The 52,700-nt window shown below is 59.2% G+C and carries 46 protein-coding genes, 1 tRNA gene and 1 pseudogene; 21 read left to right on the forward strand and 27 right to left on the reverse strand.

The features are described from left to right. The first annotated feature begins 234 nt into the window (after positions 1 to 234). On the forward strand, positions 235 to 1,431 hold the full coding sequence (locus tag G5182_RS18270) for an NnrS family protein (RefSeq protein ID WP_227341863.1): 1,197 nt from the start codon (positions 235 to 237) through the stop codon (positions 1,429 to 1,431). 16 nt (positions 1,432 to 1,447) lie between these two features. Here the strand turns inward: G5182_RS18270 and G5182_RS18275 are convergent, their stop codons facing one another. Next, a complete protein-coding gene (locus tag G5182_RS18275) occupies positions 1,448 to 2,017 on the reverse strand; it encodes a helix-turn-helix domain-containing protein (RefSeq protein ID WP_227341862.1) in 570 nt (189 codons plus the stop codon). Positions 2,018 to 2,136: 119 nt separating this feature from the next. On the opposite strand from G5182_RS18275, the gene G5182_RS18280 reads away from it, so the two are divergent. Then, complete coding sequence (locus G5182_RS18280) at positions 2,137 to 3,312, forward strand: benzoate/H(+) symporter BenE family transporter (protein ID WP_227341861.1); 1,176 nt, start codon at positions 2,137 to 2,139, stop codon at positions 3,310 to 3,312. 122 nt (positions 3,313 to 3,434) lie between these two features. After that, positions 3,435 to 4,499, forward strand: a complete 1,065-nt coding sequence (locus tag G5182_RS18285; RefSeq protein WP_227341860.1) for a DUF3103 family protein — start codon at positions 3,435 to 3,437, stop codon at positions 4,497 to 4,499. Between the two features lie 69 nt (positions 4,500 to 4,568). On the opposite strand, the gene metF is transcribed toward G5182_RS18285, so the two are convergent. After that, positions 4,569 to 5,459 (reverse strand): methylenetetrahydrofolate reductase, encoded by an 891-nt coding sequence (metF, locus tag G5182_RS18290; protein ID WP_005340191.1) that lies wholly within the window; start codon positions 5,457 to 5,459, stop codon positions 4,569 to 4,571. A 329-nt stretch (positions 5,460 to 5,788) separates the two neighbouring features. Between metF and G5182_RS18295 the strand changes: the two genes are divergently transcribed. After that, a complete protein-coding gene (locus tag G5182_RS18295) occupies positions 5,789 to 6,589 on the forward strand; it encodes a GNAT family N-acetyltransferase (RefSeq protein WP_227341859.1) in 801 nt (266 codons plus the stop codon). A gap of 72 nt (positions 6,590 to 6,661) precedes the next feature. Here G5182_RS18295 and G5182_RS18300 read toward each other — a convergent pair whose 3' ends face one another. The 12 genes from G5182_RS18300 to G5182_RS18355 form a co-directional block, all read right to left on the reverse strand. Then, a complete protein-coding gene (locus tag G5182_RS18300) occupies positions 6,662 to 8,131 on the reverse strand; it encodes an ABC transporter substrate-binding protein (RefSeq protein WP_227341858.1) in 1,470 nt (489 codons plus the stop codon). Between the two features lie 8 nt (positions 8,132 to 8,139). After that, positions 8,140 to 10,119, reverse strand: a complete 1,980-nt coding sequence (locus G5182_RS18305; protein WP_164535993.1) for a HAMP domain-containing methyl-accepting chemotaxis protein — start codon at positions 10,117 to 10,119, stop codon at positions 8,140 to 8,142. A 222-nt stretch (positions 10,120 to 10,341) separates the two neighbouring features. Continuing rightward, positions 10,342 to 10,938: an OmpW family outer membrane protein gene (locus G5182_RS18310; protein ID WP_227342973.1), complete on the reverse strand. Its 597-nt coding sequence runs from the start codon at positions 10,936 to 10,938 to the stop codon at positions 10,342 to 10,344. A gap of 457 nt (positions 10,939 to 11,395) precedes the next feature. Further along, positions 11,396 to 13,072, reverse strand: coding sequence for a sensor domain-containing diguanylate cyclase (locus G5182_RS18315; protein ID WP_279464243.1), 1,677 nt, complete (start codon positions 13,070 to 13,072; stop codon positions 11,396 to 11,398). Positions 13,073 to 13,193: 121 nt separating this feature from the next. Beyond that, positions 13,194 to 16,022, reverse strand: coding sequence for an excinuclease ABC subunit UvrA (gene uvrA / locus G5182_RS18320; RefSeq protein ID WP_421172476.1), 2,829 nt, complete (start codon positions 16,020 to 16,022; stop codon positions 13,194 to 13,196). 89 nt (positions 16,023 to 16,111) lie between these two features. After that, positions 16,112 to 16,426 carry a curli-like amyloid fiber formation chaperone CsgH gene (gene csgH / locus G5182_RS18325; RefSeq protein ID WP_407959568.1) on the reverse strand — a complete coding sequence of 105 codons (315 nt, stop codon included), beginning with the start codon at positions 16,424 to 16,426 and terminating at the stop codon, positions 16,112 to 16,114. Between the two features lie 110 nt (positions 16,427 to 16,536). Beyond that, entirely contained in the window at positions 16,537 to 17,988 is a 1,452-nt protein-coding gene (locus G5182_RS18330) for a curlin (RefSeq protein WP_216952160.1), read from the reverse strand. A gap of 34 nt (positions 17,989 to 18,022) precedes the next feature. After that, entirely contained in the window at positions 18,023 to 18,544 is a 522-nt protein-coding gene (locus G5182_RS18335) for a curlin (protein WP_201952781.1), read from the reverse strand. Between the two features lie 186 nt (positions 18,545 to 18,730). Next, positions 18,731 to 19,570 carry a CsgG/HfaB family protein gene (locus tag G5182_RS18340; protein ID WP_005355003.1) on the reverse strand — a complete coding sequence of 280 codons (840 nt, stop codon included), beginning with the start codon at positions 19,568 to 19,570 and terminating at the stop codon, positions 18,731 to 18,733. A 7-nt stretch (positions 19,571 to 19,577) separates the two neighbouring features. Next, positions 19,578 to 19,979, reverse strand: a complete 402-nt coding sequence (locus G5182_RS18345) for a curli assembly protein CsgF (RefSeq protein WP_270905357.1) — start codon at positions 19,977 to 19,979, stop codon at positions 19,578 to 19,580. Between the two features lie 11 nt (positions 19,980 to 19,990). Next, entirely contained in the window at positions 19,991 to 20,434 is a 444-nt protein-coding gene (locus tag G5182_RS18350; protein WP_421209397.1) for a curli production assembly/transport protein CsgE, read from the reverse strand. Further along, a complete protein-coding gene (locus tag G5182_RS18355; RefSeq protein ID WP_158113813.1) occupies positions 20,434 to 21,081 on the reverse strand; it encodes a LuxR C-terminal-related transcriptional regulator in 648 nt (215 codons plus the stop codon). Before G5182_RS18355 ends, G5182_RS18350 begins: the two co-directional genes overlap by 1 nt. A 426-nt stretch (positions 21,082 to 21,507) precedes the next feature. On the opposite strand from G5182_RS18355, the gene G5182_RS18360 reads away from it, so the two are divergent. Both G5182_RS18360 and G5182_RS18365 read left to right on the forward strand, forming a co-directional pair. Then, the gene (locus tag G5182_RS18360) at positions 21,508 to 22,095 is read left to right on the forward strand and encodes a single-stranded DNA-binding protein (protein ID WP_005340181.1); all 588 of its coding nucleotides are present in this window, start codon (positions 21,508 to 21,510) and stop codon (positions 22,093 to 22,095) included. 149 nt (positions 22,096 to 22,244) lie between these two features. Further along, positions 22,245 to 22,988: a substrate-binding periplasmic protein gene (locus tag G5182_RS18365; protein ID WP_421254623.1), complete on the forward strand. Its 744-nt coding sequence runs from the start codon at positions 22,245 to 22,247 to the stop codon at positions 22,986 to 22,988. Positions 22,989 to 23,060: 72 nt separating this feature from the next. Here the strand turns inward: G5182_RS18365 and G5182_RS18370 are convergent, their stop codons facing one another. Then, on the reverse strand, positions 23,061 to 23,186 hold the full coding sequence (locus tag G5182_RS18370) for a hypothetical protein (protein ID WP_019445191.1): 126 nt from the start codon (positions 23,184 to 23,186) through the stop codon (positions 23,061 to 23,063). Between the two features lie 460 nt (positions 23,187 to 23,646). Between G5182_RS18370 and G5182_RS18375 the strand changes: the two genes are divergently transcribed. The 8 genes from G5182_RS18375 (at position 23,647) to G5182_RS18410 (ending at position 31,339) form a co-directional block, all read left to right on the forward strand. Beyond that, the gene (locus G5182_RS18375; protein ID WP_421172478.1) at positions 23,647 to 24,549 is read left to right on the forward strand and encodes a cation diffusion facilitator family transporter; all 903 of its coding nucleotides are present in this window, start codon (positions 23,647 to 23,649) and stop codon (positions 24,547 to 24,549) included. A 146-nt stretch (positions 24,550 to 24,695) separates the two neighbouring features. Further along, positions 24,696 to 24,980, forward strand: coding sequence for a DUF3811 domain-containing protein (yjbD, locus tag G5182_RS18380; RefSeq protein WP_005340165.1), 285 nt, complete (start codon positions 24,696 to 24,698; stop codon positions 24,978 to 24,980). Between the two features lie 595 nt (positions 24,981 to 25,575). Further along, positions 25,576 to 25,788 carry a transcription antiterminator/RNA stability regulator CspE gene (gene cspE / locus G5182_RS18385; RefSeq protein ID WP_005316548.1) on the forward strand — a complete coding sequence of 71 codons (213 nt, stop codon included), beginning with the start codon at positions 25,576 to 25,578 and terminating at the stop codon, positions 25,786 to 25,788. 306 nt (positions 25,789 to 26,094) lie between these two features. Beyond that, a complete protein-coding gene (locus G5182_RS18390; protein ID WP_005356503.1) occupies positions 26,095 to 27,453 on the forward strand; it encodes an NCS2 family permease in 1,359 nt (452 codons plus the stop codon). A gap of 238 nt (positions 27,454 to 27,691) precedes the next feature. After that, a complete protein-coding gene (gene dhaK, locus G5182_RS18395) occupies positions 27,692 to 28,762 on the forward strand; it encodes a dihydroxyacetone kinase subunit DhaK (RefSeq protein WP_064341830.1) in 1,071 nt (356 codons plus the stop codon). A gap of 15 nt (positions 28,763 to 28,777) precedes the next feature. Beyond that, positions 28,778 to 29,407 (forward strand): dihydroxyacetone kinase subunit DhaL, encoded by a 630-nt coding sequence (dhaL, locus tag G5182_RS18400; RefSeq protein ID WP_005341571.1) that lies wholly within the window; start codon positions 28,778 to 28,780, stop codon positions 29,405 to 29,407. Position 29,408: 1 nt separating this feature from the next. Continuing rightward, complete coding sequence (dhaM, locus tag G5182_RS18405; protein ID WP_216952176.1) at positions 29,409 to 30,125, forward strand: dihydroxyacetone kinase phosphoryl donor subunit DhaM; 717 nt, start codon at positions 29,409 to 29,411, stop codon at positions 30,123 to 30,125. Between the two features lie 131 nt (positions 30,126 to 30,256). Beyond that, positions 30,257 to 31,339 (forward strand): glycerol dehydrogenase, encoded by a 1,083-nt coding sequence (locus tag G5182_RS18410; protein WP_216952177.1) that lies wholly within the window; start codon positions 30,257 to 30,259, stop codon positions 31,337 to 31,339. 89 nt (positions 31,340 to 31,428) lie between these two features. Here the strand turns inward: G5182_RS18410 and dhaR are convergent, their stop codons facing one another. The 5 genes from dhaR to G5182_RS18435 form a co-directional block, all read right to left on the reverse strand. Next, positions 31,429 to 33,330, reverse strand: coding sequence for a dihydroxyacetone kinase operon transcriptional regulator DhaR (gene dhaR, locus G5182_RS18415; protein ID WP_421254621.1), 1,902 nt, complete (start codon positions 33,328 to 33,330; stop codon positions 31,429 to 31,431). A gap of 110 nt (positions 33,331 to 33,440) precedes the next feature. Beyond that, entirely contained in the window at positions 33,441 to 34,301 is an 861-nt protein-coding gene (locus G5182_RS18420; RefSeq protein ID WP_216952179.1) for a patatin-like phospholipase family protein, read from the reverse strand. Between the two features lie 277 nt (positions 34,302 to 34,578). Further along, positions 34,579 to 35,478: a hypothetical protein gene (locus G5182_RS18425; RefSeq protein WP_227341848.1), complete on the reverse strand. Its 900-nt coding sequence runs from the start codon at positions 35,476 to 35,478 to the stop codon at positions 34,579 to 34,581. Positions 35,479 to 35,552: 74 nt separating this feature from the next. Next, positions 35,553 to 36,242, reverse strand: a complete 690-nt coding sequence (locus G5182_RS18430; RefSeq protein WP_005341581.1) for an LrgB family protein — start codon at positions 36,240 to 36,242, stop codon at positions 35,553 to 35,555. After that, a complete protein-coding gene (locus G5182_RS18435) occupies positions 36,235 to 36,636 on the reverse strand; it encodes a CidA/LrgA family protein (protein ID WP_041202734.1) in 402 nt (133 codons plus the stop codon). Before G5182_RS18435 ends, G5182_RS18430 begins: the two co-directional genes overlap by 8 nt. Positions 36,637 to 36,770: 134 nt before the next feature. Here G5182_RS18435 and G5182_RS18440 point away from each other — a divergent pair, with 134 nt between their 5' ends. Next, positions 36,771 to 37,655, forward strand: coding sequence for a LysR family transcriptional regulator (locus G5182_RS18440; RefSeq protein ID WP_227341847.1), 885 nt, complete (start codon positions 36,771 to 36,773; stop codon positions 37,653 to 37,655). Here the strand turns inward: G5182_RS18440 and G5182_RS18445 are convergent. From G5182_RS18445 to argE, 4 genes are all read right to left on the reverse strand, one after another. Continuing rightward, positions 37,649 to 38,533 (reverse strand): hypothetical protein, encoded by an 885-nt coding sequence (locus G5182_RS18445; protein WP_421254624.1) that lies wholly within the window; start codon positions 38,531 to 38,533, stop codon positions 37,649 to 37,651. The two genes, G5182_RS18440 and G5182_RS18445, sit on opposite strands and share 7 nt — an antisense overlap. Positions 38,534 to 38,672: 139 nt before the next feature. Further along, positions 38,673 to 39,137 carry a Cys-tRNA(Pro) deacylase gene (gene ybaK, locus G5182_RS18450; RefSeq protein ID WP_005336092.1) on the reverse strand — a complete coding sequence of 155 codons (465 nt, stop codon included), beginning with the start codon at positions 39,135 to 39,137 and terminating at the stop codon, positions 38,673 to 38,675. Positions 39,138 to 39,487: 350 nt separating this feature from the next. Next, positions 39,488 to 42,121 (reverse strand): phosphoenolpyruvate carboxylase, encoded by a 2,634-nt coding sequence (gene ppc, locus G5182_RS18455; RefSeq protein ID WP_115522987.1) that lies wholly within the window; start codon positions 42,119 to 42,121, stop codon positions 39,488 to 39,490. 231 nt (positions 42,122 to 42,352) lie between these two features. After that, entirely contained in the window at positions 42,353 to 43,498 is a 1,146-nt protein-coding gene (gene argE / locus G5182_RS18460) for an acetylornithine deacetylase (RefSeq protein ID WP_227341843.1), read from the reverse strand. A 271-nt stretch (positions 43,499 to 43,769) separates the two neighbouring features. On the opposite strand from argE, the gene argC reads away from it, so the two are divergent. The 6 genes and pseudogenes from argC (at position 43,770) to G5182_RS18490 (ending at position 50,375) form a co-directional block, all read left to right on the forward strand. Continuing rightward, positions 43,770 to 44,777, forward strand: coding sequence for an N-acetyl-gamma-glutamyl-phosphate reductase (gene argC / locus G5182_RS18465; RefSeq protein WP_227341842.1), 1,008 nt, complete (start codon positions 43,770 to 43,772; stop codon positions 44,775 to 44,777). Positions 44,778 to 44,800: 23 nt separating this feature from the next. Next, the gene (gene argB / locus G5182_RS18470) at positions 44,801 to 45,580 is read left to right on the forward strand and encodes an acetylglutamate kinase (RefSeq protein WP_227341841.1); all 780 of its coding nucleotides are present in this window, start codon (positions 44,801 to 44,803) and stop codon (positions 45,578 to 45,580) included. 25 nt (positions 45,581 to 45,605) lie between these two features. Further along, the gene (locus tag G5182_RS18475; RefSeq protein WP_201968011.1) at positions 45,606 to 46,517 is read left to right on the forward strand and encodes an ornithine carbamoyltransferase; all 912 of its coding nucleotides are present in this window, start codon (positions 45,606 to 45,608) and stop codon (positions 46,515 to 46,517) included. A gap of 68 nt (positions 46,518 to 46,585) precedes the next feature. Then, entirely contained in the window at positions 46,586 to 47,821 is a 1,236-nt protein-coding gene (locus G5182_RS18480; protein ID WP_033115910.1) for an argininosuccinate synthase, read from the forward strand. Between the two features lie 415 nt (positions 47,822 to 48,236). Then, positions 48,237 to 49,619 (forward strand): argininosuccinate lyase, encoded by a 1,383-nt coding sequence (argH, locus tag G5182_RS18485; RefSeq protein WP_421254622.1) that lies wholly within the window; start codon positions 48,237 to 48,239, stop codon positions 49,617 to 49,619. A 120-nt stretch (positions 49,620 to 49,739) separates the two neighbouring features. Then, positions 49,740 to 50,375 (forward strand): annotated as a pseudogene (locus G5182_RS18490) (FMN-binding negative transcriptional regulator). Between the two features lie 62 nt (positions 50,376 to 50,437). Here the strand turns inward: G5182_RS18490 and G5182_RS18495 are convergent. From G5182_RS18495 to G5182_RS18505, 3 genes are all read right to left on the reverse strand, one after another. After that, a complete protein-coding gene (locus G5182_RS18495; RefSeq protein WP_321537292.1) occupies positions 50,438 to 50,893 on the reverse strand; it encodes a hypothetical protein in 456 nt (151 codons plus the stop codon). A 453-nt stretch (positions 50,894 to 51,346) separates the two neighbouring features. Further along, a complete protein-coding gene (locus G5182_RS18500; protein ID WP_227341838.1) occupies positions 51,347 to 52,519 on the reverse strand; it encodes a CD0519/CD1768 family membrane protein in 1,173 nt (390 codons plus the stop codon). 105 nt (positions 52,520 to 52,624) lie between these two features. Continuing rightward, positions 52,625 to 52,700: transfer RNA gene (locus tag G5182_RS18505), tRNA-Asn, on the reverse strand.

Consider the following 52,700-nt stretch of genomic DNA (forward strand, 5'->3'; position numbering starts at 1 on the left):
GAAGCTGGCTCATCAGGTTGGCGTGTTCCGCCGTGCTGGTAGGGGCGCATTATAGGGAGCCGCGCCGGGATGACAAGGGCTTTTTCAGCAAAAAAGTTCGTTCGCTCAGATATCAAGCAACCGCCTCTTTTCATGCTCAAAATGACATCAATCCTGACTATTGCCGGATTTAAATTGAACATTTGAAAAGCCAATTTATAATTGCCATCTCAAATGTTCAATTGGAATGCCCTCATGCATCAAATCCTCGATAGCCATAAGGAAGAGCAAATCGTCCCGCTGTTCCGCTTGGGGTTCCGACCCTTCTTCTTGTTCGGGGCTCTGTTTGCTGCCGTCGCCATGTTGCTCTGGCTGGGGCAGCTCAACGGTTGGCTAACCTTGCCAGGGATTGCCAACCCAATCTGGTGGCATGGTCATGAGATGCTGTTTGGTTTCGGGACTGCCATCGTCGCGGGTTTTCTGCTCACCGCGGTGCAGAACTGGACGGCCCATCCCGGTGTTCGGAGCTGGCCATTGGTAATGGTGGTGGGGGTGTGGATGTTGCCAAGGACCTTGTTACCCTGGCTGGGTGAAGATAATATGCTTCTGATGTTGGCAGACCTGCTCTGGTTGCAGCTTTGCGCTTGGTTCCTTGCCAAGCCTATCTTGATAACCCGGCAATGGCGCAACCTCTTCTTCGTGCCCCTGTTGCTGATACTGACCTTGCTCAATGGTGCCAGCTGGTTATGGCAGGCCGATTGGACCACCGTTGAGCACCTATTGATCACCACTGTGCTGTTGTTTACCACCCTGATCGCCGTGATGGGTGGAAGGGTGATTCCGTTCTTCACCGCCCGAACAACCGGTCAGGAGAAAGCTGCACCTCGACTCTGGCTAGAACGGACTGCGCTCGCGACACAGTGGCTTATCTTGCTCTGCTGGTTGCTGCTCCCCACCCAATGGGTCACCAGCATATATATAGTGCCTCTCTATATAGTGGCGGCGAGTTTGCATCTGTGGCGGCAACTACGTTGGCATCTGCCATCGACCCTTGCGCATCCCCTGCTGTGGTCACTCCATATCGCCTATCTGTTTATCCCTCTTGGCCTGCTCTCCCTTGCGGCACATAGCGCGGGTCTGCCCATCACGTTGTCGATGGCCAGTCACCTGCTCAGCGCAGGCTGTATGGGCACCATGATCCTGGGCATGATTGCGCGAGTCTCCCTCGGCCATAGCGGTCGGGCCTTGCAGGTAGGACGCAGGATCACTGGCGCATTCGCCCTGGTTATCGCTGCCGCCACAATGCGGGTAGCGATTCCGCTGTTCTGGCCTGCTTATACATTGCATGGCTGGAACCTCAGCGCGCTTGCCTGGATCGCTGCCTATGGTCTGTTTGTCTGGGTCTATACCCCGATACTAATCCGCCCCAGAGCAGATGGTCGACCGGGTTGATGACTGCGGAACATGTTCAGGGTGTTGCCAGCGGATAGTGGATCAGGTTGTGGAAGATCGCCGGGGCTATGCCGAGATTCCGATAACCGTGGGGACGATCGGCAGCAAAACGCACCGCCTCCCCTTGCACCAGTGAGCGCCACTCCCCTTCCACCAGCACCTCCATCATGCCGCTGATGACGATGACATGCTCAGTCACTCCCGGCTCATGGGGCTCGGATTCACGCTGGTAACCCGGCAACAGGGTCAGCTCAAGCAACTCGAAACCAAACCGGTTTTCATAAGGAAAGAGCGGCGCAACTTGCATGCCCTCTCCCGCAGGCTGCTGGCGAATGGCATCGGCGGTGCGATAGAGCACCTCCTCCTGCACGGCTGGTGTGGGCTCAATGAAACTGGAAAATGAGACTCGAAAACCGGTGGCTATCCTCCACAGCGTCGCCACCGTTGGGCTGGACTCTCCCCGCTCAATCTGCCCCAGCATCGCCTTGCTGACACCCGTTTCGCGCGCGGCGGCATCCAAGCTCCAGCCGCGCTCGCTGCGCAACCCCTTCAGTCGAGCAGCCAGATGCTGACTCATCTCTTGCATAACTGCCTCTTTATTACTCTTGCATGATGCGACTTGTGCGCTATAGCGCACATAGATATAGTCAAAGCTGTATTGTACGTAATAACGCACAGCGCGTCACAACGCCAAAAGGAAGTCTCATGCCCTTCGCCCTCCCCCATCTGGTCGCCGGCTTTATCGCCGTGATGGTCGGCTACACCAGCTCCGTCATCCTGATCATCCAGGCCGCCACGGCAGCGGATGCTGATACTGCCCAAGTTGCCTCCTGGCTCTGGACGCTGGGGATCGGCATGGGGGTGAGCTGCATCGGCCTCTCTCTCTATTACCGCATACCCATACTAACCGCCTGGTCCACACCGGGCGCGGCACTGCTGATCACCACGCTGGGCAACTTCACTCTGGCGGAAGCCATCGGCGCCTTTGTGATCTCGTCCCTGCTGATCACGCTGTGTGGCATCAGCGGCTGGTTCGACCGTTTGATGAAACATATTCCGGCTCCACTGGCCGCCGCCATGCTCGCTGGCGTGCTGCTCAGATTCGGATTGGATCTATTCAAGGTCGCCCCGCAAGATCCCTTGCTGCTTGGCACCCTGCTGCTGGCCTTCCTGCTGGGTCGTCATCTCTGGCCCCGCTATACCATGGTGCTAGTACTGGGAGTGGGGATGCTGATCTGCAGCGTGCGGGGGGATTTGCAAATGGGCACCCTTCACTGGCAACTCGCCAGCCCGGTCTGGACATGGCCAGCCTTCTCCCTTGATGCTCTGTTTGGTATCGCGCTGCCGCTGTTCATTGTCACCATGACATCGCAAAACATGCCGGGAATTGCCATCTTGCGGGCCCACGGCTATCAGCCTTCCACCTCCTCGCTGATCAGCTGGACTGGCCTGACTGGCCTGCTGCTCGCCCCTTTTGGCGGCTATGCCTTCAATCTGGCCGCCATCACTGCCGCCATCTGCATGGGCAAAGAGGTCGACCCGGATACCAAGCGCCGCTGGCCAGCTGCGGTATGGGCGGGTTGCTTTTATCTCCTGACCGGCTGCTTCGGTGCGACCGTCGCGACCCTGTTTAGCGCCTTTCCGGCAGCCCTTGTCACCTGCGTCGCTGGTTTGGCCCTGTTAGGTACCATCGGCAGCAGCCTGCACTCTGCCTTGCACCAGGATGAAACGCGAGAAGCTGCGCTGCTCACCTTTATCATTACCGCGTCCGGGATCAGCCTGCTCGGCATCGCGGCAGCCTGCTGGGGTCTGCTGATTGGTCTGGCGATCTATCAGTTCCAATCATATCGACAAAGGAATCAATTGAACCTCAAACCGTGAACCTCTGCACACTATCCAGATAAAATGATTCACAAGTGAAACTAATTTCCTTCTAGTGGTGCCAGGGCACCAATCTTCCCGGACATGGTGCCCTGTCAGGTTCCATGCAACGGAGAATAAAAATGAAAAATCAGGCTGTCTTGTTACTACTGGCCATACTGGGTGCCACGAGCGTCCAGGCTGCCGATACGGATCGAGAGCTGGCTCGCCAGCTCGCACTTCAGCAGAAAAACCTGCTGCCCCTACTGAGCAATCAGCAATACCAGAGCCCGCTTCCCAACCTGCTGCAGAAGGCCAGCCCGCGCCTTAAGCGGCAGGCGACCAATGCCAACCAGGCGGCCATCAGCCGACAAGGACTGGATGGCGAGGTCAAGCAACTGATGCAGTTGCGGCTGGCCAACACCGATCAGGCCGCAGCATTGCAACAGGGGGTCGAACCGCTGGTCGCCTATGTTCCGAGCGGGGATGAGAAGAGCTGGAGCGCCATTGAAGCGTTCGACAGCGCCGGTAATCCAGTCTATCTGGATGTGGACAAGGCACCGGCCCGGCCGGTTCTGGTAGTCGAAGCCGATCCCGTCAAAGCCAAGAACGCAGGCTTGAAGGTAATGCGCAAGGCGCTGGCCGATGCTGATCTGCAAAGCGCTCCGCGAGTGGCGGCCAGCACAGCGCCACTCAAGACCAGTATCCTGAAAAAGATCAGACTGAAGGATGATCAGGAGCCCTGGCTGCTCGGCGCAGCCGAAGTGTATGCAGTGGTCGCAGGGGTCAACCCCAGCCGGGATGAGCCAGTAGTCGATATTGTCGACATGCCCTACCTCGACTATGACAACACAGACTACACCCCCAACCAGATCCTGGTTTACTGGGATCGCTATCGTTGGGGTGCCGTCGATGTGGTGATGATGGAGCAGGATGACAACGTCAACTACAAGGAGCTGAGCGCCCTGCTGATTGAAGCCCTCAAACTCGGCTTTACCGCGGGTGGCGTGCCGGAAGCCCTGCCCTTCCTCGATCTCGGCGGTCGCATCGTCAAGGCACTGCCCGATTCCTGGATGACCAATAACGACGACTATCTGGATACCTTCTACACACTGGAGCAGGATCAGGTCTATCACCAGTATCCGGGGGCTGCCGGTAATGCGGTTATCGATCTTGAGCCAAAAGAGATCGCCCCGACCAGACCTTGATAATCGGCCATAACGAAAAAGCCAATGAGCAACTCATTGGCTTTTTGCTTTTATCGCGGTGACCACCGGTCAACCCTTGGGACGAACCCCCAGAGTATGGCAGATGGCATAAGTCAGCTCGGAGCGGTTCAGGGTATAGAAGTGGAAATCCTTCACCCCTTCCTGACTCAGCACGCGCACCTGATCGATGGCGATGCTAGCCCCCACCAGATTGCGAGTCATCTGATCGTTATCCAACCCCTCAAAACGCTGATGCATCCAACGCGGGATCTTCACGTTGGTAAAACCGGCAAACTTGGCCAGGGTCTGATAGTTGGAGACCGGCAGGATCCCCGGCACGATTTCGGCATCGATACCGATGGCCGCGCAGCGATCCCGGAAGCGCAAGTAAGTTTCCACATCGAAGAAGAACTGGGTGATAGCACGGTTGGCACCGGCATCGATCTTGCGCTTGAGGTTGAGCAGATCGGATTGCGCACTCTTGGCCTCCGGGTGCCCTTCCGGATAGGCAGCAACCGAGATATCGAAGTCGGCCTCTGACTTGAGCAGAGCAACCAGGTCGGTGGCATACATATCCGGCTTCTCCAACCCCTGCGGCAAATCACCACGCAGAGCCACGATATGACGAATACCGCTGTTCCAGTAGTCGCGTGCAATGGTGCGCAGCTCGTCGCGACTGGCATCGATACAGGTCAGGTGCGGCGCCGCTATCAGGCCTGTCCGCTCCTTGATGTCCTTGATCACCTTGTGAGTGCGATCACGGGTGCCGGAGTTGGCGCCATAAGTAACGGAGACGAACTTGGGTTCCAGCACTTTCAGCCGTTCGATGGACTGCCAGAGGGTATTCTCCATCCCTTCACTGTTGGGCGGAAAAAACTCGAAACTGACCGATATATCGCCATTCAAATCTGCCAAGCTCTGGTTGAGCGCCTCAACCTGACGTGCACTGTGAAAACCCATCTGCTCTTCTCCCTGTCCTGCAATCCATCTGCCTACGTCAAAACGGATGTTTGGACGTCTAAACGTCTTTATATTTATGAGTAAAACGACACAAAGTCAACAGGGATTTACCTCACATCCGATCTGACGAACTTCATATTTACAAAATTAACGGTACGTAACCGAAAAGTGCCCATCCCAAAATCGCCCCAGTCGAGTTATGATGGGGGCAGATCGTCCTGGACGTTCTGAATCTGCGTGTGATTGTTTGGCCGGAGGTTTCTCCGGCCCCTTTTCATCTATTTCCCACTCCTGCCGATAACAGAATGAGTCTTTGCAGGAGCACCATCATGGATACCCACCCCGGCTTTGCCACCGACTTGCTGTTCGATCGCTATCAGGGCGAGGTTGTTCAGCACGATCAGTTCTGGGCGGTTCGCACGCCGGATGCTCCCGACTACTACTTCGGCAACTACCTGCTACTCCCCAACCCACCCAGCGACCGTGACAAAGGCTGGCTGGAAGCCACCTTTGATCAGCTGATCGGCCAGGATCCTCGAGTGCGCCACCGCACCTTCCAATGGCCACTGGCGGCCGGACAAAACAGCCGGATCGCCGGTTTTGTCGCAACCGGATACCAATATATGGAGTGCGTGGTGCTGGCGCTGGATGAGCAGAGCTGCCCACCTCCTCACAGTGACATGGACAAGGTTGGCGCTCGTACTTTCACCACTGCTGATTGGCCTGAGTGGCTCGACTTCGAACTCAATGAACGGGATGAGGGACACTCGGAACAGAGCTATCTCCCCTATCTGCAATCCCGCCAGGCGCTCTATCAGGCCATGATTGCCGATGGTCTCGGGGACTGGTGGGGGATCTGGGAAGAGGGACAACTGGTCGCCAGCTGTGGCCTCTTCTTCTGCGGCACACTTGGGCGCTTCCAGTTGGTACGCACGCACCATGCGTGGCGCAACCAAGGGTTATGCCGCCAGTTGCTGAGTCAAGTGGCTCGCGCAGGATTGTCCCGCGCCAAACAGCTGATCATAGTGGCTGACGAGCACTACCATGCCCAGCGCATTTACCGCTCTCTGGGGTTCGCACCGGTTGCCCGCATCGGCAGCCTCTGCCGCTGGCCCCACGAAGCACAATAAAGCGATACATGCTGGCCACGATCTATAAAAAACGGGAGGCCGATGCCTCCCATTTTTATTGATGCCGATGACCTATTGCTGTGGCTGCTGTGGCGCCTCCAGCTCGTTGGAGAGCGCCTGCTCCACCTCATCCGACGGCGCCGGTAATGGGGCAGCGGCCGCTGATGCGGGTTCTGCGGGAGTCACAGCTGGTGCCACCACGGCCGGTGTTTCACTGGTCGCGGGGGCTGCTGACACCTCAGCTGTCGGTGTTGAAACCGAGGCAGGGGCAACCGTATCACACTGACAATCCGCGCTCTTGGCCTTATTGCCCTGATGAGGGGCATACCACCCCTTCAAACCACTTTCCAGTCGATCCGCGGCAGCTTTGGGCTCCATCTTGCCAAGCAGCACAGCCTGACTCACCTCTGCCAGTTCATCCCCCAACTTGGGCGTACCACGGGAGAGGATCTGGGTCGCCACCCGAATGGTGGAGTCACACTGATCGCGCCACTCCATCATCTCTTTGGCCGCCGGATTGGTGACATCGAAGAAGTGGTTGGAGAGGGAGAAGAATCCCGGCAGCGAGTTGGTATAGAGCTCGGCAAATTGCGGCGTCGTCAGCCACTGCAGGAAGGCCATTGCCCCCTCTTTGTTCTTGCTGGCCGGGTTCATCCCCATACCGATATCGGTGTGGTCGGTAAAGAAACAGCCATCACCCTGTTTGGCCACCGGCGGACGCATGACGCCAAAATCGACCTTGCCGGTGAAGGGGGCAATCTCCCAGGAGCCCGCCACGTAGAAGCCGGCCTTGCCCGAGGTGAACAGCTCGTTACTGGTCGCATAATCGCGGCTCTCGCCACCTTCACCGAGGTAGGAGCGCCAGCGCGCCAGCTCATCGAACACCTTCACATATTGCGGGTTGTCCAACCGCTCCTGCCCGCCGATCAGTGCCAGACGGCCGTCCTCTCCCTTCCAGTAGTTGGGACCAATGTTCTGGAACCCCAGCTCGGAGGCAACCCAACTCTCGGAACCGCTCATGGCCAGCGGCACATAGCGACCGTCGGCCTTGATCTTGTCCAGCACGGCAAAGAACTGATCGCGGGTTTGCGGCAAGGTGAGCCCCAACTCACTGAAGATCTTCTTGTTATAGAAGAAGCCATGAATCACCGAGGCCATGGGTACGCAGAAGGTCTGGGCACCGGAGTCAGTCTGCCAGGGTGACTGGGCAAAACTCGGGAAGTTCTCCATCCCTGCCATTTCGGTCAGCTCGGCCAGATGGCCCGCCTTGAACAGGGCGAGCGAGTCATCAAACGGACGACAGGTAATGAGATCCCCCGCCTTACCGCCTTTCAGGCTCTCCCACAGGGTGGGCATGTAGTTGACGTTCTGCACCGGATGAAAACTCACCTTGATGCCGGGATGCGCCGCTTCAAACGCCGGGATAATCTTCTGCTCCCACAACGCCTTGTCATCGGTTCGCCAGCTTTCAATCACCAGCTCGCTGGCCATCAGCTGGCCACACAACAGGAGACTCAGGGCTCCAATCCACTTTTTAGACATAAGCCCTCCTAGACCTTGAAATGTGCGATCAATTGCTGCTGTTTGGCGACCAGGTCGGCCAGCACTTCGCTGCTACTGGCGGATTCGCGCGCCTCGCGCTCAGTCTCGTATGCCACATCGGCAATACCGGCGATATGACGAGCGACCCCCTGACTGACGGAGATCTGCTCCTGAGCGGCATGGGCCACCTGATCCGCCATCGACTTGATGGCCCCCATCCGATCGGCAATGGATTGCAGCGCCACATCCATCTCGCGAGTCTGCTCGACACAGCTCTGGGTCTGCTCCTGGCTACGCCCCATCACTTCAACCACATGCTTGCTGGAGCTCTGCAGGTTCTCAATCATCCCCTGGATCTCTTCGGTCGAGGTCTGGGTGCGATTGGCCAGCGCCCGTACCTCATCGGCCACCACCGCAAAACCGCGACCGGCATCGCCAGCACGAGCCGCTTCGATGGCAGCGTTCAACGCCAGCAGGTTGGTCTGCTCGGCAATGCTGCGGATCACATCGAGAATGCTGCCGATGTTGTTGCTGAATTCCCCAAGTTTGTAGGTGATCCCGACCGCCTCTTCCATGGCGCCAGCCAGCTGCTCGGTGATCCGGCGAGTGGTGGCCACTTTCTGGCGACCATTACGCGCCTCTTCATCGGCCAGATCCACTTCCCGCTTGGTGCCATCGGTAGAGCGGGCCACCTCGGTGGCGCTCACTTCCAGCTCGGTAATGGCGGCGGCCACCTGATCGGTCTGGCTCTTCTGCTCTTGTACCCGGGACATGGCCCGTTCGCTGATCTCGGCGGCCCGGCTCGCCTCATCCACCAGATGGCGGGAGCCCGCATTGATTTGAGAGAGTAGTTCACCGGTCTTGCCCGCCAGCGTATCGATAGAGCGGGAAAGGCTGCCAAATTCACAACTGCTGCGGTAGTTGATGCGGCGGGTCATGTCACCGGCCGCCATGTAATCGAGCTCCTTGTTGATCATCTGCAACGGGCGCTGAATGCTGCGCGCAGTGGTATAGCCGATCACCAGCGCCGCAGCGGCCGACATCGCTGCAACCACCAGGATCCAGAAGCTGGCACTGCTGACCGCCGCATCGGCGTTGATCCGGCTGTCGCTGGCGATGGCACCGGCGGACTTGCCCATCTCATCGAGCAAATTGAGGCTGTTGACCAGACTGGCATCCAGCTGCTGATTTTGCGTGGCCAGCGACAGCGCCAGTTGCTGAGCCTGACGCATGGTTGCCAGCAAGCCCTGAGCGCCGAGCGCCAACTCCTGCATCCGATCCAGATTGGAGACAAAGCGCGCTTTCACATCATCGGGCACCACTACCCGCTCCAACCGCTTGCGGGCCATCTCGATATCCTTGCTGAGTACCTTTTCCAGCTCATTTAGGTCGGTTTTGGCATCGGCACGGCGGATATTCTTCAGATCGCGGGCGATACCCGAGGTAATAAGCTCCGCCTTGTTGCGCATGGAGCGCTTGCTGGCGGTCTGTTGCAGCAGCAGATCCGCCGCCCACTGGTAGGTATCCTCAAGGCGGATAAATTCCATCTCCAGCTTGTGGCGCTGATCCAGCGCACTGACCCACTGCCGATGCTGGGCCAACACCTGATCCGCCAAGCCATAAAATTGGGTGGTAGCACTCTCAACCTGCTGGAAGCGGACACGAGCATCCGCTACGTCGGTAAATTTACCCATCTCCTGACTCAGCTGGGCGAAGCGGTTCTGCTGCTCCTTGAACTGATTGGCCAGCTGCGGCAACTGGGCGGCATCTTCACTGGTGCGGTAGACCAGCACCCAGCGGTTACTATCCTGCAGTGCCCCCTTTAGACCTGCGACAGCCACTACCAGCGGGGTTGCCCGGTCAGATACGGCAGAGAGGCCGTCATTTATACCCTTGATTTTAAAGGTACTGATCACACCAAGCAGGATCAGCAACAGCAGCATCAACACGAATCCGGCGATGATCCGCTGCACAATAGATAAGCCCATGGAGACATCCTCACTCATTGGGGGAAGGTAAAGTGAACATAGTCACTATCGGCAAGGGTGGCGAATAACTGAAATAAAGCGACAGGGATTTAATTGATTTGTATCGGGTTGGATCACAGTCCAGACAAAATCAGCAATACGAAAAAAGCCCGGCACAAGCCGGGCTGAAAGAGACGTACTTTGCTATCTTCCGCGGTCCGATCAGAGCCGCAGTCAGAATCATTAGAAGCGGTAGCCAACACCCACCATAAAGGCCATCGGGTCGACCTTGGTATTAATGGTGCCAATCGCAGTATGCACATCGGTATCGATATCCATGATCCAGGCTGAACCGTTGACAAACCAGCGGTCAGTGATCGCCATATCGATACCAACTTGTCCGGCAACACCCCAGGAGTCATCGACTTTGACATCGGTTCCTGACAGTGCACCACGACCCTCTTCATCAAAGAAGGTGGTGTAGTTCACGCCAATACCGACATACGGGCGAACCTTGCTTTGAGCATCGCCAAAATAGTACTGACCCATCAGAGTCGGCGGCAAATGCTTGATCTTGGCAACTTCAGCGCCACCCAGTTTGACTGAATGAGAGAAGGGGGTTGCAGCCAGCAATTCGACACCCCAGTTATCAGTAATCATGTAAGAGAGAGTCAATCCCAATTGCATGTTGTCATTAATTTCCAGCTCTACAGGCGTGCTGCTTTCCTGCGGCGATACAAATGCCAAACCACCACGAACCAGAATGTCGCCAGCCTGATGGGCCATGGCGAAAGGAGAGGCCACTGCAGCGGCAATCATCAGAGGAAGTAATTTTTTCATCACGTAATCCCTTTTTTTGTTTTCATTTGATGCTGTAAGCCCGCTGACTATATGCCCTTGTAAATGCAAAGTTATTGACTTGAAGCAAAGGTTGCGCGGAAATAAATCGATTGGTGTGACATCTTTGCCGCCATCCCAATCTCCTTGAGTCCCCAGACAACAAGCCGGAATACCTGTTTCGACAGGTTGTAACTAACCCCATTCAGCGCCAAAACAAGCAAGCAAACCACACCTTATCGCTCGGCAGAGTGGCTATTAATTGTTGTTAATATGGGCAAATCAGCGTATTTTTTGCGCCATGCAAGTTACTGGGAAGTAATGGTTTATTTATGAAAAATGAGTCGAAATGGCAAAAGGTGGGGGCCTTTCTCGCGGCCGTTTGGGGGATCGGATCCTTTCTCTTTATCCTGCTCGGTTTTATTGTCGCCCTGGCCTATCTGGTATTGGTCCGGCAGGGCTAATCCGGGCTGACAGTATGTTGCAACGCAAGACTATTCCCTTCGACAAGTTGCTCCGGGGTCTTTTCCATCACCTCCCGAACAGACAGAGTGCCCGAATAGCCACAGCATCGATTACGGCCCCTCAGTTTTGCCTGATAGAGCGCCAGGTCGGCCAGCTTGAAACTGTGGCTCCAGAAGGTATCGGGGCACGCCGGATGCAGAGGATACCGACAATATCCCGATGAAACCGTTAACCATAGCGGCCTCTCCTCCGAACCGAAACGGTGCTGAACAACACGAAGCCGCAGATAATCGGCACGCTGTACCAACTCTTGCTCATTATCCACCTGCAACAGGAGTAAAAACTCCTCCCCTCCCAACCGGATAACGGGCTCGGCGTCACTCACCACCAGCTTGTGCAGCAGTTCTGCCAGCTGCTGCAACACCAGATCACCCATATCATGACCAAATCGGTCGTTGATCCGTTTGAAATGATCGAGATCGAGCAGCAACAGCTGACAAGGGCGGGCCCAATTGTCTTGCAACCAGCTATCCAGATAGCGACGATTGAAACAACGGGTCAAGGGGTCGGTGAATGCAGCCATCTCCATCTGGCTGGATTTTTCCAACAAATCATCGTGTTGCTGACTGACCTTGCTGGCCATCTCCTTGAACTTGCCGCTCAAGGTCGCCATCTCGGCGCTGCTGTCGATATAGGGGATCAAGGTGGCATCTGGCCGATCGCCAAAGCGTTGCAGCGCCGACACCAGCTGCTGCAACGGGGTAAGCACAATGCTGTTGAGCCGGTACATGGCGATCATGACGCAGATAAAACTGATAAAAAGCATACCAATAAAGGTCCAGAGCGCCCCCTCCATGACGCCACTCAAGATCTTTCTCTCCTCCTCAATCACCAGAGTCAGCACCGGCTGGTTATCGCTGTTGAGCAGTCGCACCTCTCCCCTAAGCCGGGTGAGCCCAAGGTCGATCAGGCGATACGTTATTTGCGGTTTCAGTTTTTTGAAGGTAGCGGTGACATCCAGATTGGCGTGGGAGATCGCCAGAGGCAGCGCGGTACGCTCCGATACCTGCTCGAGATAGGCCTTGTCGAGCCAACGTACAACCAGCAAGAAACCGTTGAACGGTGCCGACTCGTCACTGTTTCTGATCGGCTGCCACGAGTACATCAGCGGCCCCCACTGGGAAGCACGGATCCCGTGCAGATTGATGCCCCCTTGCGCCACCGAGCGCGCCCTTAACTGCTTTTTCAGCTCATCAAGGAAGTAGGGAAACTGGTCCGGATTGATCCCCGGCGCATCGGGTAGCAGGGTGCGCGTCCAGATTTCGTAGCCGGTGAGATCCATGAAGCTCATCAGGTTGAGACTAAAATCCCGCATCGGCATATCACTGAACAGGTTGGATTCGATGTACGCCCTGCTTTTGTTGTCCATAAAACGGTGACTGTCATCCCAGATGCCCCAATCCCGACTGAATGCATCCAGAGCGGCCACATCCGCCTGCACCGCCTTGGTCACGCGCAGCAGATGCTCCTTCATTCGCTGCTCTTCAATCCGGCTGGCAGCCGGGATTTGGGCCCACGCCAGCAGGACCAGCAATAGCAGGATCGCCCCCAGCCAGATGGGGAACATGGAGTAAGCCAACTGATGATCAATCGTGCGCGGAGCCTGAGCCATAACCCGATATATCCATTACCATGATGCTGAGATGCCAAGCCTGCCCACACTTGACGAGCTTCCCCCTATGCTCCCGATTTTTATAACAAAAAGGGGCCAAAGGCCCCTCGATTATAACGGCTTATCGCGCCAAAAGTGGCCTCAAAAAACGAGCTGTATGAGACTCTTTATTGGTGCAAATCTCTTCCGGCGTCCCCGTCACCAGAATGCGGCCACCACCGGCGCCCCCCTCCGGACCCAGATCGACGATCCAGTCGGCAGTTTTGATGACATCCAGATTGTGCTCGATGATGACGATGGTGTTGCCACGATCCCGCAGCTGGTGCAGCACCTTGAGCAGTTGCTGGATGTCGTGGAAGTGCAGGCCGGTGGTCGGCTCGTCCAGAATATAGAGGGTCTGACCGGTATCCCGCTTGGAGAGCTCGCGCGCCAGCTTGACCCGCTGTGCCTCACCGCCAGACAAGGTTGTGGCCGACTGGCCGAGGCGGATATAGGAGAGGCCCACGTCCATCAGGGTCTGCAGCTTGCGCGCCACTGCCGGTACCGGATCGAAGAACTCGCGGGCATCTTCCACCGTCATCTCGAGGATTTCGTGGATGTTCTTGCCCTTGTACTTCACCTCCAGCGTCTCGCGGTTGTAGCGCTTGCCCTTGCAGACGTCGCACGGTACGTAGACGTCCGGCAGGAAGTGCATCTCCACCTTGATGACTCCATCCCCTTGGCACGCCTCGCAGCGGCCCCCTTTCACGTTGAAGGAGAAGCGGCCCGGCTGGTAGCCTCGGGAACGCGCCTCCTGAGTGCCGGAGAGCAGCTCGCGGATCGGGGTAAACAGGCCGGTGTAGGTGGCCGGGTTGGAGCGTGGGGTACGACCGATGGGGCTCTGGTCGATATCCACCACCTTGTCCAGATGCTCCAGCCCCTCGACACTGCGATAGGGTGCCGGGGTGGATTCGGTGGCCTTGTTCAACTCGCGGTGAGCAATGCGGAACAGGGTATCGTTAATCAGGGTCGACTTGCCGGAGCCGGAGACGCCGGTGACGCAGGTCATCACTCCGATCGGCAGATCCAGGTTGACGTTGCGCAGGTTGTTGCCGCTCGCCCCCTTGAGCTTCAACCACTTGCCGGTGAGCGGCGTGCGCTCGGCAGGAATGGCGATCTGCTTGCGACCGGAGAGGTAGTCACCGGTGAGTGACTCGGGATTGGCAATGATCTCCTCCGGCGTACCCTGCGCGACGATGGCCCCGCCGTGTACCCCGGCTCCCGGGCCGATGTCGAGCACATGGTCCGCAAGGCGGATAGCGTCCTCGTCGTGCTCCACCACGATCACCGTGTTGCCGAGATCACGCAGATGAGTGAGTGTCTTGAGCAGACGCTCGTTGTCGCGCTGATGCAAACCGATGGACGGCTCGTCCAGCACATACATGACACCTACCAGACCGGCACCGATCTGGCTGGCCAGTCGAATGCGCTGCGCTTCGCCGCCCGAGAGGGTCTCTGCGCTGCGCGACAGGCTCAGGTAGTTGAGACCGACGTTCACCAGGAAGCCGAGCCGCTCGACGATCTCTTTCAATATCTTCTCGGCAATCTGGGCACGCTGGCCGGTGAGGTTCAGCCCCTCGAAGAAGGCCAGTGCATCGCCGATGGACTGCTCGGCAATGGCCGGCAGGTTGCGGTTGTCGACGAAGACGTGGCGCGCCTCCTCCCGCAGCCGGCTGCCACCGCAGCTTGAGCAAGACTTGTTGGCGATGTATTTGGAGAGCTCTTCACGCACCGAATTGGACTCGGTTTCCCGGTAGCGCCGCTCCATGTTGTGCAGGATCCCCTCGAACGGGTGCTTGCGCACCACCACGTCGCCGCGGTCGTTCATGTAGCGGAACTCGATCTCGGTGCGACCGGAGCCACGCAGGATCACCTCCTGGGTCTTGAGCGGCAGATCCTCCCACGGCGTCTCCAGATCGAATTTGTAGTGCTCGGAGAGAGATTTGAGCATCTGGAAGTAGTAGAAGCTGCGCTTGTCCCAGCCACGGATGGCGCCGTTGGCCAGGCTGATGGCCGGATCGCCGATCACCTTGGCCGGGTCGAAATATTGCTGCACGCCCAAACCATCACAGGTGGGACAGGCACCGGCCGGGTTGTTGAAAGAGAAGATGCGCGGCTCCAGCTCCGACATGGAGTAGCCGCACTCCGGGCAGGCGAAGTTGGCGGAGAAGGTCATGGGAGCAACCCCCTCCTCCCCGTCCATCGGCACCACCAACACGATACCACCGGATAGGGTCAGCGCCGTCTCGAACGACTCGGCCAGACGCAAGGCAAGGTCATCGCGCACCTTGAAGCGGTCCACCACCACCTCGATGGTGTGCTTCTTGTGCAGCTCCAGCGCGGGAGGGTCGGATAGATCGCACACCTCGCCGTCGATACGGGCACGGATATAACCCTGCGCCGCCAGATTCTCCAGCAGCTTGGTGTGTTCCCCCTTGCGGTCACGCACCACCGGGGCCAGCAGCATCAGCTTGCTCCCCTCCGGCTGGGCCAGTACCTGATCCACCATCTGGCTGATGGTCTGGGCGGCAAGCGGAATGGCATGGGTCGGGCAGCGCGGCTCACCGACCCGGGCGAACAGCAGACGCAGGTAGTCGTAGATTTCGGTGATGGTGCCGACGGTCGAGCGCGGGTTATGGGAAGTGGACTTCTGCTCGATGGAAATGGCGGGCGAAAGCCCCTCGATATGGTCGACGTCCGGCTTCTCCATCAGGGAGAGGAACTGGCGAGCATAGGCGGAGAGGGACTCCACATAGCGGCGCTGCCCCTCGGCATAGAGGGTATCGAACGCCAGAGAGGATTTGCCCGAGCCGGAGAGGCCGGTGACCACGATCAGCTTGTCGCGGGGCAGGGTCAGATTGATGTTCTTGAGGTTGTGGGTGCGAGCACCCCGGACCACGATCTTTTCCATCTTGTTGCACGCTCGATACAGAAACCTGAGCGAGTCAGTATGGCATAGAGACTACTGGATGAATAGACAGTCATGAGATGAAATGCGCATCATCCGGCGCACGCCATCTGCTCTTTTTTCTCCACCAGCAGCCGCTCGTTTTGCCATATCAGAGCGGTGACCTCGACCCGATAGGGACAACGCAAACCCAGCCCTATTTTGCCAACCGCCATGACCACTCCTGCCTGCAGCGACAGATTACGGCTCTGGCGCTGAGTCGTGCTCCCGGCCGCCCCTTCGCTGCGCACCAGCAACCTGACACTCACCATCAAGTCGCGCTTGCTGAGCAGCGTTGGCGCAAGTGACAGCCCCTGCTCGTTCTGCGCCATATTGAGGGACAAGCGGATCGACGGATCGGGCTCCATCTCGTTTCCCCTGGCGCTTGCTGGGGAAGCGACGCGATGAACCAGCATCAACCCACAGAGCAGCACCAATAAAAGAGGGGCCCGCAGGCCCCTGAATCCGGAGATGACCATCAGTTGCTACCAGCCCCTTGATAGACATAGGCATGGTTATCGCTGCCCAATACGGTCACATTGGCAGTATTAAAGCTTTCGTTTTGCACCACATCAACGGTGTTGCGCCCCCCACCAACCCCAGCATTGACGTAGACATTGGCCTCGTGCTCAGCGCCGTTCTGGGTCACGGTGAGCTTGTTCTCGCTACCCAAGTAGGACTCAACCTTGGCATTGTTCAACTCACCATCCTGGGTCACTTTGACCACAGACTCAGAGTGAGACGCATCGGCATAGGCCCAGTTGTCAGTGCCTTTCTGAGCAACGACCAGCTCGTTGTCCGAGCCCCAGGTCCAGGCGCCTTTGCCTTCACCATCACGAGCAGAGGCAACCTGGTTGCCAGTTCCGTTCTGGTCGATATCGATGGTATTGCCGCTGCCTGCTTGTTGCACTGCATTGGCATAGTTGTCATTACCTACCTGATCAATGGTGACCGCACCATCGGTACTGCTGGCTAACTGGTTGACCACGGCCTTGTTGTCATCACCTGTCTGGTTGACCAAGGCATCATTGCCAGTACCTTGCTGGTCGGTCTCAATCCGGTTGCGATTACCATCCTGTGTCAGGTCAGCAAACTCCCCGGTTCCAGACTGTTTGGCCAACAGGCCGTTGCCATTCCCGGCATCAGACCCTTGCTGCAGAGTCACCACTTCACCACGGGTTCCACTTTGCTCAACAGTCGCTACGTTGGCACTATCGTATTGAGTGACGTCTGCATTGTTCAAAGAACCACTCTGAGTCACCACTGCAGATGTTCCTTCCGCCGGTGCATAGTCATAGTTACCGGTTGCCTGCAGCACCTTGGTGATATTGCTCTCTCCACGTTGTACCACTTCGGCGTTGGCTCCATCAGCCGCTGTCTGGGTCACGTCAGCCTGGTGAGCCCCCCCTTCTAGCTGCTGTACACTCGCCCGAGCGAAATCGGATATCTGGTTATTAATGACAGCCCGATTACCATCCGAGATTTGAGTGATCCTGGAGTCAGCTAAGTCACCATTATCTTGCTTGATCTTGGCGTCGTTGCGATCCCCATCCTGCACAACCCCGGCAACCGCACCGCCATTCTCAAATTGCTGAATCACATCAGCAAAGTTGTCGTTCCCCTTTGTATCGATGGAGGCTTTGGAGAGGTTAGTGTCACCTTGTTGCAAGATGTAACCCTCGTTACTGTCACCTACCTGCCGAGTATCGGCATCTGACTGGCCGGTATTCTTTTGAGTGGTAACAGCTGTGTTGTTGTTACCAGCTTGATCGATGTTAGCCTTGTTATCGACGCTTCCCACCACCTGGTTAATGGTGGCGATATTGCCGCTCTGGGCCTGGTTCACCGTAGCCTGGTTGCCAGTAGATGCCGCCCAAGCGGTGCTGGTCGCCAGAAGAACTGCCGAGGCAATGATGGTACGTTTAAACATGATTTCCCTCTCGTGCTAATGGTTGAGCCTAGGCTCAGTTGGTTTGAACGACATTTACTTGCTGATTGGCCCCCATCTGGATGACGGTGGCCGTTAATCCGATTCCGTTCTGCTCGATGCTGGCCTGATTGCCATCACCCAGCTGGATCGCCCGGGCCTGATTGTCTGCCCCTTGCTGACTGATCCAGGCTTCATTGCCGCTGCCTTGTTGCAGCAGCCAAATCCGGTTATTGATGCCCGCCTGATAGAGTTCGGCGCTATTGCCCTCACCCAGTTGCGCACCATTGACCCAGTTCTCATCTCCTACCTGGGAGAGCGCCAACTCATTGGCCCAACCCTGTTGCAGCAGGCGCGCCTGATTCAGCTCCCCTTGCTGGGTGAGGTGCAGTTGCTGCTCGCTACCGAGTTGCCACAACAGCGCCTGATTCCCGTCGTTCTGCAGACCGGAATCCAGCTCGCTTGCCATCGCCAGCTCATCAAAGACGGCAGGCTCTGCGGCGAGTTGCGGGGCGCCCGATATCAGCAGAAAAAAGAGAGCACTCAACAGATGTTTCATCGCGCCATCGCCTTGTTGGAAAACGCCCACAGTATCCCTGTCAGACAAGAGGCTGCCTATCAGGCACTCCGCTGATTCGAGGATGAAAAACACCGCCCTGTCGCTGAGCAGAAAGTCTTAAGTCGTATTCGATAGAGGCCAAAAAAATGCCCTCCACTAGGGAGGGCATTGCGAGAGAGGGAAAACTCAAAGCAGCGGGGCGTTGTCTTGCAGGTACTCCTGCAGGATCGGATTGTCGATATCCCGCTGGTCGGCCAGTTGCCACAGATTGTCCCGTACACCATTGGCTATCAGCCGGATCACTCCGGACTCGATAGCCGACATGACACACATCTGTACCGGTTCGTTGGTGCTGAAACCGGCCTCGGCCTCCAGCAGGCGCTTGTACTCGACGAAGCGGAATACCCCGGCCTGCACCTGTTGCGACAATACTGTCTTGGAGGTGGTGACACTGTTCAGGATCCGGCCTGAACGGATATCGACGGCACGCAGATTGACCGTCACCTGATCGACCCGGTACTCCCCGCTGGCGCCAATGCCAAAATACTTGGCTCCCGCCCCACCGGTTCGTACATTGCTGTCATAGGCGACGATCCCCCCCTCGATCAGGATGTTGGCGGCGACCAGCGAGGGCAGTTGATTGGCATTGTTGCCGGGAACGTTGGGCTTGTTCTGGGCCGCCCGCACAATCTTGCGTTCGGTCAGCAGGTTCTGCAGCCCCTCCCGCTCCAGAGGCACAAACCATTGGGAATCCCACAAAGCCGTGCTCAGCATGGCTACCCCGCCCTGGGTGACCGCCGTGGAGAAGTTGGATGCCGGTGCGGGCAGGTACTGACCGGTCTGATCGCGAAAATCGTAGACGGCCGCGACAATTTTCCCTTTTGGCTTGGGCAGACTGATCAGCTCCTTGTAAGAGACGGATCGCGGCATCAGGGTTGCCTTCTCATCGGCAACGGGCGAGCCAATATGGGTCGCACAGCCAGCCAGCGCAAGCAGGGGCACTATCAATAACAGTTGTCGTTTCATCGCGCCCTCAATCAGCAATCAGGCCATTCACTTCGATCATGGTGGTCTGGTTGGTCACCCGGTCGGTGATCGAAACCACCAGGGTGCCATCTTCATCCACCACATTGATGGCAAAATCATCGGTCACCAGACTGCCGCTCTGGCTGCCATCCTTGCCGATATCGGCCAACAGCTGGCTGATCAGGCGGGATTGCAGGTTGGAGGTCAGGCGATCCAGCGCCGAGGTGCCGCTGCTACCACTGCCACTGGCGGGATCCTTGTAATCATTCTGCGCATTGGCGGTGCCAAGCAGATGACTGCTGTTGAGAGGGTTACCCCCAAAGCTGGGGTTGACGGGGCGATAGACAAGCTCCGACGCATGGAGCGCTGGCGCTATCAGTGCTGCAACTAGCAATAACCGGGCACGCATGAGAAATATCCTTATAGTTCATCATGTTCCAAATCGAAGGTATCCATGAACAGGGTCGCGATCTTCTGCTGTTCGAGGGTCTGCCTGACCTGTGACCAAGCCAGTTTGGCGCTCTGCTCCTGCTGATTGCGGCCGGGAGAGAGCGCGGTTTTAAAAATCACCTTCCGGTTATGGGTGATCCAGATCAGGCTGCCCCAGCGAGCAGTCGGGCGCTCATGAATCGTCAGATTTTCTCTGGCATTCGGGTCTTCATCACTGCGCAACCGGGTAAATTCGTTATAAAAGCCCTGACCGAAGCGGGTAAAAGTGCGGTCCAGCACCAAACCATCCACATCCAGCCGATCACTCTCCTGCTCCGGCTGTACCGACTCCAGCGGAGCATCGGCCTCGGCCGCCACAACGGTCGTGCAGCCCCAGAGCAGCACAAGGCAACATGCCAGAGAGAACGCTTTCATCAGTGGGAGTCCGGAGCATCGAGATACTCTTTGGCCCAGCTCACCGCCTGGATCCGGTTCTTCACGTTCAGCTTTTTAAAAACGTTATAGAGGTGGGATTTGACGGTGTGCTCGCTGACAAACAGGCTGTCGGCGATCTCGACATTGGAGGCGCCCGTCATCAGATAACGGATGATCTCCTGCTCTCTGGCTGTCAGCAGGGTGTCGTTACGCAGCAGGTAGCTATTGCCCTGGCGATAGTATTCGACCAGCTCGCACAGCAGGTGGCGCGGCATCCAGTACTCGCCCAACAGGATTTTCTGCAACCCGGCAACCAGTCGGTCGAGCGGATCCTGACGGAAAAACAGACCGCAGATCTGCGGCCACATCAGCAGCAGGTCGCGATCCGTCGCAGTGGGAGCATTGAGCAGCACGGTGGCCGCCATGCCAAAGCGTTCGGAGATCGCCCGGTTCCAGCCCAGTGACTGGCCGGAGCGGATATAGTCGAGATCGATGAGAAACAGCGTGCCGTCACACTGGTTATCTAGCTGATTAATCTCGTGGATTAGCTGGACGGGACGGCTCAAATGAGAGATGAGATAGGCAGCAAATGTGCTGGCCTGCACATTATTTTCAGTGACCAGTGCGATCGGGCATGCGGCTTTCATTGTGTGCTCTTCCTTGAACCTGTAAACCACCTAATCTGGCCGACTGAGTCTACCAAGGAGGTATGGGAGCACAATATTAAAAAAGTATGAGAATGGATCTCATAAATATCGTAACCATATGTTTTTAGTCGATTTAAAAACTGTTCCCAATTCGCCAATCTGCCAGCATAACAGGAATATATGGCAGAAATGTGATGCAGGATGCGCCGAAAAAAGATGCAACCCGACCATCACCACAGCAGGAGCCAACCGTTGCCTTTGGCACATCAAGCCGGTTAAGGATGCTGCCAATCCGCTTCGCAACTGTTACTATGACCGTCACATGCGTCTGCGGGACATTGCGCCCCGTACACAGCAACTAATCAGGTATCTAGTCGTGTTGGACCAGGTTTCGACCTGGCCGGTAAATAAGGTGGAAGAGAGATTATGGCCAGTCGAGGCATCAATAAAGTCATTCTGATCGGTAACCTCGGGCAAGACCCGGAAGTACGCTACATGCCGAGTGGCGGTGCTGTGACCAACATTACTCTGGCCACCTCTGAAACCTGGCGCGACAAGCAGACCGGTGAGCAGAAAGAGCGTACCGAATGGCATCGCGTCGTCTTCATGGGCAAGCTGGCCGAAGTGGCTGGCGAGTACCTGAAGAAGGGCTCCCAGGTCTATGTGGAAGGCAAACTGCAAACCCGCAAATGGCAGGATCAGAGCGGCCAGGAGCGCTACACCACTGAAGTGCTGGTCGACAGCTTCACGGGTGTGATGCAGATGCTGGGTGGTCGTCCGCAAGGCGGTCAGGGTATGGGCCAGAACATGGGTGGCCAATCCCAGGGTAACTGGGGTCAGCCGCAGCAGAGCATGCCTGCCCAGCAGCCGATGAATCAACAGCGCCCGGCACCGGCTCCGCAGCAGAACATGCAGCCGCAAGGCGGTTATGGCCGTCCTGCCCAGCAGCCGCAATCTGCGCCGCCGGTATATAACGAGCCGCCGATGGATTTCGACGACGATATCCCGTTCTAAGAACAGAATATTGAAAAGGCCCTGATAACTCAGGGTCTTTTTTTATGCACTCAGGCTGAACCTCTCAGCCCGAAAGGGATATAACTCTTTTTGGTTGCCTCCCCTACAGTGATGGATATTCTCCACAGGAGCGCTTTGTGAAAAGTGCAATGAAACTGCTCACCCCTTTATTGCTCATGCTGACCAGCATGTTCTCCGGCCAGTTGCAGGCAAAGCAACTCAAGGTCGGGGTTAGCTTTGCCATCCCCCCTTATGTCATCGAAGGCGAGAATCGCGGCATTGAGCTGGATCTGCTGAAAGAGGCGTTCACTGGCAGCGGCTATGAGCCCAGCTTTGAATTTCTGCCGCTGGAGCGCACCTTCCGCCTGTTCGAGTCAGGAAAGCTGGATGCCATCATCAACGTCAGACCCGGTATGGTTGATCCCCATTTTCTGTCCCAGCCCGTTATCACCTTCCATAACCGGATCTTCACCCTGCGCAGCACCCACATCAGTACCTTGGACGATCTGCATTCAAAACGGGTCACCGCCTTTCAACGGGCAAGAACCATTTTGGGGGGCTCGTTCGCCACCATGGCCAACCAGAATCCCCACTATGAGGAGGTAGCCAAGCAGCAGGTACAAGTGCACCAACTGATGCGCGGCAGGGTGGATGCCGTCGTACTGGAGGAGCGGGTGTTCTACTACTACCTCGACCAGCTGATTGCCACCGCCCAGGCAGGCGAGCACTACGAGCGCAATCAGGTCAGGCAAGCAGACCTCTTCCCGCCCACCGTCTATCACTTTGCCTTCCGAACGGCCGATGCCCGCAATCTGTTTGATAAGCGCCTTGAGGCGATGCGTCAGGATGGTCGTTATCACCAGATTTTCGCAGCTTACGGCGCCACACCGTGAGCCACAAACATAAAAGCCAGCCGGTAAGGGCTGGCTTTGTACTGGCTCCGAAGGAACAGCAGTAGGGGAGCGTTACTTCATTGCGCTGCCGTTTTTCAGTTCTGCTTTCTGACGTTTGGCTTCGCGTTTCTCTTTCAGTGACATCTGCGGTTTTTTCTTGGCATCTTTGCCGTTGTGATGTTCTTTGTTACTCATCATCAAACTCCAAAAATGTTACCCAGACAGTTGGTTCCTCATGGGAGCCAGCATGCCATCCGAATCATCAACTTCAGTACGCTTGGTGGGATGGTGCAAGACCATCACCAGACCCAGCATACCCTCCAGCGGCATCCGGATCCAGCCTCATTCTCGTCCAAAAAATGTCGCGCGCAGCCCCTTGAGCGGGGAGGCCAAACGACCTCGACAGGAAAGACCAAAAAAGAGTAATTCGCATTATTAAATGTTGTCACGCTTATATTAAGCCATCGTAGGCTAGATATTTTCACGGATAAATATAAATCCCTCTCATTATTTATTGCCGCGCAAGAGGCCACCATTTTAATAAGCATTCGCAATATCACCGGAAACATCAGGTTACAACACCGAATAGGTTATTTCCGGTCAGCCGGATATAATGCGCGCCGCACCGAAATATCCGTTTTTATTCAGGAAGCTGTACATGAACAGAAAAACCAGAGCCGCCATGGTGTCGGTCTGCTCCAATATAAGTCTGATCATCATGAAAATGGTGGCCGGGTTCGCCAGCGGCTCGGTCAGTATCATCTCGGAGGCGATCCACTCCGCCATGGATCTGGTGGCGGCCCTGATCGCCCTGTTCGCGGTGAAAAAGTCCGATCTCCCGCCCGATGAACACCACCCCTATGGTCACGACAAGATTGAAAATGTCTCCGGCGTCATCGAAGCACTGCTTATCTTGCTGGCCGCGGGCTGGATCATCTTCGAAGCCGTCGACAAGCTGATCACCCCCAGCTCCATCGAGAGCATTGGCTGGGGCGTACTGGTGATGGTGATCTCGGCGCTGGTCAACAGCGGCGTCTCTGCCTACCTCTACAAGGTGGCCCGAGAGGAGGAGTCGGTCGCGCTGGCTGCCGATGCGCTTCATCTCAAGGCGGATGTGCTCACTTCAGCCGGGGTCGCCGTCGGTCTTGGCGGGATCTGGCTGGCCGGTCTGTTCGGCTACTCCCTCGCCATCCTCGACCCGCTGGTCGCCATTGCGGTCGCCATCTTTATTGTCAGAGAGGCGATCAGCATGCTCAACGAGGCCTTCCAGCCGCTGATCGACCAGAGTATGAGCCCGGAAGAGCTGGCGATGACCAGCCGCATCATCACCGAATGCTGCCCTGCCGCCAGCGGTTTTCACGATCTGCGCAGCCGTCGTGCCGGTCGTCGCCGCCATATTGACTTCCATCTCACACTGCCCCCGGAGATGAGCATCGGTGAAGCACACGATATCTGTGATCGCATCGAACACGCCATCATGGAGCAACTGCCCCACGCCATTGTGCTTATCCACGTCGAGCCGGAGGAGCAAGAGCTGCCCTCACCGCTCGCCATAAATTGAAATGTGGCAAACAGGCGGGAAAGTGGCAGCGAAATAACGGAAAGTTGGCACAAACCCGCATTTTTACTGCCGGAAAGCCGATTGCATAAGAAGTGATCGGCACAACTGTGTTAGGGTGTCTAACCACCCTGCCGCAGGAGCGCGCCGTGAAAAAGCTGGAAATGAAAGATCTGACCGAGGCCGAAAAAGCCGAGATAGCCTTGTTATTGCAAAAGGCACAAGCCAATGCAGACCACCAGCTGACCAACGGAGAGCGGAACAAGATCCGTGAAGAGGGTCGCCTGAAAATTGTGGCCGACCGCGCCGAAGCGGCCAAGGCAGCCTCCAAGCTGGCTCGCGAGAAAGCCAAAGAGCGCGCCAAGAACCAGGTGCTGCCGGAAACCTTCAGCTGGATTGATTCGGTCAGCAACAAGTTTCGCAGCAAACGCTGATCCCTTCTTGCAAAACGCCCGCTGGCACTTGGTGCCAGCGGGCGTTTGCATGTCTGGGCAATGCTCGATGAGCCAAATTTGGCGCCGCCATTGATTTGCAGCTCAGAAGCTAATCGCAGCAGCAAAGAAGTGATTTACATTGCGCGTTAGAGAAAACGCCAACTGACAATCCCCATCTATCGCCAGCTTTTCATTTTTTCTCATATTTTTTGCCAGAACTGGCTACATAGTCAGGACAAAAAAGCCGAATCTGACTTGCCACAGGGTGATATGAGTCCTCACTGATTTTTCTATGCCGTTGAAATGCATCATGTTTACTATAAAAAATGATATTTTTGGCTGTTACAAAACATTAATATCGAGATAAAGTTTGCTTTAAAAATGAGAGCGTGTTTTAATCTTTCTCGATGGTTCGGCAGTTCAGACCTGATTATGTTAGGCAGTCATTTTAGTAAAGCAGTGATTAGCATAAGCGTTATCCTCGGATAATTCTTATCAAATAATTCTCCTTCTTTAGTGCTCCCCATACGTATTGCTGACGAAAAATCAAAAATTGCCATTTAGGTGGCATTCAACACTATTTAAGGAAATTATTATGTCTAACAAAATGACTGGTACCGTTAAGTTCTTCAACGCTGAGAAAGGTTTTGGTTTCATCTCCCCGGCTGACGGCAGCAAAGACGTGTTCGTACACTTCTCCGCTATCCAGTCCACCAGCTTCAAAACCCTGGACGAAGGTCAGCGCGTTGAGTTCACCATCGAGCAAGGCCAGAAAGGCCCGGCTGCTGCCAACGTAGTTGGTCTGTAATTCAAGCCGGAGCATGCTGCTGATGGCTCATGCCAACTGCTGACAGCTCTGCAAGAATTAAAAAAAACCCGCTTCGGCGGGTTTTTTGTTGTTCCCCGCTTTTTTCCTCACTGCTCTCCCCTCCCCCGACAGCTTGATCCCTCCCTTACATGCTCTCACCGCTTGAGTCTTAGAATGAGCTCCGAATGGACTCAAAATGTAAAATAGTGACGAAAAAGTCAGGTTATCCGCTGTATTTGCCGCGAATTCTTGCTATTTTGCGCGCCACCAACGCAAACGATTTCCTTCACACTTTCAGGATTAGTTATGGCAAAGCAAGATATGGCCGCCCAAACAGGGACAGGCGGCTTTCTGGACTCTTATTTTTCCATTTCTGCGCGCGGCAGCAGCGTGCGTCAGGAGCTGGTCGCGGGGCTGACCACCTTCCTGGCGATGGTCTACAGCATCATAGTGGTGCCGAACATGCTGGGCGCAGCCGGCTTTGAGCAGGGCCCGGTGTTTGTGGCCACCTGTTTGATCGCCGCCTTCGGCTCCCTGCTGATGGGCCTGTGGGCCAAGCTGCCGATGGCTATCGGTTGCGCCATCTCTCTCACCGCATTTACCGCATTCAGCTTGGTGCTGGGTCAGGGGCTGAGCATTCCGGTCGCCCTGGGCGCGATCTTCCTGATGGGTGTGCTGTTCACCCTGATCAGCGTCACCGGCGTGCGCCAGTGGATCCTGGACAACCTCCCCTCCGGCATCGCCCACGGTACCGGCATCGGTATCGGTCTGTTCCTGCTGCTGATCGCCACCAACGGTGTTGGCATGGTGATCAAGAACGAAGGGGCCGGTCTGCCGGTACAGCTCGGTGAAGTGACCGCCTTCCCGGTCATCATGACGGTGCTGGGTCTGGCTGCCATCTTCGGTCTGGAGCGTCGCAAGGTGCCGGGCGGCATCCTGATGGTGATCATCGCCATCTCCATCCTCGGCCTTATCTTCGACCCGAAAGTGACCTGGCAGGGCTTCTTCGCCATGCCGAGCCTGACTGGCGAGAAAGGCTCGCTGGTAGGCAGCATGGATCTGCTGGGCGCCCTCAATCCGGTAGTCATTCCGACCGTACTGGCGCTGGTGATGACAGCCGTGTTTGACGCCACCGGTACCATCCGTGCCGTGGCCGGTCAGGCAGGCCTTATCAACGAACGTGGCCACATCATCAGCGGCGGCAAGGCCCTGACTGCCGACTCCGTCAGCAGCATGGTGGCGGGCGCCGTCGGTGGTGCTCCGGCTGCCGTCTACATCGAATCTGCCGCAGGCACCGCGGCCGGTGGCAAGACCGGTCTGACCGCCGCGCTGGTCGGCGTGCTGTTCCTGCTGATGATCTTCCTCTCCCCGCTGAGCTATCTAGTACCAGCCTACGCCACCGCACCGGCGCTGATGTATGTCGGTCTGCTGATGCTGGGCAACGTCACCAAGCTGGACTTCAGCGACTCGGTCGATGCGCTCTCCGGCATGCTGTGCGCCGTATTCATCGTGCTCACCTGCAACATCGTGACCGGCATCATGCTGGGCTTCGTGGCGCTGGTCGTTGGCCGCATCTTCGCTGCCGAGTGGAAGAAGCTGAACGTCGGCACCGTTATCATCGCCGTGGCGCTGGTTGTCTTCTACGCCGGTGGCTGGGCCATCTAACCCGTCCGCATATTCCGGTTATAGCCAAGGGCCCTGCGGGGCCCTTTTTCATGGCTGTGAGTCAGCTAACAGTTTCCCGCTCGCTAGCCCTGCGTTGTTTCAGATTGAAACACTCATCCCCCTTCTGCTGTTTCAAATCCGAACCAAATCGCCCGTCATTTTTATCCCTTTTTCTGTCGTTAGACTGGCTCCATCAACCATTTGCCCACCCGTGCGGTGGCAAGCCAAGGAGTGAGCCATGAAGAAACTGATCAATGCCGTCGATGCCGTGGTCCGTGAACAACTGATGGGGATGGCAGCCGCCCACCCCGAGCTCAAGGTACGTATCGAACCCCACTACATCACCCGCGCCGACTCCCCCGTGATGGGCAAGGTGGCGCTGGTCTCCGGCGGTGGCAGCGGCCACGAGCCGATGCACGGCGGTCTGGTGGGCAAAGGGATGCTGGATGGCGCCTGCCCCGGCGAGATTTTTACCTCCCCGACCCCGGATCAGATGTACGAGTGCGGTCAGGCCGTTGATGGCGGCGCGGGCGTGCTGTTTCTGGTGAAGAACTACACCGGCGACGTACTCAACTTCGAGACCGCGGTCGAGCTGCTGCACGGCGACGGGGTCAAGGTGGGCTTTGCCCTCATCGATGACGACGTGGCAGTCAAAGACAGCCTCTACACCGCCGGTCGCCGTGGCGTCGCCACGACCGTGCTGTGCGAGAAGCTGGTCGGTGCCGCCGCCGAGGCGGGCTACGATCTGGCGCGTTGCGAGGCGCTGGCCCGTCGCATCAACAACCAGAGCCGCACCATAGGCGTGGCCATGCATGCCTGCACCGTGCCGGCCGCTGGCAAGCCCTCCTTCACCCTGGCGGACAACGAGATGGAGTTCGGCGTCGGTATCCACGGCGAGCCGGGCATCGAGCGCCGCCCCTTCACCGACCTCAATACCCTGGTGGACGACATGTTCAGCGAGCTGGCGGACAATACCCCCTATGGGCGCACCCTGCGCCACTGGGATCGCACCAGCGGCAGCTGGCAGGAGGAGCACACCTTTATCGAACCGCTCAACAAAGGCGATCGGGTCATCGCGCTGGTCAACAGCCTCGGCGGCACACCCATCTCCGAGCTCTATGGCGTCTATGGTCGCCTCGCCACCCTGTGCGAGGAGGCGGGCATCCATCTGGTGCGCAACCTCATTGGCCCCTACTGCACCTCCCTCGACATGACCGGCATCTCCATCACCCTGCTCAAGGTGGATGACGAACTGATGACCCTGTGGGATGCCCCCGTTCACACCCCCGCCCTGCGTCGCGGCTGCTAAGGAGTGCCGATAGCCATGCTAAGCAAACACCAAATCGTCAACTGGCTGCTCGACTGCGAACACATCTTTACCGAGCAGCGTGACTACCTCACCGCTCTGGATACCGACATCGGCGACGGCGACCACGGCCTCAACATGCAACGCGGCTTCGCCAAGGTAGCCGAGAAGCTGCCGGCGGTGGCGGACAAGGATATCGGTCAGGTACTGAAAACCACCGGCATGACCCTGCTCTCCTCGGTCGGCGGCGCCAGCGGCCCGCTCTACGGCACCTTCTTTATCCGGGCCGCAGCCAGCAGTGACGCCTGCCAGAGCCTGAGCCTCAGTCAGCTGTGCAAAATGCTGAGCGACGGGGTCGAGGGGATCGTCTCCCGCGGCCGTGCCGAGCCGGGCGACAAGACCATGTGCGACGCCTGGTGGCCGGCACTGGCCGCCCTGCAACAGGCGCAGCAGCAAGAGCTGCCGCTCAACGAAGCACTGGATAAAGCGGTGGCAGCCGCCGCGGCCGGTACCGAGGCGACCATCCAGATGCAGGCCCGCAAGGGGCGCGCCAGCTATCTTGGCGAGCGCAGCATCGGCCATCAGGATGCTGGGGCCACCTCGACCCTGCTGCTGCTGACCGCCCTGCGTGACAGAGCGAGGTTGTGACATGATCGGAATCGTAGTTGTCTCTCACAGCGCCATGCTGGCGGCCGGTTTGAAAGCGCTGGCCGACCAGCTCGGCAGCCCGGCCCGATTGCTGCTGGCGGCCGGGGTCGATGACCCCGACCACCCCATCGGTACCGATGCCATCGCGGTGATGAGTGCGATTGAAGAAGCGGACGACGGCAGCGGCGTGCTGGTGCTGATGGACTTGGGCAGCGCCCTGCTCAGCGCCGAGACCGCCCTCGAACTGCTGCCCCCGGAGCTGAGCGCGAGGGTGCGACTCTGCCCCGCCCCGCTGGTCGAGGGTACCCTGGCCGCCATGGTGGCGGCCGGTTCCGGCCTGACGCTGGATGAGGTGGCCGCCGAGGCGATCGGCGCGCTGGGCCCGAAACAGGCGATGCTGCCTGCCAGCGCGGCGCAGGCCGCCACCGAGACAGCCCCCGTTGTCGACGACGGCTGGCTGCGCTGCGAGGTGGTGGTGGATAACCCCCACGGCCTGCATGTGCGCCCCGCCGCCCGACTGGTGGCCGCCCTCAAGCCCTTTGCCGCCGAACTCAAGCTGCAAAAGGGGGATAAAGAGGCCAATCCCCGCAGCCTGACCCGGCTCGCCATGCTCAACGTGCGTCAGGGCGATGCGCTCACCCTGCTGGCGCGCGGCGAGGATGCCACCGCAGCATTGACCTGCTTCCAGCAGCTGGCCGACGAGCGTTTCGGCGACTGACGCCGCACGCCACTGTTTCAAGGGCTGCACTCGCTCGCTGAGCCTGTGCAGCTTCATTCAAGACGAAGGAGTCCCCGGCACAGCCGCCCCTTCGCCCCGATTCTTAATTCATAAAGAGAGAGGGATAAAATATGGACCGCATTATCATCAGCCCCAGCAAATACGTGCAAGGCAACGGGGCCCTCGCCAATATCGGCAACTACGTCAAGGCGCTCGGCAGCAAGCCGCTTATTCTGGCCGACGCCTTCGTCACCAAGCTGGTGGGCGATACCGTAGCCACCAGCTTCCACGGCGCCGGTATCAAGCCGGAGTTCGACTGCTTCAACGGCGAGTGCTCCCGCCCCGAGATCGACCGCCTGCTGGCCCGCTGCCAGCAGACCCCGTTTGACGTCATCATCGGCATCGGCGGCGGCAAAACGCTGGATACCGCCAAGTCGGTCGCCTTCTACCAGAAGGTGCCGGTGGTCATAGTACCCACCATCGCCTCCACCGATGCCCCCACCAGCGCGCTGGCGGTCATCTACACCCCGGAGGGGCAGTTCAGCGAATACCTGATGATCCCGACCAACCCCAACATGGTCATCATGGATACCGGCGTGGTCTCCCGCGCCCCGGTACGGCTGTTGGTCTCCGGCATGGGTGATGCGCTCTCCACCTACTTCGAGGCGCGGGCCAACAAGGTGTCAGGTTGCCAGACCATGGCCGGTGGCGCCTCCACCCTGGCGGCGCAGGCCATTGCCGAGCTCTGCTACAAGACTCTGCTGGCCGATGGTTACAAGGCCAAGCTGGCGGTAGAGCAGGGGCTATGCACCAAGGCGGTGGAGAATATCATCGAGGCCAACACCTACCTGAGCGGAATCGGCTTCGAGAGCAGCGGACTGGCCGCCGCTCACGCCATCCACAACGGTCTGACCCAGCTGGCCGAGTGTCACCACCTCTATCACGGTGAAAAAGTGGCGTTCGGTACGTTGGTGCAGCTGGTGCTGGAGAACGCGCCGATGGCGGAGATCGAAACCGTTCTGGGTTTCTGCCGCTCGGTGGGCCTGCCGACCAACCTGCATATGATGGGGGTCAAGGAGCTGGATATGACGCGCCTGATGGAGGTAGCCAAAGCCTCCACTGCCGAGGGCGAGACCATCCACAATATGCCGTTCAAGGTCACCGCCGAGGATGTGCTGGCGGCCATCGTCACCGCCCACCAGCTGGGGCTGTAACCACACCACGACTGACCTAGCCATTTAACACGGCCCCGCATCTGCGGGGCCGTTTCGTTTTCTACGGGCCAGTTGGCGACGGCTCACCGTCAACCGTGATAGTCAGCGGGATCGATCTCGAGCAGCTTGAGCCGTCGCCACAGGGTGGTGCGGCTGATACCAAGATGCTGGGCCATCTGGCTCACCTGCCCCTTGCAGGCGTGAGCGCAGCGCAAGATGGCTTGCCGCTCCAGCTCCGCCAGCGTGAGCAGCGGTTGTCCCACCACCTCGTCCGCCACCCGCTGATAACCGTGCCGAATGGCGGCAGGCAGCGCCTCGGGCGGGATCAGCCCCTGACCGGCGTGGAGCAGCGCATGCTCCACCGCACTGCGCAGCTCCCCCAGATTGCCGGGCCAGGGATAGGCCAGCAGACAATCGAGGGCCGCCGGACTGAACTGGCGTACCGGCTCGCGCCCCTGCGCCGCCAACTGCTGGCTGATAAGGCCCGGCAGATCGGCCGCGCGCTCCCGCAGCCCCGGCAGCCACAGCTCGCACGCCTGCAAGGCATAGAGCAGCTGGCGGCCAAACAGCCCCTCCTGCACCAGCTGCTCCAGCGGGGCGCTGCTGGTGGCGATGATCCGCACCTTGAGCGGCAGAATGCGGGCCGAATCGAAGCGCTGGATGCGGCCGGTCTTGAGCAGTTGCAGCAGCGCCGCCTGCATGGGGGCAGAGAGGCACTCCACCTGCTCCAGCACCAGGGTGCCGCCGTGGGCCAGCTCGAACTTGCCCGCCCGCTCCTGCCCCGCCTCGTCGGAGCCCATCAGCTCCAGCGCCATCCGCTCGCTCGGCAGCGCCTTGCAGTTGAGGGTAATAAGCGGCCCGGCGGCCCGCTCGCTGCCAAAGTGGATCGCCTCCGCCAGCTGGGCCTTGCCCACCTCCTCCTCGCCGCGCAGCAGGATCGGCCCCTGACTCTGGGCCGCCTGCCGGGCGTAGCGCAGCAACTTGCGCATGGCGCTCGACTCCGCCACCAGCGCCGACAGCTCGGGCACCGTCTGGCGCAGCTGATGAATGGCCCGCAGCCGATCGACCGGGTGCAGCAGGGCGATAAAGCTGACCCCCTCCGGCCCTGGCAGCGGCTTGAGGCTCACCAGCGCATTGATAAACTCCCCCTCCTGCGCGCCGAGCCGCTCCAGCGTTACCTCCACATGGCTCAGTGGCGTCTGCCCCCTGATGGCCAACTGCAACCGCTGGGGCAACAGCAGGTGCTGCTCCAGCGGTTGGCCGAGACAGAGCGCCGGATCGAGCCGCAGCCGGTGGGCCGCCAGCGCATTGAGGTAGCGCAAGCGCCCCTGAGGGTCCCAGGCCAGCACACCGTCATCCATGCCATCGAGCAGGGCATAAAGTTCGCTCAGGTGGTGCTGGGACTCCTGCATCAGGGTCTCCATCTGCAGCAGATGGGCCAGCTCGCGCCCGGCGCTGACGGTGAGCGCCAGATCGCCGGCGCTCGCCTCCTCCACCTTGCAGATCAACGCGATGATGGCGACCTGACGGCCATTGCTGTTGTAGACCGGGCTGGCACAGCTGTGCCACGGGTGGAGGGTCTGATTGAAGTGTTGAGCACCGCTGACGCAGAGCGGCACGCCCTCCAGCGCGGCCAGATTGATGGCATTGGTGCCGATACGCCCCTCGCTGAAAAAGGCGCCGGGGCCAAACCCCAGCGCCGCCAGCTCGCGCAGGGTGGCGGGGTGGCCGGTCCGGGCCAGCAGGCAGCCGCTCTCGTCGGTGAGCAGCAGGGCGCAGGGGCGCCCCTCCATAAATTCGTAGAGATCTTCGAGGGCCATCTCGCCGGTGGTGAGCAGATCCCGTTTGCGCTGGCGCAGGCTCTGCAAGGTCTGCCCCTTGGCGCTGTGGGGTGGATGCCAGAGGGTGGCACTGGTCTGGTGGGCGCAGCGCAGCCAGGAGGCCTGCAGATAGTCAGGCCAAGCGAGCAGCGGCTGAAGGTCAGATGGCATGGTCACAACAATATCCGGCAAGATGTGAGCCGACCATTTAACCACGCCAGCGCCCCCGATTCAGTGACCTGCCTCAGAGGGTGGCAACGTTTAAAGACACCAGGTTGCCGCTAAGCGGCACGTACAGTCCTGACTGCCCGCAGCACGCTCTGGCGCCCCTGCCAGTAACCCTGCAGATAGCCGGACTCCAGCTTGATCGGATCCTGGGTAAAACGGGAGACCATGAAATCGGTCGGTGGCGCGATCACCTCGATGTCGCAATCGGCAGGGGGATTGGCGATGAAATCGAGCGCCCGGTTGTAGGCGCGATCCCGCTCCAGCATAGCTTGCGCCAGTGCAGGCTGGGTTTTCAGCAAGGCTTTGACCATCCAGCAGAAACGGGCCGGCTTCTTGCGATAGCCCCGGGGTTCCGACAGCACCACTGTCATCCGCCGTGCACCGCGCCGATAGGCCTCGATCACCGGAATGGAGTCGCTGATGCCGCCATCGGCCATGGGGCGACCATCGACACAGGGGGTATCATGCTGCACCACCGGCAGGGCGCAGGTGGCGGTCAGCACCTCATCCATGTTGTCGGGCCGCACCGGCAGATAGATGGCCTTGCCGCTCGCCACATCGGTCGCCACCGCATAGAAGGGAATGTCGCGGGCGCAGAAAGTCTCGAGATCGAGCGGGAAGCGATGGCGACTGGCTTGCCACAGCCAGCCGATGTCCACCAGATCGCCCCCTTTGACAAAGCGCAGGGGATCGAGAAACCGGGAGCTGCAAGCCAGCTCGGTGATGATGTGGTGGCTGCGGCGCGGCTGCTCGCTCAGATAAGAGACCAGATTGGTGGCACCGGCCGAGACGCCCATGACGAAATCGAACGGGTAGTGGTGACTTTCGACAAACGCATCGAGCACGCCGCTGGCAAAGATGCCGCGCATCGCGCCCCCTTCGACAATCAGGGCGCAAGAGTGGGGATTAAACATAACAAGGCTCCGTCAGCTGTAATACCTGCCGGGATCGATCCCGGCCCAGTGATGGACGCCTTCATGCAGAACATCAAGACGCCGCAGCAGGACGATTCAGGCTCACTCGCGCAAGCCAGAAGCGGACAGGAGCAAACCTGAACCGTGAAGCGACCCCCAGTATATGCAGCGCAACAACCATCAAAAAATGAATTTAAATAATAAAAAACATGCCTTTTTGGCATGGTTTAGCACATCAGCAGAGACGGCCCTTTATCCGCTAACAACACCATCAGGTTCAAGGCAGCCCGGGCCCGAACGTCCCGTCAACGGGGTTGTAGTGGTAGGCCCTATAATCAAAGTCCACCTTATCAAGGCGCGGATTGGCCAACTCGAACAACAGGCGTCTGGGGAGCTGCGCCTGCTCGAGGGAAGGTTTGAAGTGGCACAGCCAGAGCTGTTGCAGCGAGCCATCCCGCCACGCCAGCTTGAGGCCGACCGAGAGGCGGCGGATGGCGGCCTGATTATCCTTGTGGGTGTAGAAGAGATGGAGGAAGGGATAGTGCAGCGCCACTCGCCGATCCACGGTGAGGCCGGGCAGATCACTGTGCTGCTCCTGCTCGATAAAGAGCTCGTTGGCACCGCGGCAGAAGAGATCGATGCGGCCACGGGCCACCAGCTTGAACAGCCGCTCGTAACCGTCGACCTCCTGCACCTTGAATCCCCCATGACGCAGGATCTCCGCATCCTGCCAGCCACGCCCCTGCCCGTGCAGAAATTGCTGCAGCTCGGTCAGGGTATTGACCCTTGCCACTGCGTCGGCCTGCTGCGGACTGACAAAGCAGATGCGATAACCGAGGATGCCCAGCTCCACCGGAAAGCGGACGTAATCCAGCGCTCCGCTCTCTGCGGCCGGACGCAGACTGTCGGCCACAAACAGATTGGGGTATTGCTGAGTCTGCACAATCTGTCTCATCCGGATACGGTTCATAGGCGGTGCGGTCCGCAGCTCGTAGTCACCGAAGCTGTCGCGGGTCTTCTCCAGCGCCAGCTGCAACAGATCGCGAAAATAGAGGGTACGCAAGTCCCGATCGCTCTCGGGGCTGATATGAGTGATGACGTCGCTCGCCCTTAGGGGAGTGGCAAGGAGGGAAAGACTGCACAGCAGCAAGCAGGAAGCGAGGCGATGAAAGGTCATACTGCTCATCCCGGGAATACACGCTCACTAGAGTGTAGCGCCGGGGCGAGCAGCCTTCTAAAGGGAAGCCAGGCCTACCAGAACATCCGGCCCAGCAGGGGCGCCAGCAGCACGGTCACCATACCGGCGATCATCATCACCATGCTGGAGACCACTCCCTCCTCATTACCCATCTGATAAGCCCTGGCAGTGCCGGCGCCGTGAGCCGAGGCGCCAAACCCCGCCCCCTTGCCGAGGCGACTGCGAATGGCCAGCACGGTGAGCACGCTCTCCCCCACCGCCATACCAATCACCCCGGTCAGCACCACAAACAGCGCGGTGAGATCGCTCTGACCGCCGATGGCGCGGGTCGCCTCCACCGCAAACGGTGTAGTGATGGAGCGCATCGCCAGACTGCGCTGCAACATGTCGGAGAGATCCAGCCAGCGGGCCAGCAGCACGGTACTCCCCACCGCCATGATGACCGATGCGACCACCCCTACCGACAGCGACAGCCAGTGGCGGCGAATGAGCTGGCGGTTCTCGTAGACCGGCACGGCGAAGGCAACGGTGGCGGGGCCCAGCAGCCAGAGCAGCCAGTGGGATTCCGCCATGTAATCCTGATAGGGGATGTGGAACAGCAGCACCACGGCCACCAGCAGGGTCGGCGCCAGCAGCAGCGGCATCAGCGGCAGGATCCGCTTTTTGCCGTAGAGCCATTTGCTGGCGTAGTAGAAGAGCAGGGTGAGGGCGAAACAGATCAGCCCGAGCAGGGTATCAGACATGACGGCGACTCCGGCGGGCCAGTTTCAGTTCGAGGCGGTAAACCCGATCCACCACCAGCGCCGTGGTGCCGAGTACCAGGGTGGTGCTCACCAGCAGCACCACCATGATGCGCCACCCCTCTTGCAGCAGCAGCTCCTGATAGTTGACCACCGCCACCACGGCGGGGACGAAGAAGAGCAGCATCTCGGCCAGCAGCCAGCGCGCACCGGCACTGAACCACTCGGCCTTGACCACTCCGAGCAGGATGCAGGCCAGCAGCAACAACATGCCGGTGAGGTTGGCGGGCAGCGGCAGATGGAGGGTACGCACCGCGGTATCGGCCAGCAGCCAGATGGCTGCCAGCAACACAATCTGGAAGGGAGTCTGTAACCAGCGCAAGCAGAGGGCTTTCATGATCATCGTCTTTCTGTGAACCGGCTCACAGTATAGAGTTGAGCAAAACCTGCCAGAAATGAATTAAAATTATCAAATTCATGCCGCATAGGCATACTTCATCCCGTACCCGCCAACACGAGTCGAGAGAGTCCATGGATATTCGCGCCCTGCGCTATTTTGTCGAACTGGTGCGGGAAAAAAGCTTCACCCGCGCCTCTGAAAAGCTGTTCGTCACCCAGCCCACCATCAGCAAGATGATCCGCAATATCGAAGAGGAGCTGGGCCAACCCCTGCTCAACCGGGAAGGGCGCCGCTTCACCCTGACCGACAGCGGCCAGGTGCTGTTCAACCGGGCCCAGACCATCTTGGCGGAGATGCAGCAGCTGGAGGCCGAACTGGCGGATCTGCAGAGCCTGCAACACGGTCGCCTCACCCTCGGCATTCCCCCCATGGTGGGTCACGTCTATGCGGATCTGATCCGCGCCTACCGCACCCGCTATCCCAAGGTGGAGCTGACCCTGGTGGAGTATGGCGGTCGCCGTATCGAACAGGCGGTGCTGGAGGGGGAGCTGGATCTCGCCATCACCATGCTGCCGACCAAAGAGGGGGGGGCCCTCAGCGCGCTGGAGCTGGATCAATACCCGATCCGGGTAGTGCTGCCTGATCAACCCCGCTGGCATGGCGAGACGCCGCTGCGGCTGGAATCCCTGCAGGAGGAGCCCTTCCTGCTCTATACCCAGGCGTTTACCCTGAGCGAGCGGCTGGAGCAGGCGTGTCAGGAGGCGGGCTTTGTGCCGCAGGTGGCGGCGCGCAGCAGCCAGTGGGATTTTCTCACCGCCATGGTACGCAGCGGCATGGGGGTCGCCTTCTTGCCGGAGCCGGTCTGCAACCGGCTGACCCCGGATGGTCTGGTACTGCGGCCGCTGGAGCCCGAATTGAGCTGGCGACTCGGGGTGATCTGGCCGAGCGAGCGCTATCTGTCGCGCACCGCCGAGGCCTGGCTGGCCCTCTGCCGCCAGCGGCAGGCACCTCAGTAATCGCCGAAGCGATCGGTTTGCGGATTGTAGAAGTAGTGGCGGTAATCGAAGCTGATCCCGTCGAGGAAGGGGTTATCCAGTCGCAGCAGTCGGCGCTGGGAGAGCTTGGCAAAGGCGATGGCCGGGCCAAAGCTCTTGCGCCACAGCGCCTGTAGCGAGCCATCCTGCCACGCCAGCTGCAACCCCCGCTCGACCCGCTGCAACGCCTCGCGATTGTTGGGATGGGTGTAGAAAACCCGGGGCAGCGGGTAGTAGATCAACAGTGCGTCATCCACCAGCAGATCCGTCATCTCCTTGTGGGTCAGCTGCTCGCTGCGCAGCTCGCTCACCCCGCGGCAGAAGAGATCGATGCGCCCTCGTGCCACCATACGAAACAGCGACTCGTAGTTATCCACCTCATGCACAGTCAGCCCGCCGTTGCGCAGGATCACCGCATCCTGCCAGCCGGTGCCCACCCCTTGAGTGAAGTGGCGCAACTGATCCAGGGTGTTCACCCGCGCCAGCTCGGCAGCACGATCCGAGCCGACGAAACAGACCCGATAGCCGAGGATCCCCATATCGATCGGGAACGGGATCGATGCCACCTGATCCGCCACTGCCTCCCCCTGATAAGGCCAGCTGTCGACAATAAAGAGGGCGTTTTTGCCCTGCTCCTGCACCTCGATCCGCATCCGCGCCTTGTTCATCGGCAGGGAGTCCAGCAACTCGTAGTCGCCATATTCGGGGCGAGTTTTCTCTAGCGCCAGCTGCATCACCTCACGGTAATAACGCATCCGCATATCCTGACTGTTTTCAGGGCTGAGCAGGGTAAAACGGGTGGCAGCCAGCAAGGCAGAGGGGAGGGATAAACAGAGGCAAAGCAACAGAAGTCGGTACATCATGGCTGAACTCATACAACGGGGTTCACCCATTATAGACTGGCACGCACCCCGTTGAGCACAGGGCACGCGCCCGCTCACAGGTGGGGCTATCCGGGCCACCACAGGCCCGGAGAACAGGTTCACAACGTGCCCGGCACTACTCTTCGCCGATGGGAGCGGCGATCCACTTCATCAGCGTCAGCATATCCTGCGGCGCCACACCGACCGAGAGGCCGCGCTTGCCGCCGCTCACCAGGATCTCGTCAAACTGCAGCGCCGACTCGTCGAGCACGGTGGGCAGCAGCTTCTTCTGGGCCAGCGGGCTGATGCCACCCACCTTGTAACCGGTCAGCTTCTCCGCTTCCGCCGGTTTCATCATCTCCACCTTCTTGAGGCCAGTCGCCTTGGCCAGCTGCTTCAGACTGCACATGCCGGATGAGGGAACGATGGCCACCACCGCCTGCTTGTCGTGATGGGCAACCAGAGTCTTGAACACCTGCGCCTCCGGCAACCCGAGCTGGGTCGCGGCATGCTTGCCGAAATCATCGTGGGCTTCGCACTCATAGGGGTAGAGCTTGTGGGGGATTTTGAGCTTCTTCAGCAGGTTGATGGCAGGAGTCATGATGGTTGCCTTGAATCGAATCGCATAAAAACAAGGCCAAACAGTCTGCGCCTGCGTGGCGAGTGATGCAAGCCGGAGGGGAAATCTGTACCCATCACCGGTAATGAGTAGAGAGCAATGAACAAGATGAATTGTGCCGCTTGCCGAATTAAACACAGGACGAGTCAGGGCTAAAATCATTTCCGAGCCGTACAATGCGCTGCGCTTGCTGCACCCTACAAAATACAGTCCAAAACATGGGTGGGGTTCCCATCGAGCCGAATTCTGCTGGGCAACAAAAAACAAAGGGCACCTTGTCGGCGCCCTTTGGCTTGATAGATATAACTAAAGCCTCTTGCTTGGGCTGGCTATCAACCCGTATTGCGCATACCTGCGGCAATGCCGGCGATGGTGACCATCAGCGCCTTGTCCAGCTCGGGGTGCAGGGTCTCCGGGTGGTTGCGGGAGCGGTTGAGCAGCTCGGCCTGCAGCACGTTGAGCGGGTCTGTGTAGGGGTTGCGCAGCTTGATGGACTCCTTGATCCACGGCTGATCCTCCAGCAGATCCCCGCGCGGGCTCAGTTTCAGCACCACCTCGATGGATTCGGCGAGCTCCTGACGCAGCTGTTTGCCAAGGCCCCACAGCTCCTGCGGCACCAGACGGGTGTCGTAGTACTCGGCGAGCCAGACGTCCGCTTTGAGGAACACCATCTCCAGCATCTCGAGGCGAGTGCGGAAGAAGGGCCACTGGGCGCTCATCTCTTCCAGCACCGCCAGCTTGCCGCCGTCGATCGCCTGCTGCAGCGCCTTGTGGGCACCGAGCCAGGCCGGCAGCATCAGCCGGTTCTGGGTCCAGGCGAAGATCCACGGAATGGCGCGCAGGCTCTCGACGCCGCCGTTGGGCTTGCGCTTGGAAGGACGGGAGCCGAGCGGCAGCTTGCCGAGCTCCATCTCCGGGGTAGCGGCACGGAAGTAAGGGACGAAGTCCGGATGACCGCGCACAATGCTTCGGTAGTGATCGCAGGAGTCGGCGGCCAGCTGTTCCATCACCTCGCGCCAGCACTCTTTCGGCTTGGGCGGTGGCAGCAGGTTCCCTTCCAGCACGGCGCTGGTGTAGAGCTCCAGACTCTTGATCGCCACTTTCGGCAGACCGAACTTGAAGCGGATCATCTCCCCCTGTTCGGTGGTACGCAGACCGCCGCGCAGGGATCCCGGCGGCTGGGAGAGGATGGCCTGATGGGCAGGCGCACCGCCACGGCCAACGGTACCGCCACGGCCATGGAACAGGGTGAGGCGGATGTTGTTGGCTTCGGCCAGCCCCACCAGGGATTCCATGGCGGCGTACTGGGCCCAGCCAGCGGCCATCATGCCCGCATCCTTGGCAGAGTCGGAGTAACCGATCATCACGTACTGACGGCCCTGAATGTAGCCGCGATACCAGTCCACCGAGAGCAGGCGCTCCATCACGGCGGTGCCTGCCATCAGGTCATCCTGGGTTTCAAACAGCGGGGCGACCGGCATGCGGAACTTGCAGCCCGCCTCTTTGAGCAGCAGTTGCACCGACAGCACATCGGACGGCGCACCGGCCATGGAGATGATGTAGATGCCAAACGCATCGGGGTCGTGCTCGGCGATGACCTGACAGGTATCCAGCGTCTCGCGCACCTCGGCGCTCGGCTCCCAGTCGTGGGGGATCAGCGGGCGGCGGGAGTTCAGTTCGTTGAGCAGGAAGGCCTGCTTGTCATCCTCGCTCCACTCGGCGTAGTCACCCAGACCCAGATAACGGGTCAGCTCGGAGAAGACCAGACCGTGACGTTCGCCATCCTGACGGATATCCAGCTTGACCAGATGGATGCCGAAACAGGCGACCTTGCGCAGCACGTCCAGCAGCATGCCATCGGCGATGTTGCCCATGCCGCAGGCGTGCAATGAGTGGTAGCAGAGCTCCAGCGGCTCGCGCAGCTGGGCGGTAGTCTTGACCAGATCCTGGCTCTCGCTAGCCTGGCCTTGCACCTTGGCGGTGAGGTGCTCCTTGGTTTCGCGCAGCGCTTCACGCAGCTCGCGCACCAGCGCGCGGTAGGGCTCGGGGTGATCGCCAACGCGAGCACGCACGGCGTCGGTACAGTCGGACATGGAGAGCTCGGAGGTGAGCTCCTTGATGTCTTTGTAGAACAGGCTCACCGCCATCCAGCGGCCCAGCTCCAGCACTTCGGCAGTCACCTTGGCGGTAACGAAGGGGTTGCCGTCGCGGTCACCGCCCATCCAGGAGGTGAACTTGACCGGCGCGGCATCCAGCGGCAGCCGCACACCCAGATGGTGTTGCAGACGCTCGTCCAGATTGCGCATGAATTCGGGAATGGCGGGCCACAGGCTGTTCTCCACCACCGCAAAACCCCACTTGGCCTCGTCGACCGGCGTCGGGCGCTGTTCGCGGATCTCGTTGGTGTGCCACGCCTGATTGATGAGCTGTTCGATGCGATTGAGGATCTTGTCCCGCTCGCGGGGCAGCAGGTCGGAAAGCTCCAGCGCCTCGAGGCAGTCGTTGAGCTGTACGTGCTTGTGGATCAGGGTGCGACGGGTCACCTCGGTGGGGTGAGCGGTCAGCACCAGATCGATATCCAGCTCGCGCACGGCCTGAATGATGGCCTCTTGCGACAGGTTGGAGGCTTTCAGCTTGTCGAACATCTGCTCCAGCGGATCCGGGGTGCAGACCTGCTCTTCGCAGCGACGGGAGATGGTGTGGAACTGTTCCGCCACGTTGGCCAGATTGAGGAACTGGCTGAAGGCGCGGGCCACCGGCAGCAGTTCATCATCGCTCAGGGTGCGCAGGGTATCGAGCAGACGTTCCCGGTCTGATTCATTGCCCTTGCGGGAGGACTTGGCCAATTGGCGAATGGTTTCGATCTTGTCGAGAAAGGCCTGACCCTGATGATCCTTGATGGATTTACCCAGCAGCTGACCCAGCATACCTACGTTGGCGCGTAGTGCGGCGTACTTTTCGTTCATTCCACATCCTTATCTTGTTGGTGCCTGACACCCATCCGGGGTGCTAGACGACCTCACTTATTGTTGTGCGATTACAACATATGCTCCGTCATCTTAGGGTGACAATCTACCCAGATTGTCTGCGCAAGGTCAAATAACAGGCCGATTCAGAACATGTATTTCCATCACCACTCCACAACCGGCTTGTTATGTAACTTACTTACAGTTTTTACGCCCCTTTCACCGCTGCCGCTACAGGCAAAAACGTCTGATCAGGTGCTGCAACACTGAGGTGGTTGGCTTGACGAAAGACAGGTCCAGATACTCATCCGGCTGGTGCGCCTGGGTGATATGACCGGGGCCCATCACTATGGTCTGGCAGCCAAGCTGCTGGATAAACGGCGCCTCGGTGCAGTAGTTGACCGACTCGGCGGCGCGACCGCTCGCCTTCTCAGCTTCGCGCACCAGCACAGAGTCGTCGGCGCAGGCGTAGGCGGGAATGGGCTCATGCAGATGCTGCAGATGCAGGCAGCCCGGCTGGTGGATCTCGATGGGAGAGAGCGCCTCTTTGAGCATCCCCATCAGCTCATCCGGCCCCACCTGCGGAGTGGGTCGCAGGTCGATATGTAGCTCGCAACAGCCGCAGATGCGGTTCGGGCTGTCGCCCCCCTGAATGTAACCCAGGTTCAGGGTCGGCTGCGGCACGGCAAAGCGGTGGTCGGCGTAGCGATCTTTCAGATCCTGCTGCAAGCGCAGCACCTGCCCCATCGCCTTGTGCATGATCTCCATGGCGTTGACGCCGTTGGCGGGATCCGAGCTGTGACCGCTCTTGCCGGTAATGCGGATCGCCTCCGACATGTGCCCTTTGTGGGCCACCACCGGCACCAGTCCGGTCGGCTCGCCAATCACGGCGTAGTCGGGTTTGAGCTCGGCCGCCGCGGCGATGGCGCGGGCCCCCGCCATGGTGGTCTCTTCGTCGGCAGTGGCGAGAATGCGCAGCGGCTTGGTCAGCTTGGTGAGGTCAATATCTTTGAGCGCCTCCACGATAAAGGCGAAGAAGCCCTTCATGTCGATGGTGCCGAGGCCATAGAGACGATTGCCCTCTTCGGTCACCTTGAAGGGATCCTTGCTCCAACCCCCCTCATCGAACGGCACCGTATCTGTGTGACCCGCCAGCAGCAGACCGCCCTCCCCCTGACCCATCGTCGCCACCAGATTGAATTTGCCCGGCAGATCGGGGAGCGCCGTCACCTCGCACTGAAAACCGAGCTGACCGAACCAGTCGGCCAGCAGCCGGATCACAGCCTCATTGCTCTGATCCCACTTGGGATCCGTGCTGCTGATAGAGGGAATCGCGATAATATTCTTATAAAGTGAAAAAAAATCCAGATTGGCCATCAGCTCCTCCTTGCGTCCCCGGAATGTTTCTGTTAGAAAATACAAATGCAAAGTGAGTGCATGAATATTCTGTAATTTTACCTGAATATCTGGCTCATCAACAAAGGCTTCTAGTTGTAAGGGAAAGTTAATGTTCTGTCACCTGATCTATAACCGACGACACACACCCGCCTGAATTGCCCCTCCGCACTTGTGCAAAGGGGCGATCGAACACCCTTGTGCACTGCAGCACCATGCTGTGAATCTCGAACTCTGACTTGGAATATTCAACATGCTTAACACCGTTATCGTCGGTGCCAGTGGCTACGCGGGAGCCGAACTGGCCGCACTGGTACAGAACCACCCACAACTCAAACTGTTCGGCCTCTATGTCTCCGCCGGCAGTCAGGATGCCCACAAGCGCTTCTCTTCCCTGCATCCCCAGTGGGTCGGCGCCCTCGATCAGCCGCTGCTGCCGCTGGACGACGACGGCATGACCCGGATCCTGACCCAGGCCGATCTGGTGCTGCTGGCCACCGCCCACGAGGTGAGCGCCACGCTTGCCCCCAAGTTTCTCGCCAAGGGGCTGCCGGTGTTCGATCTCTCCGGCGCCTTCCGGGTCAAGGATCAGGGCTTTTACGACAGCTTCTACGGATTCACCCACGACAGCGAACAGTGGCTGGATCAGGCCGCCTACGGTCTGGCCGAGTGGAATGCCGATGCCATCGCCAGCGCCCAGCTGGTAGCCGTACCCGGTTGCTACCCGACAGCATCGCTGTGCGCCCTCAAGCCGCTGCAGCAGGATGGCCTGATTGCCAAGGGGTGGCAGCCCATCATCAACGCCGTCTCCGGGGTTTCCGGCGCCGGTCGCAAAGCGGCCATCAACACCAGCTTCTGCGAAGTGAGCCTCAACCCTTACGGCACCTTCAACCACAGACACCAGCCGGAGATCAGCCACCACCTCGGCAAGGAGGTGCTGTTCCAGCCCCACCTTGGCAACTATGTGCGCGGCATTCTGGCCACCATCTATGTGCAGCTGGCGGACGGCGTGACGCCGACCCAGGTGGATCAGGCCTTCCTCAAGGCTTACGAAGGCAAGCCGCTGGTGCGCCTCACCGGCCAGATGCCCTCTATTCGCGGTGTGGCAAACACCCCTTACTGCGATATCGCCTGGCAACAGCAGGGCAACATGCTGGTGGTGGTATCCGCCATCGACAACCTGCTCAAGGGCGCCGCCTCCCAGGCCATGCAGTGCATAAATATCAAATTCGGATTTGAACCGGCCACCGGCCTGATTTAAGGACTCAAGGAAGGATTGCAACGATGAACAAGCAGACTCTGGTAATCAAGCTGGGCGGTGCCCTTATCGAGAACGACGAGGCGCTGACCGCCCTGTTCGCCACCCTCAAAACCTTTCTCGACGATCAGCACCGTCCGCTGGTGCTGGTGCACGGTGGTGGCTGTCTGGTGGATGACCTGCTCAAGGGGCTGGGTCTCACCTCCACCAAGAAGAACGGCCTGCGGGTGACCCCGTTCGAGCAGATCCCCTTCATTGCCGGGGCGCTGGCGGGCACTGCCAACAAGCAGATGATGGCCAAGGCGATCGCCACCGGCATTCCAGCGGTGGGGCTCTGCCTGGCGGATGGCGGCCTCTGTCAGGTGACCCAGCTCGACCCGGATCTCGGCGCGGTCGGCGAGTGCAAGCCGGGCAACCCGGCGCTGGTAGCAGGCATCCTAGGTCAGGGCTTCCTGCCGGTGGTGAGCTCCATCGGCATCACCGCCGAGGGGCAGCTGATGAACGTCAACGCGGATCAGGCGGCCACCGCCATTGCCGAGGCGCTCGGTGCCGATCTGGTGATGCTCTCCGACGTGAGCGGCATCCTGGATGGCAAGGGCAAGCTGGTGCCCCAGCTCGACAAGCTGACCGCACTGGATCTGATGGAGAAAGGGGTGATCCGCGATGGCATGGCGGTCAAGGTAGAAGCGGCCCTGCACGCCGCCCAGACCCTCGGCAAGCCGGTCTGTGTCGCCAGCTGGCGTTACCCGGACCAGCTGCTCAAGCTGCTGGCTGGCGGCGCCGTCGGCACTCAAGTGGCTATTTGATCTCCACCGGAACAAGGAACATCCGATGCAACATCTTCTGAAAGACAGTGATCTGAACAAAGCCCAAATAGAGGCACTGATTGCGCTGGGCAAAGCGGTCAAGGCCGACCCGAAGAAGTACAGCCAGGCGCTGGCCGGCAAGAGCGTGGTCACCCTGTTCGAGAAGCCCTCCCTGCGCACCCGGGTCACCTTCGACATCGGCATCGCCAAACTGGGCGGCCACAGCGTCTATCTGGATCAGCAGAACGGCGCGCTGGGCAAGCGGGAGTCGGTGAAGGATTTCGCCGCCAACCTGTCCCGCTGGTGTGATGCCATCGTCGCCCGGGTGTTCGATCACCAGACCCTGGTCGAGCTGGCAGAGCATGGCACAGTGCCGGTGGTGAACAGCCTGTGCAACCTCTACCACCCCTGTCAGGGGCTGGCCGACTTTATGACCATTGCCGAGCACTACGACGACCTGTCGAAGGTGAAGCTTGCCTACCTCGGTGATGGCAACAACGTCAGCCACTCTCTGCTGCTGCTGGGGGCCACCCTCGGCACCGACGTCACCCTGATCTGCCCGAAAGGCCACGGCCCGGATACCCAGATCTTCCTGCAGGCGCAGGCACTGGCGGCCAAGTCGGGGGCGACCATCCACATCAGCGATGACGTGGCTGATATCGAAGGGTTCGACGTGGCCTACACCGACACCTGGGTCTCCATGGGTGACAACACCCCGATGGAGCAGGTCAAAGACCTCTTTATGCCTTACCAGATCAACCAGGCCCTGCTCGACCGCACTGGCATTGCACATGTGCTGCACTGCCAGCCGGCTCATCGGGAGCTGGAGATCACCTCGCAGGTGATGGATGGCCCCGCCTCCCTCATCATGGACGAGGCCGAAAACCGGATGCATATCCAGAACGCCGTGTTGCTGACCCTTCTCGGCAACAAGTAACGCGGCAATCAACCTGAATCACGACACCTTTATTGAATCATCATCGAATCATCACGGAGAGAAGTAACATGAGCGGAATCAACAAGATCGTACTGGCTTACTCGGGTGGACTGGATACCTCGGCCATCATTCCCTGGCTGAAAGAGCACTATGACGCCGAAATCATCGCCTTCGTAGCTGACGTCGGTCAGGAGCGCGACGATCTGGAAGGGATCGAGCAAAAAGCCATCGCCTCCGGCGCCACCAAGTGCATCATCAAGGATCTGCGCGAAGAGTTCGTCAAAGAGTACGTCTACCCGACCCTGAAGACTGGCGCTGTCTATGAGGGCACCTATCTGCTGGGCACCTCCATGGCCCGTCCGGTGATCGCCAAGGCGATGGTCGAGGCCGCGCTGGCGGAAGGGGCCGATGCCATCTCCCACGGCTGCACCGGCAAGGGTAACGATCAGGTGCGTTTCGAAGGTGCGGTTGCCGCGCTGGCGCCCCAGCTGAAAGTCATCGCCCCGTGGCGGATCTGGGACATGCGCTCCCGGGAAGATCTGCTCTCCTATCTGGAGACCCGCAACATCCCCTGCAAGGCGACCTTGAAGAAGATCTACAGCCGCGATGCCAACGCTTGGCACATCTCCACCGAAGGTGGCGAGCTGGAGAGCACCTGGAACGAGCCGTCCGAAGCGGTCTGGCAGTGGACCGTACCGGCCGAGCAGGCTCCGGATCAGCCGGAGTACGTCAAGCTGACCGTGGCGCAGGGTGAAGTGGTGGCCGTTGACGACCAGCCGCTCAGCCCGCACCAGATCCTGATGACCCTGAACGAGCGTGCTGGCAAGCACGGCGTGGGCCGCATCGACATCACCGAAAACCGGATGGTGGGGATGAAGTCCCGTGGCTGCTACGAGACCCCGGGCGGTACCGTGATGGTCGCCGCGCTGCGCGCCGTGGAAGAGCTGGTACTGGATCGCCCGACCCGCGCCTGGCGGGAGAAGCTGGGTGCCGAGTTCTCCCATCTGGTCTATGACGGCCGCTGGTTCACCCCGCTGTGCAAAGCGATCCTCGCCTCTGCAAACGCCATCGCCGAAGATCTGGATGGTGAAGTGGTGCTGAAGATGTACAAGGGTCAGGTCACCGCGGTGCAGAAGAAGTCGCCGAACAGCCTCTACTCCGAAGACTTCGCCACTTTCGGCGCCGATGAAGTGTATGACCAGAGCCATGCCGAAGGCTTTATCCGTCTCTACACCCTGGCCAGCCGGATCCGCGCCATGAAGGAGCAGCATCAAGCCATCGGTGGTGATCACACCCACGGTTAAGCAAGCGCGATAACCCGTTGATTCCGTTGAGGGGGCATGGCCCCCTCTTCTACAGGCAGAGAGCACAGCCCCCTGATCCATCATCGACGGGTGTGACAAGAGCGGCAGCGCCCCGGCCGCTTCTGTGAGATAACAGGGGCTGTGTGAATATGATGCTGACGTATTTTCTCCCTTCTCCCCTTGCGGGAGAAGGGGCGGGGATGAGGGGGGAATTACCCTCACCCTAGCCCTCTCCCAGAGGGAGAGGGAACCGATTCGCAGTTGCTGGATTTGACGTGTTCAACGGCAACAGCACTCATCACCACCGCACTGTTATTCAGGAAAATACAGGGCAAGATTTCTGCGCGCAGGCCAAGAGGCCGCGCGAGTACGGCAGGCGTAAATGCCTACCGACAACGCATTCAAGGAGAGCAGTATGGCACTTTGGGGTGGACGCTTCAGTCAGGGAGCCGATAGCCGGTTCAAGCAGTTCAACGATTCGCTGCGGTTCGATTACCGCTTGGCGGAGCAGGATATTCAAGGCTCCATGGCCTGGGCCAAAGCGCTGGTGAAAGTGGGCGTATTGACCGCCGATGAGCAGGGCAAACTGCAACAGGCGATGGAGGTGCTGCTCGCCTCGGTGCAGCAGGATCCCCGGCAGGTCCTGAGTTCGGACGCCGAAGATATCCACTCCTGGGTCGAAAGCCAGCTCATCGCCGCCGTCGGCGATCTTGGCAAGAAGCTGCACACCGGCCGTTCGCGCAACGATCAGGTCGCCACCGACCTGAAACTCTGGTGCAAGGCGCAGGGCGAGCTGCTGCTCAGTTCCATCACCGCCCTGCAGCAGGGGCTGGTCGCCTCTGCCCGCGCCAATCAGGCGGCGGTGCTGCCCGGTTACACCCACCTGCAGCGGGCCCAGCCGGTCACCTACGCCCACTGGGCGCTGGCCTATGTGGAGATGCTGGAGCGGGACTACTCCCGCCTGCAGGATGCCCTCAAGCGCCTCGACACCAGCCCGCTCGGCTGCGGCGCGCTGGCGGGCACTGCCTACGCCATCGACCGCGAAGCGCTGGCGCTCGACATGGGCTTTAGCGGCGCCACCCGCAACAGTCTGGATTCGGTCTCCGATCGGGATCACGTGGTGGAACTGATGCACGTGGCGTCCCTCTCCATGACCCACCTGTCGCGCTTTGCCGAAGACCTTATCTTCTACAACACCGGCGAGGCTGGGTTTGTCGAGCTGTCTGACGCGGTTACCTCCGGCTCGTCGCTGATGCCGCAGAAGAAGAACCCGGATGCGCTGGAGCTGATCCGCGGCAAGACCGGCCGGGTGGTCGGCGCCCAGATGGGCATGCTGATGAGCCTCAAGGCGCTGCCGCTGGCCTACAACAAGGACATGCAGGAAGACAAGGAGGGGCTGTTCGATGCCCTCGACACCTGGCACGACTGCCTCGATATGGCTGCGCTGGTGCTGATCGATTTGAAAGTGAATGGCGAGCGCACCATGGCGGCAGCACAAGGCGGCTACGCCAACGCTACCGAGCTGGCAGACTATCTGGTGGCCAAAGGAATTCCGTTCCGTGAAGCGCACCATATCGTCGGTGAAACCGTGGTCTTTGCCATCAGCGTGGGCAAACCGCTGGAGGAGCTCTCCATCGGCGAGTTCCAGCGTTTCAGCCCGGTGATCGAGTTCGACGTCTACCCCAATCTGGAGCTGGAAGCGACCCTAGCCAAGCGGGTCGCCAAAGGCGGCGTCGCCCGCGAGCAGGTGGAAGCAGCCCTGACCGCAGCCGAAACCTGGCTGGCAAAGCGCGACTAATTACCGTTAACGCAGAGAGAGGGCTCCAGCCCTCTTTTTTTGCGCCCGAAATGGCTTGTCCCGCTGACTGGATGCCTGTAGTTGTTGAATGGATGTCAGCACTCGATAGAAGGAATCTGCATGTATCTGCCACCTCATTTCGCCACCGATGACCCCAAAGTCCTGCATCAACTGATGCAGGCACATCCGCTAGGTGCTCTGATCACCCACGGCTCACAGGGGCTGGATGCCAACCATCTGCCATTCGAGTTTGCAAAGGAAACCGGAGGGCAGGGCGTCTTGCGCGCCCATGTCGCACGCAACAATCCGCTCTGGCAAGAGGTGCGGGATGGGGACAACGTGCTGGTGATCTTCAAGGCTGCGGATGCCTATATCTCCCCCAGCTGGTATCCGAGCAAGCATGATCATCACAAGCAGGTGCCGACCTAGAACTACAGCGTGGTACATGCTCACGGCCGCATCAGCATTCGTGATAATGCTCGTTTTATCCGCCGTTTACTGGCCAATCTGACCCGACCCCATGAAGCCGGGGAACCCTCGCCATGGAAAATGGCGGATGCGCCGAGAGAATATATAGAAACCATGGTGCAGGCCGTTGTCGGCATTGAAATCGAGATAGAGCGGCTGGTTGGCAAATTCAAACTGGGCCAGAACAAGGATGAAGCGGATCGCCAAGGAGCAGCTCACGCCTTGCAAGCAAGAGGGCAGATAGAAGTAGCCAGCGACATGGAGAACCCGCCATCACCTCGCTCATAGCGTGTTAAACCACAAACAGAAACGGCAACCCGAGGTTGCCGTTTTTTATTGCTCACCGCGGTTCAGGCGCTAGCATTGAGCAGTTTGCCAACCCCTTCCCCCTTGCCATTAGGCAGGGTCTGTTTAAAGGCACCGAGCAGCTGGTCGAGGTTGAGATTGCTGGCACCGAGGGAATCCTTGAGGGTATCGAGCTCGCTTTGCAGGGCATCGAGGCGGGTGCTCTGGGTACCGCTCGCCAGCTGGTTGCGGGCGCTGTCGATGGCGGCAGGGAGGGATTGGCCACCATTCTCCTGCCCCAGAGTCTGCATAAGCTCCCCCATAAAGTGGTTGATGGCCGAGCGGTTCTGTTCGCTATCGGCATCCTTGATACCGAGTCGCTGGAACAAGCTCTGGACGGTCGGGGCGAGGCGATCTTCCTGCACGATTTGCTGCACAGGCTCAGGTTTGGCACTGCTGCCGAGCAGCTGGCTGCCCAGCTTGAGGGCGATCGAGGCAAGGGGAAGCAGGCTGCTGATCATGATATCTCTCCGCGACAACGACCCTTGATGGTGTTGCCAGGAGGAGTGCATAAGCGGGGCCAGCACGACGATAAAACGCACCGCACCGGCTAATCCCTTGAATGTCTGATCTATTTGTTCAAGCAGCAAGCAGGAGATAGCCGAGCGCAAAGGGGAGTCCGGCGGCCAGTAGCTGCCGCCACGGGCGGTAGTGGCAATATGGTGGTAAAGCGTTTTGCCACCCACCCGAGCCGCGACGCCTTCCTTTCACACCCTGATCGCCAACTCTTTGAGCCACTTGCGCTGCTGATGGCACCAACAGAGTAAAACCTGACAAAAGCACCGCAGCGATCAGGCACCGAATAACGACCCGCGGGCTTACTAATCGAGCGGTGATCCGCCCACAAGGCGTGACCAATAGAAATGAAAAGAGGCTCCAAAGAGCCTCTTTTTGTATCCGTGTCTGAACCCGACTCAGCCCAGCAGCATATAAAGCTGGTGCGCTGCCACCCCGGCGCACAGGCCGCCGACCGTGTGGGCGACAATGGCGCGGGAGGTGAGGTGGCGATAACCGAGAGCATCGAGCATGGCGGTGTGGGTGCTCAAAAAGCCGCTCCAGCACATCCCCATGGCGGTAAACACTGCCACCTCGTTGCCGGTGATCCACCCCTTGGCAATAAAAGGCGGCACCAGCGACATGGCGGCACCGACCGCACCGAGCGAGGTAGCCGGGAAAGCGACCAGCTCCGGCTGCTGGAAGCCAAACAGCAGGTCAAACAGCCAGCTTACCTTGGCAGCCAGCACCGGCAGCAGGGCTACACCCTGGAACGCTTCGCCGGTATAGCCCTTCTCCCCCGGACCGAAGGTGAGCAGCATGACGAAGGTACTGATGATGAGCACGCCCGGGATCACCGCCATTCCCAGCTCGACACCGGATTTGCCGCCATCGAGCAACGAGTTGAGGATCCGCAGCCAGCCCGGCGCCACCTCTTTGCTGACCCCGACCTTGTGCCCCCTGGCATCAGTCGGCTCATCGTCCAGCACCTCGCCCACCAGCGGGCGGATCATCCGCTGCATCAGCCGGGTAGAGACCACCGAGCCCACCAGAGCACCCAGCAACCCAATCAGCGCCGCGCTGGCAGTGGATTCACCGCTCGGCAGCTGCAAGGTGGCCATAAAGGTCACCACGATCAGCCCCATGCCGAAGGCGGTGCCGAAGTTGGTGAGCGACACCAGTTGCCACGGAGTGAAGCCCTTGCGAAAGCGGCTGTCCTTGGCGAGGCTGATCACGGCCGGGTTGTCGGAGAAGAAGGTCATCAGGGCCGCAAGGGCGGTGCGACCGGGCAGGCGAAACACCGGCTTCATCAGCGGGGCCAGCAGCACCTCCAGCAGGCGGATCACCCCGAACTCGCTCAAGAGCTGGCTCAGGGCACCGGAGAGCACCGTGATCCCCATGATAAAGAGCACGGTATTGAGCAGCAGCTGGTGGGCGGTATTGAACAGGGTGTTGACCATGGCAGAGAGGCCCATCTGGCTGCCGAGGTAACCGAACAGGCTGCCGAGAATAAGCAGCACCAGCACGGGCTCCATCCAGTTCCGAATGGCGGCAAGTCGCCCCTTTGACTCTATAACTACATGATTTTCCATATCTATCCTGCGGTTCATCTGTGCGTGTGTGGTTGTTTTTATGGTTAAAAAATGGCTGAGCCAAATAGAAAAAAGCCCTTGTCTTGCGACAAGGGCTTTTTGAATTGGCTCCTCCTACTGGACTTGAACCAGTGACATACGGATTAACAGTCCGCCGTTCTACCGACTGAACTAAGGAGGA

Origin of the sequence: Aeromonas sp. 600948 (genome assembly GCF_049174875.1) — a bacterium.
In the GTDB taxonomy this organism is placed as follows: domain Bacteria; phylum Pseudomonadota; class Gammaproteobacteria; order Enterobacterales; family Aeromonadaceae; genus Aeromonas; species Aeromonas veronii_A.

Bases quoted from the DNA above. Each gene is read 5' to 3' on its own strand.
- argC (WP_227341842.1), top strand. From the start codon at position 43,770: ATGCTTAACACCGTTATCGTCGGTGCCAGTGGCTACGCGGGAGCCGAA.
- dhaL (WP_005341571.1), top strand. From the start codon at position 28,778: ATGCTAAGCAAACACCAAATCGTCAACTGGCTGCTCGACTGCGAACAC.
- G5182_RS18435 (WP_041202734.1), bottom strand. From the start codon at position 36,636: ATGAAAGCCCTCTGCTTGCGCTGGTTACAGACTCCCTTCCAGATTGTG.
- dhaK (WP_064341830.1), top strand. From the start codon at position 27,692: ATGAAGAAACTGATCAATGCCGTCGATGCCGTGGTCCGTGAACAACTG.
- G5182_RS18275 (WP_227341862.1), bottom strand. From the start codon at position 2,017: ATGCAAGAGATGAGTCAGCATCTGGCTGCTCGACTGAAGGGGTTGCGC.
- metF (WP_005340191.1), bottom strand. From the start codon at position 5,459: ATGGGTTTTCACAGTGCACGTCAGGTTGAGGCGCTCAACCAGAGCTTG.
- argH (WP_421254622.1), top strand. From the start codon at position 48,237: ATGGCACTTTGGGGTGGACGCTTCAGTCAGGGAGCCGATAGCCGGTTC.
- G5182_RS18365 (WP_421254623.1), top strand. From the start codon at position 22,245: ATGAAACTGCTCACCCCTTTATTGCTCATGCTGACCAGCATGTTCTCC.
- uvrA (WP_421172476.1), bottom strand. From the start codon at position 16,022: ATGGAAAAGATCGTGGTCCGGGGTGCTCGCACCCACAACCTCAAGAAC.
- G5182_RS18370 (WP_019445191.1), bottom strand. From the start codon at position 23,186: ATGATGAGTAACAAAGAACATCACAACGGCAAAGATGCCAAGAAAAAA.
- G5182_RS18475 (WP_201968011.1), top strand. From the start codon at position 45,606: ATGCAACATCTTCTGAAAGACAGTGATCTGAACAAAGCCCAAATAGAG.
- dhaM (WP_216952176.1), top strand. From the start codon at position 29,409: ATGATCGGAATCGTAGTTGTCTCTCACAGCGCCATGCTGGCGGCCGGT.
- cspE (WP_005316548.1), top strand. From the start codon at position 25,576: ATGTCTAACAAAATGACTGGTACCGTTAAGTTCTTCAACGCTGAGAAA.
- G5182_RS18340 (WP_005355003.1), bottom strand. From the start codon at position 19,570: ATGAAACGACAACTGTTATTGATAGTGCCCCTGCTTGCGCTGGCTGGC.
- G5182_RS18300 (WP_227341858.1), bottom strand. From the start codon at position 8,131: ATGTCTAAAAAGTGGATTGGAGCCCTGAGTCTCCTGTTGTGTGGCCAG.
- argE (WP_227341843.1), bottom strand. From the start codon at position 43,498: ATGGCCAATCTGGATTTTTTTTCACTTTATAAGAATATTATCGCGATT.
- G5182_RS18430 (WP_005341581.1), bottom strand. From the start codon at position 36,242: ATGTCTGATACCCTGCTCGGGCTGATCTGTTTCGCCCTCACCCTGCTC.
- G5182_RS18270 (WP_227341863.1), top strand. From the start codon at position 235: ATGCATCAAATCCTCGATAGCCATAAGGAAGAGCAAATCGTCCCGCTG.
- G5182_RS18305 (WP_164535993.1), bottom strand. From the start codon at position 10,119: ATGGGCTTATCTATTGTGCAGCGGATCATCGCCGGATTCGTGTTGATG.
- G5182_RS18500 (WP_227341838.1), bottom strand. From the start codon at position 52,519: ATGGAAAATCATGTAGTTATAGAGTCAAAGGGGCGACTTGCCGCCATT.
- csgH (WP_407959568.1), bottom strand. From the start codon at position 16,426: ATGGAGCCCGATCCGTCGATCCGCTTGTCCCTCAATATGGCGCAGAAC.
- G5182_RS18355 (WP_158113813.1), bottom strand. From the start codon at position 21,081: ATGAAAGCCGCATGCCCGATCGCACTGGTCACTGAAAATAATGTGCAG.
- G5182_RS18350 (WP_421209397.1), bottom strand. From the start codon at position 20,434: ATGAAAGCGTTCTCTCTGGCATGTTGCCTTGTGCTGCTCTGGGGCTGC.
- ybaK (WP_005336092.1), bottom strand. From the start codon at position 39,137: ATGACTCCTGCCATCAACCTGCTGAAGAAGCTCAAAATCCCCCACAAG.
- argB (WP_227341841.1), top strand. From the start codon at position 44,801: ATGAACAAGCAGACTCTGGTAATCAAGCTGGGCGGTGCCCTTATCGAG.
- G5182_RS18440 (WP_227341847.1), top strand. From the start codon at position 36,771: ATGGATATTCGCGCCCTGCGCTATTTTGTCGAACTGGTGCGGGAAAAA.
- G5182_RS18295 (WP_227341859.1), top strand. From the start codon at position 5,789: ATGGATACCCACCCCGGCTTTGCCACCGACTTGCTGTTCGATCGCTAT.
- G5182_RS18390 (WP_005356503.1), top strand. From the start codon at position 26,095: ATGGCAAAGCAAGATATGGCCGCCCAAACAGGGACAGGCGGCTTTCTG.
- dhaR (WP_421254621.1), bottom strand. From the start codon at position 33,330: ATGCCATCTGACCTTCAGCCGCTGCTCGCTTGGCCTGACTATCTGCAG.
- G5182_RS18310 (WP_227342973.1), bottom strand. From the start codon at position 10,938: ATGAAAAAATTACTTCCTCTGATGATTGCCGCTGCAGTGGCCTCTCCT.
- G5182_RS18280 (WP_227341861.1), top strand. From the start codon at position 2,137: ATGCCCTTCGCCCTCCCCCATCTGGTCGCCGGCTTTATCGCCGTGATG.
- G5182_RS18335 (WP_201952781.1), bottom strand. From the start codon at position 18,544: ATGAAACATCTGTTGAGTGCTCTCTTTTTTCTGCTGATATCGGGCGCC.
- G5182_RS18420 (WP_216952179.1), bottom strand. From the start codon at position 34,301: ATGTTTAATCCCCACTCTTGCGCCCTGATTGTCGAAGGGGGCGCGATG.
- G5182_RS18285 (WP_227341860.1), top strand. From the start codon at position 3,435: ATGAAAAATCAGGCTGTCTTGTTACTACTGGCCATACTGGGTGCCACG.
- G5182_RS18330 (WP_216952160.1), bottom strand. From the start codon at position 17,988: ATGTTTAAACGTACCATCATTGCCTCGGCAGTTCTTCTGGCGACCAGC.
- G5182_RS18360 (WP_005340181.1), top strand. From the start codon at position 21,508: ATGGCCAGTCGAGGCATCAATAAAGTCATTCTGATCGGTAACCTCGGG.
- G5182_RS18315 (WP_279464243.1), bottom strand. From the start codon at position 13,072: ATGGCTCAGGCTCCGCGCACGATTGATCATCAGTTGGCTTACTCCATG.
- G5182_RS18410 (WP_216952177.1), top strand. From the start codon at position 30,257: ATGGACCGCATTATCATCAGCCCCAGCAAATACGTGCAAGGCAACGGG.
- G5182_RS18345 (WP_270905357.1), bottom strand. From the start codon at position 19,979: ATGCGTGCCCGGTTATTGCTAGTTGCAGCACTGATAGCGCCAGCGCTC.
- G5182_RS18480 (WP_033115910.1), top strand. From the start codon at position 46,586: ATGAGCGGAATCAACAAGATCGTACTGGCTTACTCGGGTGGACTGGAT.
- G5182_RS18445 (WP_421254624.1), bottom strand. From the start codon at position 38,533: ATGTACCGACTTCTGTTGCTTTGCCTCTGTTTATCCCTCCCCTCTGCC.
- G5182_RS18375 (WP_421172478.1), top strand. From the start codon at position 23,647: ATGAACAGAAAAACCAGAGCCGCCATGGTGTCGGTCTGCTCCAATATA.
- G5182_RS18425 (WP_227341848.1), bottom strand. From the start codon at position 35,478: ATGACCTTTCATCGCCTCGCTTCCTGCTTGCTGCTGTGCAGTCTTTCC.
- G5182_RS18495 (WP_321537292.1), bottom strand. From the start codon at position 50,893: ATGATCAGCAGCCTGCTTCCCCTTGCCTCGATCGCCCTCAAGCTGGGC.
- ppc (WP_115522987.1), bottom strand. From the start codon at position 42,121: ATGAACGAAAAGTACGCCGCACTACGCGCCAACGTAGGTATGCTGGGT.